61 protein-coding genes (2 of these 61 cut by a window edge) are annotated in these 54,576 nt (G+C 64.6%); 26 read left to right on the plus strand and 35 right to left on the minus strand.

Features of this window, described 5'->3' with window-relative positions:
• Both AC0L21_RS05260 and AC0L21_RS05265 read left to right on the plus strand, forming a co-directional pair.
• Positions 1-376: the 3' portion of a glutathione binding-like protein gene (locus AC0L21_RS05260; RefSeq protein ID WP_473258919.1), read on the plus strand. Its footprint begins 263 nt before the window's first position; the window shows 376 of its 639 coding nt (coding positions 264-639); its start codon lies beyond the left edge, outside the window; the stop codon is at positions 374-376.
• A 111-nt stretch (positions 377-487) separates the two neighbouring features.
• Entirely contained in the window at positions 488-1,840 is a 1,353-nt protein-coding gene (locus AC0L21_RS05265) for a caspase family protein (RefSeq protein WP_473258921.1), read from the plus strand.
• Positions 1,841-1,858: 18 nt separating this feature from the next.
• On the opposite strand, the gene AC0L21_RS05270 is transcribed toward AC0L21_RS05265, so the two are convergent.
• The 7 genes from AC0L21_RS05270 to AC0L21_RS05300 all read right to left on the minus strand — a co-directional run bounded on the left by AC0L21_RS05270 (position 1,859) and on the right by AC0L21_RS05300 (position 8,740).
• The gene (locus AC0L21_RS05270) at positions 1,859-3,295 is read right to left on the minus strand and encodes an NAD-dependent succinate-semialdehyde dehydrogenase (protein WP_473258923.1); all 1,437 of its coding nucleotides are present in this window, start codon (positions 3,293-3,295) and stop codon (positions 1,859-1,861) included.
• A gap of 27 nt (positions 3,296-3,322) precedes the next feature.
• Entirely contained in the window at positions 3,323-3,982 is a 660-nt protein-coding gene (locus AC0L21_RS05275) for an ATP-binding cassette domain-containing protein (RefSeq protein ID WP_473258926.1), read from the minus strand.
• Entirely contained in the window at positions 3,983-4,684 is a 702-nt protein-coding gene (locus AC0L21_RS05280; RefSeq protein ID WP_473258928.1) for an ABC transporter ATP-binding protein, read from the minus strand.
• Entirely contained in the window at positions 4,681-5,424 is a 744-nt protein-coding gene (locus tag AC0L21_RS05285) for an ABC transporter ATP-binding protein (RefSeq protein ID WP_473258930.1), read from the minus strand. Before AC0L21_RS05285 ends, AC0L21_RS05280 begins: the two co-directional genes overlap by 4 nt.
• Positions 5,421-6,464, minus strand: a complete 1,044-nt coding sequence (locus AC0L21_RS05290; RefSeq protein WP_473258932.1) for a branched-chain amino acid ABC transporter permease — start codon at positions 6,462-6,464, stop codon at positions 5,421-5,423. The genes AC0L21_RS05285 and AC0L21_RS05290 overlap by 4 nt, the downstream gene beginning before the upstream one ends.
• A 5-nt stretch (positions 6,465-6,469) precedes the next feature.
• Positions 6,470-7,390: a branched-chain amino acid ABC transporter permease gene (locus tag AC0L21_RS05295; RefSeq protein ID WP_473258934.1), complete on the minus strand. Its 921-nt coding sequence runs from the start codon at positions 7,388-7,390 to the stop codon at positions 6,470-6,472.
• Positions 7,391-7,495: 105 nt separating this feature from the next.
• Positions 7,496-8,740 carry an ABC transporter substrate-binding protein gene (locus tag AC0L21_RS05300; protein WP_473258936.1) on the minus strand — a complete coding sequence of 415 codons (1,245 nt, stop codon included), beginning with the start codon at positions 8,738-8,740 and terminating at the stop codon, positions 7,496-7,498.
• Between the two features lie 184 nt (positions 8,741-8,924).
• Between AC0L21_RS05300 and AC0L21_RS05305 the strand changes: the two genes are divergently transcribed.
• Entirely contained in the window at positions 8,925-9,758 is an 834-nt protein-coding gene (locus tag AC0L21_RS05305) for a MurR/RpiR family transcriptional regulator (protein ID WP_473258938.1), read from the plus strand.
• A 22-nt stretch (positions 9,759-9,780) separates the two neighbouring features.
• Entirely contained in the window at positions 9,781-10,605 is an 825-nt protein-coding gene (locus tag AC0L21_RS05310) for an SDR family NAD(P)-dependent oxidoreductase (protein WP_473258941.1), read from the plus strand.
• Positions 10,606-10,678: 73 nt separating this feature from the next.
• On the opposite strand, the gene AC0L21_RS05315 is transcribed toward AC0L21_RS05310, so the two are convergent.
• Positions 10,679-11,752 carry a DUF2778 domain-containing protein gene (locus AC0L21_RS05315; protein ID WP_473258944.1) on the minus strand — a complete coding sequence of 358 codons (1,074 nt, stop codon included), beginning with the start codon at positions 11,750-11,752 and terminating at the stop codon, positions 10,679-10,681.
• A 633-nt stretch (positions 11,753-12,385) separates the two neighbouring features.
• On the opposite strand from AC0L21_RS05315, the gene AC0L21_RS05320 reads away from it, so the two are divergent.
• Together AC0L21_RS05320 and AC0L21_RS05325 are read left to right on the plus strand one after the other, a co-directional pair.
• Complete coding sequence (locus AC0L21_RS05320; RefSeq protein ID WP_473258946.1) at positions 12,386-12,907, plus strand: FecR domain-containing protein; 522 nt, start codon at positions 12,386-12,388, stop codon at positions 12,905-12,907.
• Between the two features lie 79 nt (positions 12,908-12,986).
• Entirely contained in the window at positions 12,987-14,873 is a 1,887-nt protein-coding gene (locus AC0L21_RS05325) for a CHASE2 domain-containing protein (RefSeq protein ID WP_473258948.1), read from the plus strand.
• Between the two features lie 26 nt (positions 14,874-14,899).
• Here AC0L21_RS05325 and AC0L21_RS05330 read toward each other — a convergent pair whose 3' ends face one another.
• From AC0L21_RS05330 to AC0L21_RS05345, 4 genes are all read right to left on the minus strand, one after another.
• Positions 14,900-16,402, minus strand: a complete 1,503-nt coding sequence (locus tag AC0L21_RS05330) for a glycosyltransferase family 39 protein (RefSeq protein ID WP_473258950.1) — start codon at positions 16,400-16,402, stop codon at positions 14,900-14,902.
• 6 nt (positions 16,403-16,408) lie between these two features.
• On the minus strand, positions 16,409-17,542 hold the full coding sequence (locus AC0L21_RS05335; protein ID WP_473258953.1) for a glycosyltransferase family 2 protein: 1,134 nt from the start codon (positions 17,540-17,542) through the stop codon (positions 16,409-16,411).
• A 258-nt stretch (positions 17,543-17,800) separates the two neighbouring features.
• Entirely contained in the window at positions 17,801-18,004 is a 204-nt protein-coding gene (locus tag AC0L21_RS05340; RefSeq protein WP_473258955.1) for a hypothetical protein, read from the minus strand.
• Positions 18,005-18,093: 89 nt separating this feature from the next.
• Positions 18,094-18,474 (minus strand): hypothetical protein, encoded by a 381-nt coding sequence (locus AC0L21_RS05345; protein WP_354058371.1) that lies wholly within the window; start codon positions 18,472-18,474, stop codon positions 18,094-18,096.
• A gap of 116 nt (positions 18,475-18,590) precedes the next feature.
• On the opposite strand from AC0L21_RS05345, the gene AC0L21_RS05350 reads away from it, so the two are divergent.
• Entirely contained in the window at positions 18,591-19,412 is an 822-nt protein-coding gene (locus AC0L21_RS05350; protein ID WP_473258957.1) for a DUF72 domain-containing protein, read from the plus strand.
• Between the two features lie 24 nt (positions 19,413-19,436).
• Complete coding sequence (locus AC0L21_RS05355) at positions 19,437-19,898, plus strand: DUF488 domain-containing protein (protein ID WP_473258959.1); 462 nt, start codon at positions 19,437-19,439, stop codon at positions 19,896-19,898.
• A gap of 50 nt (positions 19,899-19,948) precedes the next feature.
• Here AC0L21_RS05355 and AC0L21_RS05360 read toward each other — a convergent pair whose 3' ends face one another.
• From AC0L21_RS05360 to AC0L21_RS05385, 6 genes are all read right to left on the minus strand, one after another.
• The gene (locus AC0L21_RS05360; RefSeq protein ID WP_473258962.1) at positions 19,949-20,863 is read right to left on the minus strand and encodes a PhzF family phenazine biosynthesis protein; all 915 of its coding nucleotides are present in this window, start codon (positions 20,861-20,863) and stop codon (positions 19,949-19,951) included.
• 199 nt (positions 20,864-21,062) lie between these two features.
• Entirely contained in the window at positions 21,063-22,370 is a 1,308-nt protein-coding gene (locus AC0L21_RS05365; protein WP_473258964.1) for an adenylate/guanylate cyclase domain-containing protein, read from the minus strand.
• A gap of 31 nt (positions 22,371-22,401) precedes the next feature.
• Entirely contained in the window at positions 22,402-23,565 is a 1,164-nt protein-coding gene (locus AC0L21_RS05370; protein WP_007611973.1) for an ABC transporter permease, read from the minus strand.
• Entirely contained in the window at positions 23,562-24,494 is a 933-nt protein-coding gene (locus AC0L21_RS05375; protein WP_473258966.1) for an ABC transporter ATP-binding protein, read from the minus strand. The genes AC0L21_RS05370 and AC0L21_RS05375 overlap by 4 nt, the downstream gene beginning before the upstream one ends.
• Entirely contained in the window at positions 24,491-25,279 is a 789-nt protein-coding gene (locus AC0L21_RS05380; RefSeq protein ID WP_473258968.1) for an HlyD family secretion protein, read from the minus strand. The genes AC0L21_RS05375 and AC0L21_RS05380 overlap by 4 nt, the downstream gene beginning before the upstream one ends.
• A complete protein-coding gene (locus AC0L21_RS05385) occupies positions 25,276-25,971 on the minus strand; it encodes a TetR/AcrR family transcriptional regulator (RefSeq protein ID WP_473258970.1) in 696 nt (231 codons plus the stop codon). The genes AC0L21_RS05380 and AC0L21_RS05385 overlap by 4 nt, the downstream gene beginning before the upstream one ends.
• 109 nt (positions 25,972-26,080) lie before the next feature.
• Between AC0L21_RS05385 and AC0L21_RS05390 the strand changes: the two genes are divergently transcribed.
• The 3 genes from AC0L21_RS05390 to AC0L21_RS05400 are packed head-to-tail and all read left to right on the plus strand — an operon-like array spanning position 26,081 to position 27,303.
• Positions 26,081-26,416, plus strand: a complete 336-nt coding sequence (locus AC0L21_RS05390) for an ArsR/SmtB family transcription factor (protein ID WP_007611986.1) — start codon at positions 26,081-26,083, stop codon at positions 26,414-26,416.
• Complete coding sequence (locus AC0L21_RS05395; RefSeq protein WP_007611987.1) at positions 26,413-26,877, plus strand: SRPBCC family protein; 465 nt, start codon at positions 26,413-26,415, stop codon at positions 26,875-26,877. Before AC0L21_RS05390 ends, AC0L21_RS05395 begins: the two co-directional genes overlap by 4 nt.
• Before the next feature lie 12 nt (positions 26,878-26,889).
• Positions 26,890-27,303 (plus strand): GFA family protein, encoded by a 414-nt coding sequence (locus AC0L21_RS05400; protein ID WP_473258974.1) that lies wholly within the window; start codon positions 26,890-26,892, stop codon positions 27,301-27,303.
• 159 nt (positions 27,304-27,462) lie between these two features.
• Here the strand turns inward: AC0L21_RS05400 and AC0L21_RS05405 are convergent, their stop codons facing one another.
• The 10 genes from AC0L21_RS05405 to AC0L21_RS05450 form a co-directional block, all read right to left on the minus strand.
• Positions 27,463-27,873, minus strand: a complete 411-nt coding sequence (locus AC0L21_RS05405) for a DUF2000 family protein (RefSeq protein WP_473258976.1) — start codon at positions 27,871-27,873, stop codon at positions 27,463-27,465.
• 63 nt (positions 27,874-27,936) lie between these two features.
• The gene (locus AC0L21_RS05410) at positions 27,937-28,326 is read right to left on the minus strand and encodes a DUF4189 domain-containing protein (RefSeq protein WP_007611990.1); all 390 of its coding nucleotides are present in this window, start codon (positions 28,324-28,326) and stop codon (positions 27,937-27,939) included.
• Positions 28,327-28,488: 162 nt separating this feature from the next.
• The gene (locus tag AC0L21_RS05415) at positions 28,489-30,093 is read right to left on the minus strand and encodes an NTP transferase domain-containing protein (protein ID WP_473258978.1); all 1,605 of its coding nucleotides are present in this window, start codon (positions 30,091-30,093) and stop codon (positions 28,489-28,491) included.
• Entirely contained in the window at positions 30,090-30,791 is a 702-nt protein-coding gene (locus AC0L21_RS05420) for an XdhC family protein (protein ID WP_473258980.1), read from the minus strand. Before AC0L21_RS05420 ends, AC0L21_RS05415 begins: the two co-directional genes overlap by 4 nt.
• 2 nt (positions 30,792-30,793) lie before the next feature.
• On the minus strand, positions 30,794-31,117 hold the full coding sequence (locus AC0L21_RS05425) for an XdhC family protein (protein ID WP_007602422.1): 324 nt from the start codon (positions 31,115-31,117) through the stop codon (positions 30,794-30,796).
• 9 nt (positions 31,118-31,126) lie between these two features.
• Positions 31,127-32,329: a vWA domain-containing protein gene (locus tag AC0L21_RS05430; RefSeq protein ID WP_473258983.1), complete on the minus strand. Its 1,203-nt coding sequence runs from the start codon at positions 32,327-32,329 to the stop codon at positions 31,127-31,129.
• 121 nt (positions 32,330-32,450) lie between these two features.
• Positions 32,451-33,386, minus strand: a complete 936-nt coding sequence (locus AC0L21_RS05435; protein ID WP_247287225.1) for an AAA family ATPase — start codon at positions 33,384-33,386, stop codon at positions 32,451-32,453.
• 62 nt (positions 33,387-33,448) lie between these two features.
• Positions 33,449-34,255 (minus strand): FAD binding domain-containing protein, encoded by an 807-nt coding sequence (locus tag AC0L21_RS05440; RefSeq protein WP_473258985.1) that lies wholly within the window; start codon positions 34,253-34,255, stop codon positions 33,449-33,451.
• 33 nt (positions 34,256-34,288) lie between these two features.
• Positions 34,289-34,774 carry a (2Fe-2S)-binding protein gene (locus AC0L21_RS05445; RefSeq protein WP_007602418.1) on the minus strand — a complete coding sequence of 162 codons (486 nt, stop codon included), beginning with the start codon at positions 34,772-34,774 and terminating at the stop codon, positions 34,289-34,291.
• 135 nt (positions 34,775-34,909) lie between these two features.
• The gene (locus AC0L21_RS05450; protein ID WP_007602417.1) at positions 34,910-35,356 is read right to left on the minus strand and encodes an SRPBCC family protein; all 447 of its coding nucleotides are present in this window, start codon (positions 35,354-35,356) and stop codon (positions 34,910-34,912) included.
• 184 nt (positions 35,357-35,540) lie between these two features.
• Between AC0L21_RS05450 and AC0L21_RS05455 the strand changes: the two genes are divergently transcribed.
• From AC0L21_RS05455 to AC0L21_RS05465, 3 genes are all read left to right on the plus strand, one after another.
• Positions 35,541-36,896 (plus strand): 3-carboxy-cis,cis-muconate cycloisomerase, encoded by a 1,356-nt coding sequence (locus AC0L21_RS05455; protein WP_473258988.1) that lies wholly within the window; start codon positions 35,541-35,543, stop codon positions 36,894-36,896.
• 33 nt (positions 36,897-36,929) lie between these two features.
• A complete protein-coding gene (gene pcaD, locus AC0L21_RS05460; protein WP_027567708.1) occupies positions 36,930-37,712 on the plus strand; it encodes a 3-oxoadipate enol-lactonase in 783 nt (260 codons plus the stop codon).
• An 85-nt stretch (positions 37,713-37,797) separates the two neighbouring features.
• Positions 37,798-38,190, plus strand: a complete 393-nt coding sequence (locus AC0L21_RS05465) for a carboxymuconolactone decarboxylase family protein (RefSeq protein ID WP_039152041.1) — start codon at positions 37,798-37,800, stop codon at positions 38,188-38,190.
• Here AC0L21_RS05465 and AC0L21_RS05470 read toward each other — a convergent pair.
• Complete coding sequence (locus AC0L21_RS05470; protein WP_473258994.1) at positions 38,152-38,688, minus strand: hypothetical protein; 537 nt, start codon at positions 38,686-38,688, stop codon at positions 38,152-38,154. The genes AC0L21_RS05465 and AC0L21_RS05470 overlap by 39 nt on opposite strands.
• A gap of 343 nt (positions 38,689-39,031) precedes the next feature.
• Here AC0L21_RS05470 and AC0L21_RS05475 point away from each other — a divergent pair, with 343 nt between their 5' ends.
• From AC0L21_RS05475 to AC0L21_RS05495, 5 genes are all read left to right on the plus strand, one after another.
• Positions 39,032-39,949: an ABC transporter permease subunit gene (locus AC0L21_RS05475; RefSeq protein ID WP_007602412.1), complete on the plus strand. Its 918-nt coding sequence runs from the start codon at positions 39,032-39,034 to the stop codon at positions 39,947-39,949.
• A gap of 11 nt (positions 39,950-39,960) precedes the next feature.
• Positions 39,961-41,280: a high-affinity branched-chain amino acid ABC transporter permease LivM gene (livM, locus tag AC0L21_RS05480; RefSeq protein ID WP_473258996.1), complete on the plus strand. Its 1,320-nt coding sequence runs from the start codon at positions 39,961-39,963 to the stop codon at positions 41,278-41,280.
• Positions 41,277-42,110, plus strand: coding sequence for an ABC transporter ATP-binding protein (locus AC0L21_RS05485; protein ID WP_473258998.1), 834 nt, complete (start codon positions 41,277-41,279; stop codon positions 42,108-42,110). The genes livM and AC0L21_RS05485 overlap by 4 nt, the downstream gene beginning before the upstream one ends.
• Positions 42,107-42,847 (plus strand): ABC transporter ATP-binding protein, encoded by a 741-nt coding sequence (locus AC0L21_RS05490; RefSeq protein WP_473259002.1) that lies wholly within the window; start codon positions 42,107-42,109, stop codon positions 42,845-42,847. Before AC0L21_RS05485 ends, AC0L21_RS05490 begins: the two co-directional genes overlap by 4 nt.
• 159 nt (positions 42,848-43,006) lie before the next feature.
• Positions 43,007-44,125 carry a branched-chain amino acid ABC transporter substrate-binding protein gene (locus AC0L21_RS05495; RefSeq protein ID WP_007602405.1) on the plus strand — a complete coding sequence of 373 codons (1,119 nt, stop codon included), beginning with the start codon at positions 43,007-43,009 and terminating at the stop codon, positions 44,123-44,125.
• A gap of 84 nt (positions 44,126-44,209) precedes the next feature.
• Here the strand turns inward: AC0L21_RS05495 and AC0L21_RS05500 are convergent, their stop codons facing one another.
• Entirely contained in the window at positions 44,210-44,596 is a 387-nt protein-coding gene (locus AC0L21_RS05500; protein WP_473259004.1) for a response regulator, read from the minus strand.
• 240 nt (positions 44,597-44,836) lie between these two features.
• Here AC0L21_RS05500 and AC0L21_RS05505 point away from each other — a divergent pair, with 240 nt between their 5' ends.
• From AC0L21_RS05505 to AC0L21_RS05515, 3 genes are read left to right on the plus strand one after another with little or no spacing between them, the layout of a single operon-like run.
• Positions 44,837-47,647 (plus strand): PAS domain S-box protein, encoded by a 2,811-nt coding sequence (locus AC0L21_RS05505; protein ID WP_473259006.1) that lies wholly within the window; start codon positions 44,837-44,839, stop codon positions 47,645-47,647.
• Positions 47,648-47,705: 58 nt separating this feature from the next.
• Positions 47,706-48,701, plus strand: coding sequence for a P1 family peptidase (locus AC0L21_RS05510; RefSeq protein WP_473259008.1), 996 nt, complete (start codon positions 47,706-47,708; stop codon positions 48,699-48,701).
• A 50-nt stretch (positions 48,702-48,751) separates the two neighbouring features.
• The gene (locus AC0L21_RS05515; RefSeq protein WP_473259010.1) at positions 48,752-48,964 is read left to right on the plus strand and encodes a KTSC domain-containing protein; all 213 of its coding nucleotides are present in this window, start codon (positions 48,752-48,754) and stop codon (positions 48,962-48,964) included.
• Between the two features lie 12 nt (positions 48,965-48,976).
• Here the strand turns inward: AC0L21_RS05515 and AC0L21_RS05520 are convergent, their stop codons facing one another.
• A complete protein-coding gene (locus tag AC0L21_RS05520; protein WP_473259012.1) occupies positions 48,977-49,771 on the minus strand; it encodes an EF-hand domain-containing protein in 795 nt (264 codons plus the stop codon).
• 251 nt (positions 49,772-50,022) lie between these two features.
• On the opposite strand from AC0L21_RS05520, the gene rpe reads away from it, so the two are divergent.
• From rpe to AC0L21_RS05540, 4 genes are all read left to right on the plus strand, one after another.
• Entirely contained in the window at positions 50,023-50,724 is a 702-nt protein-coding gene (gene rpe / locus AC0L21_RS05525) for a ribulose-phosphate 3-epimerase (protein ID WP_473259014.1), read from the plus strand.
• 149 nt (positions 50,725-50,873) lie between these two features.
• Positions 50,874-51,014, plus strand: coding sequence for a hypothetical protein (locus tag AC0L21_RS05530; RefSeq protein ID WP_007612044.1), 141 nt, complete (start codon positions 50,874-50,876; stop codon positions 51,012-51,014).
• A gap of 4 nt (positions 51,015-51,018) precedes the next feature.
• The gene (locus AC0L21_RS05535) at positions 51,019-51,195 is read left to right on the plus strand and encodes a hypothetical protein (RefSeq protein ID WP_162847283.1); all 177 of its coding nucleotides are present in this window, start codon (positions 51,019-51,021) and stop codon (positions 51,193-51,195) included.
• Positions 51,196-51,216: 21 nt separating this feature from the next.
• A complete protein-coding gene (locus tag AC0L21_RS05540) occupies positions 51,217-51,408 on the plus strand; it encodes a hypothetical protein (protein WP_007602380.1) in 192 nt (63 codons plus the stop codon).
• 24 nt (positions 51,409-51,432) lie between these two features.
• Here AC0L21_RS05540 and AC0L21_RS05545 read toward each other — a convergent pair whose 3' ends face one another.
• The 4 genes from AC0L21_RS05545 to AC0L21_RS05560 all read right to left on the minus strand — a co-directional run.
• Positions 51,433-52,857 carry a protein kinase domain-containing protein gene (locus AC0L21_RS05545; protein ID WP_473259016.1) on the minus strand — a complete coding sequence of 475 codons (1,425 nt, stop codon included), beginning with the start codon at positions 52,855-52,857 and terminating at the stop codon, positions 51,433-51,435.
• Between the two features lie 5 nt (positions 52,858-52,862).
• On the minus strand, positions 52,863-53,603 hold the full coding sequence (locus AC0L21_RS05550) for a metallophosphoesterase family protein (RefSeq protein ID WP_473259018.1): 741 nt from the start codon (positions 53,601-53,603) through the stop codon (positions 52,863-52,865).
• Positions 53,604-53,720: 117 nt separating this feature from the next.
• Entirely contained in the window at positions 53,721-54,326 is a 606-nt protein-coding gene (locus AC0L21_RS05555; RefSeq protein ID WP_473259020.1) for a hypothetical protein, read from the minus strand.
• On the minus strand, positions 54,319-54,576 hold the final stretch of the coding sequence (locus AC0L21_RS05560) for a hypothetical protein (RefSeq protein WP_007612052.1). 429 nt of this gene lie beyond the right edge of the window; only the last 258 of its 687 coding nucleotides appear in the window; its start codon lies beyond the right edge, outside the window — the gene reads right to left on this strand; its stop codon occupies positions 54,319-54,321. The genes AC0L21_RS05555 and AC0L21_RS05560 overlap by 8 nt, the downstream gene beginning before the upstream one ends.

Genomic DNA, 54,576 nt, shown 5'->3' on the forward strand with positions numbered 1-54,576 from the left:
CGGAGATCCCGACCGCTATCGGCTCCAGGAATGGCTGAGCTTCATCGGGGCCGAGATCCACAAGGCGTTCCTGTTTCCAACCTTCTGGTACAAGGACGACGCCTCGCTCGCCAAGCCGCGTGCAAGGATCGCGCAGACATTGTCGCTGCCTGCCACGCATCTGGCGGACCGCGAATTCCTCGTCGGCAACGGCTTCACCGTGGCGGATGCCCACCTCACCTGGGCTTTGCTGCTGCTCCGTCCCGCGGGCGTCGACATCGGCCAATGGCCGTCGTTGTCGGCCTATCTCGCGCGCATGCAGGCGCGACCGGCCGTGCGGGACGCGATTGCGACCGAAATGGCCGTGCGCAAGACGATGGCGGCGAGCCCAGCGTGACAGGATGTCACGGCCGCGAAACCCGAGTGTTTTCTCTGGCAGGGCATTGATGTCGGCGCGGCATGCGCTAATCTGGAGGGATATTTTTCGACATTTCCTTGGAAGGCATTCATGCGTGCTCTTTCCAGATTTTGCCCGGCCGGACTTTGCCTCGCCCTCCTGGCCTGCTGGCTTTCCCTTGCGCCTGCATCGGCGGAAACGCGCGTCGCGCTGGTGATCGGCAACGGCGCCTATGCCAGTACGGCGCAGCTTCCCAATCCGTCTCACGACGCCGAAGACGTCGCCACCTCGCTCAAGCGCAGCGGCTTCGAGGTGCTCCAGGGCATCGACCTGCGCCAGGCCGACATGCAAGACCTGACCATCCGCTTCGCGCGCGCCGCGAGCAAAGCCGACGTCGCCATGTTTTACTACAGCGGCCATGCGATGCAGTACAACGGCGTGAACTATCTGATGCCCGTCGACGCCGTGCTGAGCGACGAAGCCGACCTGAAGCGCTTCGTGCGTGTCGACGACATCGTGAACGATCTGCAGCAGGCCAAGAACCTGCGCATCCTCATTCTCGATTCCTGCCGCGACAATCCGCTGGCCGAAACCTTGAAACGCTCCGCCGGCATGACGCGCGCCGCCTCGATCGGGCGGGGCCTGTCCAAAGTCGAAGCACCGCGCGGCACGATCGTGTCGTTCTCAACCCAGTCCGGGCAGACGGCGGCTGATGGCAACGGCCGCAACAGCCCCTATACGACGGCGTTCCTGAAGCACATCGAGGAGCCGCAGGAGATCGGCGAGGTCTTTCGCGACATCAGCAGCGACGTCTACGACAGTAGCGGCAAGACCCAGTTGCCGGAGCTGTCGCTGTCGATCATCGGCAAGTTCTATCTGAACGGACCGGTGTCGGTCACGGTGACACCAGCGGCGCCGCAAGCCGCCCCCCGGGCCGACCCTTGCGCGGCGGCAGAAGCGCACTGGAAGGCCGCGGACGGCATCGGCACGCTTGGTGCCTACGAGGACCATCTCACGAGATTTCCGAATTGCATCTTCGCCACGCTTGCCAAGGCCCGAATTGAAGGCCTGAAGCAGAAGGTGGCGCTCGCGCCGGCAACCGGCAATCCCCGTAGCACCAAGGACTTCGACGGCAATTGGGACGTGACGTTGAACTGCCCGCCGACCGGCAAGGCGCAGGGCTTCACCCGGGCCCTGTCGGCCACGGTTGCGAACGGCGTGTTCCACGCTGACGCCCAGAGCCAGGGCGCCGTCAACCGCCTGGAGATCGATGGCCAGATCCCCGCGGACGGCAAGACGACTTTGAGCGCGCGCGGAACGACGGGGGCGAGCACCTACACTCTCAACAACCTCGCGCCCGGCTCGCCCTACGCCTTTACGGTGGATGCGCAGTTCGATCGCACCCGCGGCACCGGCAAGCGCAACGAGGCACGCGCCTGCGGGCTGGTCTTCGTCAAACGCTGATCGTGAATCGTCCAGCGTTCACACGCCGGTCTGGCTGATGAACTTGGTGTTGAAATAGCCCTCCATCGCCTCGGTGCCGCCTTCCGAGCCGTAGCCGGAATCCTTGATGCCGCCGAACGGCACTTCGGGCAGCGCGAGACCAAAACTGTTGATCGACATCATGCCGGCTTCGATCGCCGAACCGATCGCGGCCGCCGTCTTGGCCGAGCTGGTGAAGGCGTAGGACGCCAGCCCAAAAGGCAGCCGATTGGCCTCCTCGACCACCTCGTCGAAGGATGAGAAGCGCGAGATCAGCGCGAGGGGGCCGAACGGCTCCTCGTTCATGGCGCGTGCATCCTTCGGCACGTCGCTCACCACCGTCGGCTCGAAGAAATGGCCCTTGTTGCCGACGCGCTTGCCGCCGGTCTCGAGCTTTGCGCCTTTGCCGACGGCATCCTGCACCATGCCCTCGATGGCGGTGACGCGGCGCGGGTTGGCGAGCGAGCCCATTTTGGAGTCAGGATCGAGGCCGTTGCCGACCTTGAACGCCTTGGCGCTGTCGACAAAGGTGTCGACGAATTCACGGAACACGTCATCCTGCACCAGCATCCGCGTCGGCGAGATGCAAACCTGACCGGCATTGCGATATTTTGCTGCCGCCAGAATCTTGGCCGCCGATGCGACGTCGGCGTCCTTGAAAACGATCGCCGGCGCATGACCGCCGAGCTCCATGGTGGCACGCTTCATGTGCAGGCCCGCGAGCGCATTGAGCTGCTTGCCGACATGGGTCGAGCCGGTGAACGAAATCTTGCGGATCACCGGATGCGGAATGAGATATTCGGAGATCTCGGCAGGTACACCGTAGACCAGGTTGATGACGCCATCGGGCACGCCGGCATCCGCAAACGCGCGGATCAGTTGTGCGGGCGAGGCCGGCGTCTCCTCCGGGGCCTTGACGATGATCGAACAGCCGGCGCCGAGTGCGGCGGAAAGCTTGCGCACGACCTGATTGATCGGAAAATTCCAGGGCGTGAACGCCGCGACCGGGCCGACCGGCTCCTTGATCGCGAGCTGGTAGATGCCCGGACCGCGCGCGGGGATCAACCGGCCATAGGCGCGTTTGGCTTCTTCCGCAAACCACTCGATCACGTCGGCGGCGGCCATCGCCTCCATCTTGGCCTCGCCAAGAGTCTTGCCCTGCTCCATCGTGAGCAGCGGCGCGATCTCGTCATTGCGCTCGCGCATGATCGCGGCGGCCTTGCGCATGATCCGGCAGCGCTCGAAGGGAGCGACGTTTCGCCAGATCTTGAAGCCCGCGCCGGCTGCGGCGAGTGCCTCGTCGAGGTCGGACCGTCCGGCATGGGCGACGGTGCCGATCACTTCTTCGGTCGCGGGATTGCGCACCTCGATCACCTTGCCCGAATGGGCCGGTCGCCATTTGCCGCCAATGAAAAGCTGGGTGTTCGAATAGGCCAACGGATTCTCCTGTAGTCGTTTTCTGCCTTAGGTCGGGATGGGAATGGCTCGGTGACAAATCGCGTCCGCCGCCTTCGTCATTTCCGGTCCGAGATAAGCGCGACAGCGCGGATCTGCGACGAGCGCGCCGAAATCGGCCATGCGCGTCACGCCGCCGCCGGCCACAAAGAGGAATCGCCCGGCGATCTCGGCAAGGATGTCGAGGTGCCAGGCCGCTGTCGGATGCATGCAGAGAACGACCAGCCGCCCCTCGTCGCGCAGCTTGCGGAAGAAATCGAGCATGAAGCCGATATAGCCGTCCTGCAGATTGAACTGCGGTTCATCGAACAGGTGAACCAGCGGCGTCCGGGTCGGCGAAGGCGCCAGGAAGGCGGAGGGAATGCGCTTGCGGAACCGCCTGACCTGATAGGACTGGTGATAGTGGATCGCGAGCCGGTCGCGCTCGCGATATTTGACGCCATGGATATCGGTGCCCGCGACCAGCACGCGCCCCGAGGTCGGCGCATTCGAGCCCGTCATCATCTCAAACAAGGTCGTCTTGCCTGCGCCATTCGGGCCGACGACACCGACGATGTCAGGTTCGTCCAGCGACAGGTTTGCCTGAAGCGTGAATGTCGGTCGGCGGATCACGCGGCCCCTTGTGTAGACCTTCCGAACGTCGTCGAGAACAAGCAGCGGTGCGGGCACTTATTGTACTCCCAGCAAGCGCTGACGAAGCCCGCGATCATCCCGCAAGGTCGCGGCCTCCCCGGTCCAGACGATCCGGCCGCGATCGATCACCGCGGCATGGTCTGCGACCGACAGCGCGATCTCGGCGTTTTGTTCCACGACCAGCGAGGCAATACCCTCATCCTTCATGCGCAGAATCGTCGCAAGCACGTCGCCGACGATTTTCGGCGCCAGTCCCTGGCTCGGCTCGTCGAACAACACCAGTCCCGGCGAGCCGACCAGTGCGCGGGCGATCGCCACCATCTGCATTTCGCCGCCCGACAGGTTTTCGCAGTCGCGCTCCATGAGATATTCGAGCGGTGAGAAGATCGCAGCCGCCTCCTTGACGCTCCAGTGGCGAAAGCGCGTGCGCTTTTGCGCGATCGACAGGTTGCGCGCGACCGTCAATGTTGGGCACAGCCGGCGGTCGTCGGGCACCCAGCCGATGCCGGCGCGCGCAATCTCGTGGGTGGGATTGCTCGTGACGTCGTGACCGTCGAAACAAACGGAGCCGCGGCGCGGACGCGTCAGCCCGAGAATCGAGCGGAGCATGGTCGTCTTGCCGGCGCCGTTGGGACCGAGCAGCGCAAGCACCTTGGCGTGCTCGATGGCGAGCGAAGCGCCGAACAGCGCCTGGGTCTCGCCGTAGAAGGTATCGACCGCGTCCACTTCGAGGATCATGCGAACTTTCCGAGATTGGAGCGCCGCACCCATTCGTTCTGCTGCAGTTCGTGTGGCGTTCCGCGCGCCACCACCTGGCCCCAATGGATGACCGAGATGCGGTCAGCCAACGAGAACAGGAACTCCATATCGTGCTCGATGGCGACGATGGTCAGCCGCCCCTTCAGGCGCGCAATCAGGGTTGCGAGCCGCTGCACCCCGTCGGAGCCGAGGCCGGAGGTCGGTTCGTCCAGGCACAGCACGCGCGGTGCCTGCGCCAGGGCGACCGCGATCTCCAGCGCGCGCCGGTCGCCATAAGACAGGTCCTTGGCGCGGATGTCGCCTTTGTCGACAAGCCCGACTGCCGCCAGCGCTTCGGAGGACTTCGCGGCAAGCCGACTGTCGCCCGCCGCTGCGTGCGCGATATCGTGGCCACGGGCGCGAAACTCGGGCAAGCCCATCATGACGTTGTCACGCGCGGAGAATTCGTCGAACAGTGTCATGATCTGAAACGAGCGGGCGATGCCCTTGGCGGCGATGCGGTGCGGGCTGAGGCCCGTAACATCCTCGCCGGCGAGAAGGACTCGACCACGATTCGGTTTCACGCGGCCGGTGAGGACATTGAAGAATGTGGTCTTGCCGGCACCGTTCGGGCCCATCACACCGTGAAACTGGCCCTCCGCGACCGCGAGGTCGACGCTCTCCAGCACGACGCGATCGCCGAAGCGGACATGAACGGCCGCGGCCTCGATCATGTTCATCGCCCGCTCCCGAACAGCAGCCGCATCGCCGACGTCCCCCTCTGCCGTAAGGCGCCAAGTGAGTGCTGCTGCACGGCAGCGGAGATCGCCCCGGCAATGCCTTCGGGGCGGAACAGGACGATCGCGATGAACAGCAGACCAAAATAGAGCATCCAGGCATTGGTCAGCGCACCGATCACGTCGCGAGCGGTGAGGAAGAGAAACACGCCGATCACCGGGCCCCAGAAGCTGACGAGGCCACCGCCGACGAGCGTCATCATCACGACGTAGCCGGATTGATGCAGGCTCATGACGTCGGGGAATGCGGCGAGCTGCGCCATGGCGAACAGTCCGCCGGCAAGACCCGAGACGGCGGCCGACAGGGCAAAGACCGCGACCTTGTAAAGCCATACGTTATAGCCGAGATGGCTCGCGCGAACCTCGCTCTGCCTGATCGCAGCGACCACGCGGCCATAGGGCGAATTCACCAGCCGCCACAATGCGGCGGTGCCGACCGCAAAAACCGCGAGCACGAAATAGTAGAACGCGACATTGTCGGTGAGATCGAAAGACACAAGCCCGAAATCGGCCGGCAACCGTTTGATCTTGAGTAGGCCGTCTTCGCCGCCGGTGATCCGGTGCGATTTGATCGCCAGTGTCCAGAAGATCTGGCCGAAGGCAATCGTCATGAAGGCATAATAGATGCCGCGCCTGTGCGAGATGAACAGCGCCACCAGCACGCCGGCGAGGCCCGCCACCGCGGCCGCGGCAATCAGACATATCCAGAGATTTGCAACGATTTCGAGCTGACAGAGACCGAACGCGTAGGCGCCGATGCCGAAATACGCACCATGACCGAACGACGGAAGCCCGGCAGTGCCGAGCACCAGGTTGAACGCGAGCGCATAGAGCGACCAGATCAGGATCTCGATCCCCAGATAGGGATAGAGCCCGATCCGCGTGATCCAGAGCGGCACCGTTGCAAGCACGAGCCAGAGCACCAGCATCGTCGGCGTCACGAGGCGCGCGGCGTCGGGTGAAGATTTTGATTCCACAATCATTCCCTTTAGGCCTCGAGCACGCTCTTCTTGCCCCACAAGCCGCGCGCGCGGAACGTCACGACGGCAACGAGCAAGATGTACATCGACAACAGCGACCATTCGGACGCGTAGGCGCCGGCGAGGCCGACACACAGTCCGACCAAGAGACCCGCCACGACCGCACCCCAAAAGCTGCCGACGCCACCGAGCACGATCACCAGGAACGCAGGAATGACCGCATCGACCCCCATATGCGGGCGAATGCCCCAGATCGGCGCGACGATGATGCCCGCGATCGCGGCCAGCATCGTGCCGAACACGAACACCAGCATCCGCAACCGCGACAGGTTGATGCCGAGCGCGCGGACGATCTCGCTGTCATGCGCGCCGGCCTTGACCGTCGCACCGAACGAGGTCTTCTCGATCAACAGCCAGACCAGGCCGATGACCCCGGCGGCGATACCCGCTGCGTAGAAGCGATAGGTCGACCAGATCAGGTCGCCGAACAGGAAACCGCCATTGATGGCAGACGGCACCTGCAGCACGTAATCGCGCGTGCCCCAGACCAGGCGGATCATTTCCTCGATCACCATCGCGGCGCCGAAGGTCAGGAGCAGCCCGTACAGTGGATCCTTTCCGTAAGTCCGCCGCATGCAGAGCTCGATCAGCATGCCGACCAGACTCACGATCACGGGCGCGATGATCAATGTGGCCGCATAGCGCCAACCGAGCGGCAGCGCCAGCCACGCTTTCGCAAGTTCCATTGGCAATGGAGGGCGCGGCCCCGCGAGCTGCATGGCGACATAAGCCCCGAGCGCAAACAGGGATCCGTGCGCGAGATTGATCTGCTCCATCAGCCCGACGATGAGCATGAAGCCGAGCGCGATCAGCGCGAACAACAGGCCGAGCGTCAAGCCGTTGAGGAGGTGCGGAAGAAGGTCGAACAAAGTTTGGGCTCTCGCAACTGGCATGTCTCACCCGGGACGCCGATGGTCCCGGTGCGCGGCGCACGAGATCGCGCGCCGCTCGTTCTGCGACGTGACGCGCCGTCTCTAGGAGTCGACGGTCGGCACCTGCTCGTAGGGCGTGAGCTTGCACTTGCCGGGTGCCGCATCGTCAGCGGCGGATTTCGGCTCCGTCCAGCTGATGATCTCGAACAGATCGGTATTGTCGGCCGGCTTGGCGTTGCGTCGCGCCAGGTAGATCGTCTGCTGCATCTGGTGCGTCATCGGATCCATGTAGGCGTCGAAATGCTGCATGCGGTCGGTCGCCGAGACCTTCAGGTTCTCGAGTTCCTTGATGATCTTGACATTGTTGGTCGACCCTGCCCGCTCGATCGCGCGGAGCAGCTCGCGCGTGGACATGTAGCCGTTGTAGGAGACATTGCCCGGCACCGGGATCGGGCCGTCCTTGTTGGCGGCCTGCCACTTCTTGACGAATTCGGCGACGCCGGGCAGCGGCAGCTTGTGATACCAGGTGGTGCCGAACACGCCGAACAGGCTGTCGGGCGCGCCCCACACGTCCGGCCAGTCCTGCTGGTTGTTGATCCAGGCCGGCTTGCCGTCGAGCTTGAGCTGCGCCACCTGCTCGCGCAATGCTTTGATATCGTCGCCGCCAACCGCGGTCGCCACAACATCGGGCTTGGCTTGCTGGATCTTGAGCAGATAGGCGGTGAAGTCGCGGGTGTTCTGCGGCACCAGCAGATTGTCGATGATCTTGCCGCCGGCAGCCTCGACTTGCGTCCTTGTCGCGGCGGACGTCGTGTGACCCCAGACATAGTCGTTGGTGAGCAGCATCCAGTTCTTGCCGATGGAGTCCACCGCGTTCTTGACCGACGCCTTGGAAAAATTGGTGCCGTTGCCGTCCCAGACGAATTTCACGCGTGAGCAGTTCTCCCCGGCTTCGCTCGGCGCGGAGGAATTGGTGTTCATGTAGATCACGCCGTTTTTGCTGGCGACCTGCGTGATGGCGTTGGCGACGCCCGAATGCAGCGCGCCGATCAGGATGGTGCAGTCCTCGCGGGTGATGAAGCGTTCGGCGACGCGGCTGCCGGTGGCTGGCGTCGTCTCGGTGTCCGCCGTGATGAACGTGACCTGGCGCCCGAGCACGCCACCTTTGGCGTTGATCTCGTCGATCGCCATCTTGATGCCGCGGAAATCATCCTGGCCGCTGTTGCCGTATTGACCGCTGGCATCGCAGGTCAAGCCAAGCTTGATCGGTTTCGCGCCCTGCGCCCAGGCATGATTCTGCCGCCACGGCCCAAAGAAGCTGCCGGTGCCGCCGATGACACTCGCCATCAAGCTGCCCTTCAGAACGCTTCGCCGTGAGATCTGACGCCCTCTCATCGTGTCCTCCCGTTTTCGAAGTCTTTTGCTTCTTTATGAGATTAGAATATTCATTCCATATGGTATGTAAAGTAGAATATTTGATCCAAACGGTGAAATGCCGTTAAACAGGTGACCGATCCGGAGATCCGACTCGATGAACAAGGCGGCTGGCGCCATGAGTTATGACGAGCTGCGCGGCGCGATTGCGCAGCGGCACCGGGCGCTGTCCGGCCGGTTGCAGCAGATCGCGGAGTTCGTGCTCGATCACCCGACCGATGTCGCACTCGGCACCGTCGCGGAGGTGGCGCAGCGCTCAGGGGTGCCGCCGTCGGCAATCGTTCGCTTCGCGCATGCGCTTGGGTTCGGCGGCTTCACCGAGATGCAGCAGGTGTTCCGCTCCCGTCTCGTTGCCGGCGTCGCGCCAAGCTACAAGGCGCGCCTCGCCCGCATGAAGAGCCAGGAGAAGTCAGTGCTCGGCCGCCAACCGGCCGCGGTATTGTCGCGTTTCGTGTCCGAAGCGCAATCGTCGCTGGTCACGCTCAGCCAATCCGTCCATGCGCGCGAACTCGACACCGCAACCGCGATCCTCGCCAAGGCACGTGACATCTATCTGCTCGGCCTGGGCGGCTCGTTTCCGGTTGCGATCCACCTCGCCTACGTGCTGCGCAAGCTCGGGCGGCGCGTCGTCCTGCTCGACGGTCTTGGCGGCAGCATTCACGAGCAGTCGCACGCGGCGACATCAGACGACGCGCTGGTCGCGATCAGCTTCCGGAATTACTATCCGGATACGGCGCGGCTGTTTCCCGAACTCGTCGCGCGGGGCGTACCCACGATTTCCATCACCGACAGTCTTTTGAGCCCGATCGTCGAGGGCGCGAGCGTCGTGTTCGAGATCCAGGACATGCCTGAGCCCGCGCTGCGCACGCTTGTCGCACCAATGTGCCTCGTGCAGGCGTTGGCGATCGGCCTCGACCTCGCAGCAGACTGACGTTCACAACAGGAACAAGATCATGACATCGCATGACACCAACAAGCTTCTGGCGGGCAAAGTTGCGCTGGTGACCGGCGCGGGGCGCGGGCTCGGCCGCGCTTTTGCAGAGAAGCTTGCCGCGCTTGGCGCTGACGTCGCCATCCACGGCATGCGCGAGAACGGGCCGGCCGAATATGGCGAGGGCACCACCCTCACCGCGGTCGCCGCCGAGATCGGACGGGAATTCGGCGTTCGCAGCCAGCGCGTGCTCGGCGATCTCACCAAGGGCGAGGACATCGCGCGCGTCATCGCGGAGAGCGAAGCGGCACTCGGCCCGATCGACATTCTCGTGCACAATGCCGGGGGCGACATCGCGGCCGGCGGCGGCAAGCCCGATCCGAACGATGCGGTGAACATCAAAGAGGCGGATGTTCGTGCGGTGCTGGAGCGCAACCTGCTCTCCACTATCCTCACATGCCAGGCAGTCGCGCGCGGCATGATGGAGCGCCGACGCGGCCGCATCGTCACGCTTGGCTCCGTCGCCGCGTTCAAGGGGCGTACCCAGGGCTCGATCTATGCGGTGTCGAAGGCCGGCGTGACCCACTACACGCGATGCCTGGCCGACCAGCTCCGTCCCTACGACATCGCCGTCAATTGCATCGCGCCCGGAGATACCCGCACCGGCCGCTTTCTCGGAACGCGCGCAGTCGATCCCGACAGAATGGTCGAGATCGGCACGCTCGACCGCATCGCGACCGTTGACGAGGTCGCGCGCGTCGTCGAGTTCTTCGCCGGTCCCATGGGCGCGTTCGTTTCCGGCCAGGTGCTGCGGATCGACGGCGGCGGGCAGTGCTGGCCGGCCTAAAACGCACCCGCGAAGCGAAACAGAAAAGGGCCGCTGCAAGCGGCCCTTTTGCGTGATCTCGAATTGACTGAGCCTAGTCCACGCGCGCCAGCACCGCGAGTTTGCGGATGCCCTTGTTGCGGTAGGCGTCGAGGAACGCGTAATAATCCTTGAACGACACGCAGCCGTTGGAATCGCCATTCGGCCCGAGCATGAAGGTGTGCGCGAGCAGGCCGTCGCGGCCGTAGATCGCGCTCTCACCGCCAATCGGGGTCAGGCGCAGCGCAGGCACCCCGTGAAACAGCGCCTCGCGCGGCTTCAGCGTGTAGATGTGCGGCGGCGTCACGCCGCGCATGCGGACGCGCGAGGAGCGCGGGTCGTCGAGGTTGGAGCCGAGGCCGGAATGCGCCTCGAGCTTGGTGCCGTCGGGCAAGTAAACCGCCTTGGCGGAGATGTCGTAGACCGCGGTGTCGCGCTCATAGGGCGCTGAACCGCCGAGCATGGGGTTCTGCTCCCTCGGCGCGATGGACGCGGTCACGCTGGCGTCGGCCGACGCATAGGCGAGCAGTCCGCCGGACGGCTCGCGCTTGCCCCAGAGCTTTTCCACCATCGACTGACGCGGTCCAGTGATCGACATCACCGCAGCCTTGGCGCGATCGGCAATCGATTTTGGCTTCGCCTCAGGCGCCGGCACGATCTCGGCCGGATCTGCCGAGGCCAGCTGCACCGGCGCGTCAGCGCCGCGCTTGGACTTCGCAGCGTCAGCGATCCTGGCGGCACCTGGCTTCAGGACTTCCGCGACCCTCGCGATCACGTTCGGTTTCGGCGCGTCCTTGGCTTCGGCGACCTTGGTTGCGGTCGCGGCGCTGGCCGCATTCGATGTCACGCCTTGGGTCGCAGCCGCGGCAAAGCGATCGTTGAACATTTCGCGTGAGATCGGAGCAGCCACCTGCAACCGGTCCGGCAAGAGCGCAAAGGCTTCCTTGACGGCCTCACCGGCCTCGCGCAGCGCGACCCTGGGCGCGCGCTTGATCACGGGCTCGTCGTAGCCGCTGCTGCCGACGGTCGGATAGACGCTGGCGGCAAAGATGTTGCTATAGATGGTCCAGCCGGCGCCAAGCACGAGGCAGCCAATCACGGCGGCGCCAAGCACGTTTTGGCTGGTCATTTTCCGGGAAGGCTTCCGATAAGAAGTGCTCGAGAATCCTTTGGACTTTCGTGCCGCGATGCCTTGCGCAGCGATACTCGTACTCATTCGCCTTGCGTCCAGAACAGTGTCACTCAGTCCCCCTTCGAAGCGCCGCTGGTCACGATCCGGGAACAGCATCTCGCAGAGGGTCGGAGCGTCATTAAGGCCACTTTTAGTTAAATGCGGATTAAGTTCTGGCGGATGTGAGGCAACCCGTTCAGGTCGTCCCATTTTGGGAAAAAGCCCGCAGGATTACGGACTTAGGCGCGCCTGTTAACTATAATTCTCGGCTGGATCGCTGAGGTCGGCGAACGTCTTTGGCCGCCTCTCTAAACGCACCAACCAAGTCGTTTTCGTGGTCTTCAATACCCGGACGTTAACGGGGAATCATTGCGCCAGGCTGGTGTGCAATAGCCCGCGTCCATCTCTCGTGGCTCGCCGCTTACGCGCATCGCACGGGGCGCCCTGACCGAAACTTGATCGCACCGGTCTGGAAAAGCCCGTGCTGAGAAAATAGCTCCGATCTCGGCACTTTTCGGCAGCCTCTGCGTGTGATACGGTACCGTATCAACATCGCCTTGAACTGTGCCTGGCACGCAAACGGAGGCTGGCATGAGAGGGATCGCACACGCGGGGTTTTTTGTCCTGCTGTGGTCGTCTTTGGGGATGGGGTACGCGGCCGCGCAGCCTGCCAATGCGGGGTGCACGGCATCGCTATCCGCTGCCGGCACGCAGACCTGGCGCTGCGACAACGGCATCACCATCGTTGCGGAAAACGGCGCCAGATTTGAACTTAAGGACGCCAACCGCGACGGACATATAGACTCCGTGGAGTTGAGCAGCAAAGCGCTGCTGGTCGAGGTGCCCAAGAAGCCCGGCGGCAATCCCTTCAAGGTGCTGACGCCGCAAGCGATCGCCGCGGTGCGCGGCACGAAATGGGCAGTCGATGTCGCAGAGGCCAAGACCTCCGTCTTCGTCGCCGACGGCCGTGTCGGCGTGAACCGCAGGAGCGGCGGGCGCGGCGTGGTATTAGGCCGCGGCGAAGGCGTCGACGTGGAAGCGACAGGCCCGTTGACGGTCAAGACATGGGGCCAGCCGCGCGTCGACGCGTTGATGGCGAGACTTGGTCGATAAGACTTGGCCAGTAAGGGGCTGGGTCAATAGGGCTCGGACAAAAGCATTTGGATGATAGAAAAGATTGCAAAACGAGCACATGAGTAGCCGACGCATTCAGATCCTGGTGGCGCTTGCCCTCACCGCGCTGTGGGGCGCGGGCATCTATGCCGGGCACGCAAACGGCCATCTGCGCTTTCTCGATCGCCTCGAGGCGACGCTGACGGATTGGCGGACGCAGGTCCGCGGCGTACGGGTTCCGCCCGATCTCGTCACCATCGTCGCGATCGACGATACCGTCGTGAAGCGCGGCGGCAGCTATCCGCTGCCGCGCGCCGATCTCGCCCGAATCGTCGACACCATCGTGCAGTTCAAACCGAAGGTCGTCGCGATCGACCTGCTGCTGGTCGACCGCAGCGCTGCGATCGGCGACGCCACGCTGGCAAATACGCTGGCTACCGGTCCCATGGTTCTTGCCGCCGCAGCGATCTTCCCCGCCAGCGAGACCGTGGAGACCAGCGGCCAAGGTCCCCTCGCCGCCCTGCCGCAGGCCGAGCGCTTTCTGCTGCCCTTGCCGGCGTTCGCCGATCATGCCGAAGTCGGCGTCGTCAACGTTGCGACCGGACAATCGGGCTCGCCGCTCTCGGTGCCGATGCTGTTCCGGACCAGCGACAAGGTCGAGCTGTCCTTCCCGTTGCGGGTCGCGGCGCGCGCGCTCGACAGGTCGCTGACAATCGCGCCGGACCATCTGATGCTCGGCGACCGCGCGGTGCCGACCGATACCGACTTCGCGCTGCCGATCACCTATTACGGCCCGCGCCGGACCATCCGCACCGTCAGCGCACAGAGCATCTTCGACGGCACGCTCAATCGCGCGGCGATCGAGAACCGGATCGTCGTGATCGGCGCCTCGGTCGCCGGCGGCGGTGATTTCTACCCGACGCCGTTCGATTCCCTGATGCCGGGCGTCGAAGTGGTCTCCACCGCGATCACCCATCTCGTCGCCGGCGACAGCATCGTGCGCGACCGCAAGGTCCACATCGCCGACGCACTCATCGCCATCCTGTTGCCGATGCTGCTGGTGGGCCTGCTCGCCTGGCGGCGCAGCACGCTCGGCATCGTCGCCGCGGCCGCGGTGATGATCGCCTGGGCCGGCTTCAATCTGTTCGCGTTCACGCACGGCATCTGGCTGAACGCCGCGACCACGCTCGCCGCAGCAGTGCCGCCGGTTGCGGTCTTTGCCGGCGTGCAATTGTGGGCGGGAGGCCGCCGCACGCAATATTTCGCGGCAAAGAGCCGGTCGCTCGCGCAATTCCAGGCGCCGGCCGTGCAGGAGTGGCTAGCGCGCGATCCGAATTTCCTGTCGACGCCCGTACGGCAGGACGCAGCGGTGGTCTTCATCGATCTCTCGGGCTTCACGGCCCTGAGCGAGCGGATCGATCCAAGCGAGCTCCAGGACATTCTAAAGGCGTTTCACGCACTGATCGAGAAGACCGCGGTCGATTGCGGCGGCATGATCAGCGGCTTTCTCGGAGACGGCGCCATGATCCTGTTCGGCCTGCCCGGCGCAATGCCCGACGACGCCGCACGCGCGCTAAAATGCGCGATCGACCTGCACCGCGGCGTCGAACGCTGGATCGCGTCGTTGCCGCCTGCGATCAGGGATCAGCTCGGCTTCAAGATCGGCGCGCATTTCGGCCCGATCGTGGCCTCCCGCCTGGGCGAAAGCCATCAGCACATCACGGCGACGGGCGACACCGTCAACGTCGCGAGCCGGTTGATGGAGGTCGCCGTCCAGAACGGCGCGCGAGTCGCGCTCAGCGACACGCTGCTGGACGCCGCCGACTTCCAGGGCGCTCCCGACGGCATTCTGTCGGGCCCCCTGCTCACGCAGGTCCGCGGCCGCTCCGGCGTCGTGACCGTCTGGTTCTGGCGCGACCAGGACAGGCCGAACCAGGCCGCGACCAAGGCCGAGATGATCAACTGAAGCTTCGCCGTCGTCCCGACGAAGAGCTACCGCGCTTCCGGCGGTGGCGAGTGATCCAGCACGTCGCCCTTGGCACCTTCGAGCAGATCGATGCCGTAGGTCTCGATTACGAGCGGGCCGCGCTTGCGCTGCAATTGCGCGACCTGCGTGACCTTGGCAAAGAGATCGTGGACGGCAGGATGGCCGTCGGAGCGCAGCTCGTCGACATAGATCAGCTTGCCTGCAAGCAGCTTTGGATCGGGCTCGGGCATGTTGGCCCAGCGGATGCGCTGGTTCTGCTGCGCCACGCAGCTGCCGCGCGGCAGATAGAAGGCGAGCCAGCCCGTCGTGCCGTAGTCCGGCGCAAGCACGCAGGTCGCACCATTGCGGGTGCGCACCGCTTCGATTTCGGCAGCGAGCTCGCGCCAGCCGACGCCGACGCTGCGCACGGTCGCATCGCGACGATAGCCGGAGAGCCAGCCAGTATTGGCCTGCACGATCAGCGCGGCAAACATCACGATGCCGGTGGGTGCGGCCCAGCGCAGGCAGAAATCCACCAACCGACGCTGGCGCGGTTTCCACTGCAGGAGATTGGCGGCAGCGGCCGCCGCGACGATGAAAGGCGGATAGACCGGCGCGAACCAGTTGGCCTCGACGCGGGCATGCAGCGAATGCCAGACGAAATAGGCGACGATGGTCCAGAACATCGTCTCGATCAGCACGCGCGAGGCGAGCGCGCCGGCCCGGCGCCAGGTCAGCGCGTGCAGCCCCATCGCGCCGAGGATGAACACCAGCGGGGTTGCGAACGCGATCTGGGTCGGGATCAGCTCGGCGATGAAGACCGGACGAAAATCCTCGATCCTGGCGCGCCCAAGCTGCTTTGCGAACGAGACCCATTGATGATCGGCATTCCAGAGGATCACCGGCGAGAACAGCGCGAGCGCAACGAAACCGCCCAGATACGGCCAAGGCGAGAGAAACCAGTGCCGCAGTTTCGGCACGGCCGCGATCCAGATCAGGATCGCTAGCCCGAAGAACATCGCGGTGTATTTCGACAGGAGTGCCGCTCCGACGGCTGCGCCGACCGCGAGCCACCAGACGCCGCGGCCGCTCTCCAGCACCTTGGCAAGAAAGAACAGCACGAAGCTCGAGGCAACCAGAAGCGGCGCATCGGGCGTGACGATCAGCGTGCCGACCGAGGCCAGCAGCGTCACGTTGAGCAGGATGGCGCTGGTCGCCGCCACCCGCGCGCCGCCGATCAGGATCGCGGCGGAGCGATAGATCGCGTAGCTCATCGGCAGCGCGAGCAGGATCGAGACCAGGCGGACGCCGAGTTCGGTGTCGCCGGCGATCAGGGTGCCGGCGCGGATGACGTAGGCAACCATCGGCGGGTGGTCGTAATATCCCCCGGCGAGGTTCTGCGACCACATCCAGTAATAGGCTTCATCGAAAGTGATCGGCGTGAAGGCAGCTGCGACGAGCCGCAAGCCGACCAGCGCAAGGATTGCCAGCGCCGTATTGCGGACGATCCGCGCGTCAGCCCCGCCCATCGAGAGTTACTTCTTGCGCCAGACGAACAGTCCGGACATCGCGTAGTTCCACACCACACCCATCAGCGCCCCGGCCGCACCCGCAAGCCACCAGATCGGCTCCTGGTCGTAGACCGAGAAGGCGACGCCGACATTGGCGAGCAGGCCGACGCTGCACACGATGTAGAACGCGATCAGGCCGCGTAGCAGCGCAAAGCCCTTCAGCCGCTGGTCGCGATAGGTGAGGAAGTTGTTGAGGACGAAATTGCTGGTCATCGCGACGATGGCGCCGGAGGCCTGCGCTTCCGCGAACGGTTCCTTGAACAGCTCGAGTGATATGAACAGCGTCGTGAGATGCACCACGAGGCCGATCCCGCCGACCATCGCGAACAGCAAGAAGCGTAACGAGACCGCATCGTTGGTGAACTTCGCCAGCACCAAGCCGAGAAAATCCAGCGCGACCATGGAATCGAGCTTGCTTTCGCCGTGCTGGCGCTCACCGAACGTGTAGGGAATTTCGATGGCACGCAAGGTGCCGTTCGCGCTCGCGACGAGGTCGAGCAGGATCTTGAAGCCGTGCACGGAAAGTTTCGGCGCCAGCTGCTCGAAGCGGTCGCGGCGAACCATGAAGAAGCCGCTCATGGGGTCGGCGATCTCGACCCGCAGCATCTTCCTCGCGACCTCGGTCGCCAGTGCACTGGCGCCGGCGCGCTGCTTGTTGAAACCTTCGCTCTTGTAGCCCTCGATGTAGCGGCTGCCGACCACGAGCTCGGCCTGCCCGCTCGCGAGCAGCGACAGCATCTTCGGCAGTTGCGTCTCGTCGTGCTGGAGGTCGGCGTCGATCACGGCCGCATAGGGCGCACTGGAGGCCAGGATGCCCTCGATGCAGGCCCCCGACAGGCCGCGGCGGCCGATACGGCGGACACAGCGCACCCGGCTGTCGCGCTGGGCCAACGCGCGCACGACGTCCCAGGTGCCATCAGGCGAATTATCGTCGACGAACACGACTTCCCAGGCGATGCCGGCCAGCGCTGCCTCCAGCCGCCGGTACAGCACCGTGACATTGTCGCGCTCGTTGAAGGTCGGTACGACGACCGACAATTCCGGCGCCGGCGAAGCCGCCTGTTGGATCTCGGAGCCCGGTCTGATCGCTTCATTCATGACGGCAGCGTATATCCGCCGCGTCCCGTGCTGCCAAGAACTTGCGCTGGCGAGCCGGGGGTTTCTCTGGGGAGCGGCCCAAAAGGGGCGCTAAAATGCCAACGACCCCGGAACGGCGGACCGCGCGTACATCCGGCGCAGCCTGTGCTATTCCAAGGTCGTTCCAGCGCCGGAGTTTCCGCTCAACGTCGCCGTTAGAACCTAAATGGGAACGGCAACGCGGCTTTACAAGGGGCGAAAGAGGCCTTTCTCACGCCCTTACTGGTTCGGGACTTCCTTGATCACCGGCCCTCGCGGCACGGGTGCGGCAGGGGCCACCGGCGCCGCAGCCCCGGCCGGCTCGGCCTTCGCGGGCTTGGGCGGCTTGCCGTACTGGCCGATCGGCCCGAAGACGACGGCGACCGCAAGCACGATCGCCGCGACGATCGCGCCCAAAATGCCCCCCACCGACTCAGACGACATGGACACCCATCCCTGTTCCAGATGCGCCCAGTGATACCATGGATGAGCGCGCTGCCGGAAGGGCTTGCCGGACGCACCGGTTCAATGGGCTATTTCTGCGGCGGCTTGTGCTTGACGAAGGCCGTCACGATGTCCTTTTGCGCGGCCTCCACCGCCCTGTTCGCGGTCGCGAGATGGGCGCCGGCATCGATAGCCGGATATTGCGTGGTGAGATAATCGAGCAGTGCCACCCGGTAGTATTGTCGCTCTGACGGACAGGCTCCGGCGACGGAGCGGCCAAAGTCCTGTTCCGACAGGCCCTGATTGCCGTCGCGCGAATATTCCCGCGCCAGGCAATGCCAATAATCGTCGCGACCCTGCATGGCGAGCTTCTGCGCACCCTTGGCATCGTCATCGTCGGCCATGACTGAAGATATCATGGCAGCAGATGTCATCATGACGAGCGCCGCTCCCACCATCAGCATCCGCATCTTGTTCTCCATTTTTCGCAGATCCCGTCGCGAGCTTAGACGGGACGTCGCAACTGGCCAATCACAACTGGTTTGATTAGGATGGAGGCCCTCCTCCCGTCATCCGAGATCCTCCCGTGGCCAAAGCAAAAACCGCGTCCAAAAAATCCGGCAACATCTTCATCGGCATCGGCGGCTGGACCTTCGAGCCCTGGCGCGGGGTGTTCTATCCGGAGAAGCTCACGCAAGCCAAGGAGCTGTCCTACGCCGCCTCGAAGCTGACCTCGATCGAGATCAACGGCACCTATTACGGCTCGCAGAAACCGGAGAGCTTTCGCAAATGGGCGAGCGAGGTGCCTGATGGCTTCGTGTTCTCGGTCAAGGGGCCGCGCTTCGCCACCAACCGGCGCGTGCTGGCCGAGGCCGGGGATTCCATCAAGCGTTTCTATGATTCCGGCGTGCTGGAACTCGGCGATCGTCTTGGGCCGGTGCTGTGGCAGTTCGCGCCGACCAAAAAATTCGACGGCGCCGATTTCGGCAAATTCCTCGAGCTGTTGCCGCGCAGGCTCGACGGACGCGCGTTGCGCCATGTCGTCGAGGTCCGTCACGACAGTTTCTGCACGCCGGATTTCGTCACGCTGATCCGCGAATTCGAGACGCCGGTCGTGTTCGCCGAGCACGGCAAATATCCAGCGATCGCCGACGTCGCCGGCGATTTCGTCTATGCCAGGCTGCAGAAGGGCAATGACGAGATCAAGACATGCTATCCGCCGAAGCAGCTCGATGCCTGGGCCAAGCGCTTTCAGAACTGGGCCGAGGGAAATGAACCCGACGACCTCCCGAAGGTTGACAAGGCCAAGCCGAAGAAGGAGCCGCGCGACGTGTTCGCCTATGTCATCCATGAGGGCAAGGTGCGCGCACCAGCCGGCGCAATGGAACTGATCGCGCGGGTGAGCTGAGGTGTTTCGCTAAAGGTGTGTCTCATGGCAAAGGCCAAAAAGCTCTTCACCATCGGCTACGAGCAGACGCCGCCCAAGGCAGTGCTCGACGAGTTGGAGAAATCCGGCGTCAAGCTCGTCGTCGACGTGCGCGCGGTGACGTCCTCGCGGCGGCCCGGCTTTTCCAAGAAGCAGTTGTCCGCGGGCCTCGATGAACGCGGCATCGCCTATGTCCACCTCGCTGCGCTTGGAACGCCCAAGGAAGGCCGCCTCGCCGCCCGCAGCGGGCAATACGATGTGCTGGAGAAGATTTTCTCAAAGCACCTGAAGACGCCGGAGGCCCGGGAGCAGATGGACGAGCTCTCGGCGCTGGTGAAGAAAGCCGGTCCCGTCTGCCTGCTCTGCTACGAGCGCGACCACACCCACTGCCACCGCCAGATGATCGCGGAGATCATCGAGGAGCGCGATGGCGTAACGGTGAAGAATTTGGCGGGGCGGCAGGTGTAACTGCTCGTCACTCCGGGGCTCGCGCTACGCGCGCCACGGAAGGACGAAAATCATCCCTCCCCCGCCAGCTTAAACGTCCCTTCCATCATCTGCACGCATTGCCCGCCGACATGGGCGGAGACGATCTTGCCGTCCTGCTTGCGCACGCGCGTCTGGAGGATACTGGGCCGGCCCATGTCAAAACCCTGGCCGACCGTGAGCTTCAACTCGCCCTCGCGGACAGGATCGAGCTCGGCGAACAGCGCGGCGGCCGCGACCGTCGCGCTGCCGGTGGCGGGATCCTCGGTGAGGCCGCTGGCACCGCGCATGAACATGCGCGCCTGCCGCTCGCAAGGCGCCTCCGCCGCGGGCACGTCACGGGTATAGAACCACGCCGCGAACGCGCCGTCGCACGGAAATACCTTGGAGAAGGCCGCCGCGTCAGACCTCGCCCGCTTCAGCGCATCGCGCGAGTGCACCTCAATCACCAGAAACGGCGTTCCGACGCTGACGACCTGCGGCGCATGACGGTCGACCTTGATGTCGTCGGCACCGAGCGAGATGCAGCTCGCGGCATCCGCGGCAGACAATTGCGACAGGCGCGCCAGAGGCTGCGGCGCGGTGAGCTCGGTGCTGATCACGTGGCCCTGCTCTCGCACAATATCGACCGGCACCAGGCCCGCCTTCTCCTCGAACCGCAGGCGCGCCTTCGGCTCCTTCGCAATCGAGGCAAGCACGAAAGCGGTGCCGACATTGGGATGGCCAGCGAAAGGGAGCTCCCTGACAGGCGTGAAGATGCGCACCTCGGCATCATTCGCCTTGTCGCGCGGCGGCAGCACGAAGGTCGTCTCGGAATAGTTGAACTCGGTCGCGATCGACTGCATTTGCGTGGTCGACAACCCGCCGGCATCGAGCACCACGGCGAGCTGGTTGCCGCCGAAGGCGCGGTCGGTGAACACGTCGACGGTGATGTAGCGGCGCTGCATCTTTCACTTCCTCATGCAAGGCGCGGCCGCAACCGGCCGCATCGCGCGCCAGTCTACAAGCCGATGACATCGCGCGTCATGCCCCAATATTCGGTGCAATCGGAGCAATCGCGCTGACGGGTTCGAAGCCCAGAAGCGGCTTCCACAATGCAAGACCTGAAAGCTAGCAGAGATAGTTCTTCACGCGCTTCACCGCGCGTTATCCCAATTGAAACACCGCAACCTTCTGCTCATAGCCGCGCACCTCGACCTCGCCGAGCGCGACGGCATCGCTGCCGTCCTCGCCCAGCGCCTCGCGGACGGCCGCCGAGATCAGGAGCTGCGAGCCGAACTCCTTGTTCAGCGCCTCCAGCCGGGAGGCGAAGTTCACGGTGTCTCCGATCACGGTGTACTCCTTGCGCCGGGGCGAGCCGATATTGCCAGCGACGACCTCGCCGAAATGGATGCCGATGCCGATCTTGAGCGGCCAGCTCGTCTGCGCATTGATGCGCTCCATCGCGGTCAGCATCTCGCGGCCCGCGGCAACCGCGCGGTGCGCGGCGTCGGAGGTCTCGAGCGGCGCACCGAACAGGGCGAGAAAGCCGTCGCCCAAAAACTTGTTCACGATGCCGCCCTCGCGGTCGAGAATGTCGACCAGCACGGCGAAGGCGCCGTCGAGCCGGTCGACCACCTCCCGCGGGGAGCGCGACTGCGCGCCGGCGGTGAAGCCGCGGAAATCGACGAACATCACGGCGACGCGGCGGAGATCGCCGGCGGCGCTCGTCCCCGCCGCCATCAGCCGCTCGACGACCTGCGGCGAAACATGCTGGCCGAAAAGGTTGGTCACCCGGTCGCGCGCGGTCGCTGCCGCAATGCTCGCGGCGAACTGGCGGCGGAGCTGCGCACCGACCGCGCCTGCAAGCACGCCGCAGATCAGGATGATGGTGCTTCGTACCGCGTGAAAATAGATCTGCGGCTCGCCGCTTCCGCTGGCAGGATCGAAGATCAGCGCCACGGCGAACAGCTCGGCCGCGGCGACAAAACCGGTGAAGGTGGAGAGCCAGAAGTCCAGCCGCAGGGTCGAGAGGATGACGAAGATGAAATAGATCAGTGGCACCGCGAAGCCCAGCGCCTGATTCGCGCCCATGGTCCGGATCTGGAGGATCAGGATCACCGTGGGTACCGAGGTTTCGATCAGCGCGCCGATATAGCGCCTGACAACCGGCAGATCGCGATCTAGCTTGAGGTTCTTCCTGATCTGGGTGTGGACCCAGACCTCGAACAGGATGAAGCCGACGAGCAGGCCGTAGACCTCGGCTAGCCCTTCGGTGCCGCGCCAGACCCGGCCGACGACGGCGGGATCGACCAGGTTGATCGCAGTGAGGAACAGCATCATGACGCAGCCCGTCATGATCAGCGCCCTCACCCGCAACAGCTCGGTCCGCAGCACCTCCCGTGTCAGCTCGCGCTCGAAGTCCTCGGACATCACGGCGTGTTGCCGGGCCTTCCTGCTCGCAAAACTGACCATTCCGCCCCCTTGATTCCAGGGGCATCTTGCCTCAATCCAGCGTGCGGCGGAAGCGCGTCACGGCGATGGTCATGGCGAGCAGCATCAGGACAGCCAGGGCCAACGCATCGAAACGCAAATTTTGCATGCTCGCGCCCTTCAGCATGATGGCGCGGACGATGCGCAGATAATGCGTCAGCGGCAAGCACTCGCCGACATATTGCGCCCAGGCCGGCATCCCGGCAAACGGGAACATGAAGCCGGACAGCAAGATGCTCGGCAGGAAGAACATCATCGACATCTGCATCGCCTGGAGCTGGTTCTGCACCAGCGTCGAGATCGTATACCCGATCGCCAGGTTGGTCGTGATGAACAGCGTCGAGAGCAGGGCCAACAGGAACAGATTGCCGAGCACCGGCACGCCGAACAGGCCGACCCCGATGCCGATGATGAGGAACGCCTGAACGAAACCGACCAGCACGTAGGGAATGATCTTGCCGAACATCACCTCGACCGGCTTGATCGGCATCGACAGCAGGGCCTCCATCGTGCCGCGCTCGACCTCGCGCGTGACCGAGAGCGCGGTGAAGATCAGCATGGTCATGGTGAGGATGGTACCGACCAGGCCCGGCACGATGTTGAGACTCGACGCGGCGGCGGGGTTGTAGCGGGCGTGCGCGCGGATCTCGAACGGCATCTCAGGAGGATCTCCGATGTAGAGATCGTGCTTGAGCGCGGTCTGCACGACCATGCCGAGCGAGCCGATCGCCGCGCTCGCCGCCACTGGATCGGTGGCGTCGGCCGCGACCAGCAGCGCCGGCTTATCGCCGCGCCGCACTGCCCGCTCGAAGCCACGCGGGATCTCGACGCCGAACAGCACCTTGCCGGATTTCAGGAGATTGTCGAAATCCTCGACGTCGTGGACTTCGTAGAGAAAGCGGAAATAGGCGGTGTTCTCCAGCGCCTTCAGGATCGAGCGTGCGAGATCGGAGTCCTCCTGGAGCAGCACCGCGCTCGGCAGATTGTGCGGCGTGGTGTTGATGGCGTAGCCGAACAAGAGCAGCTGCATCACCGGCAGCATCACGATCATCGCAAACGACACCCGGTCCCGCCTGAGCTGGATGAACTCCTTGATCAGCATCGCATAGGAGCGCCTCCAGAAGCCGAATCGCTCCCGGATCGCGTGCCGTGGTTCGGGACGATCGACGGCGGTCATTGGAAATTGTCCTTGGAACGGCCCATCAACTCGATGAACACATCTTCCAGTGACGGCGACGATTTGTGCCAGTGCAGCCCGCTTTTCTCGCACCATGGTGCGATGCTGGCTTCGAGCGCGGCGACCTCGCGGCCGGAGACGTGCAGCGACGTGCCGAACGGCGCCACCATGTCGATTCCCGGCTTGCCGGTGAGCGCAGCCGCGAGCTCGTTCAGGTCCTCGCCCGTCACGGTGTAGGTCGTCAGCGCGGATTTCGCGATCACCTCCTCCACGGTGCCGTGCACGAGCAGATGGCCATAGGCGATATAAGCGATCTCGTGACAGCGCTCGGCCTCGTCCATGTAGTGGGTCGAGACCAGCACGGTAAGACCGTCCGCCGCCAGTGCATGAATCTCGTTCCAGAAATCGCGCCGCGCTTTGGGATCGACGCCGGCGGTCGGCTCGTCGAGCAGCAGCAGTTTTGGACTGGGCAATGTGCAGGCACCTAGCGCCAACCGCTGCTTCCAGCCGCCGGAGAGTTCGCCCGCGAGCTGTTCCTCCCGCCCCGAGAGCCCGATCCGCTTGATCATGTCGCGCGCGGCGCCGCGCGCATCGGCAAGACCATAGAGCCGCGCGACGAATTCGAGATTCTCGCGCACCGACAGGTCCTGATAGAGGCTGAAGCGCTGGGTCATGTAACCGACCTGGCGCTTGATCTTTTCGGCGTCCTTCAGGATGTCGTAGCCGAGACAGGTGCCCTCGCCACTATCGGGCGTGAGCAGGCCGCAGAGGATGCGGATGGTGGTGGTCTTGCCGGAGCCGTTCGGGCCCAGGAAGCCGTAGATCGAGCCTCGCTTCACCTGCATCGACAAATCGTGCACGACCTCGCGGCCGCCGAACGACTTGGTCAGGCCCTTGACGTCGATCGCGATGCCATTGCCGCCGCTCATCGTTTATCCGCCACCGGAGTTTTTGGATTGAGATGGACGTCGATGGGTTGTCCGACGCGTAGCGCATCGGGGCGCGACGGCCGCGCCTGGATCAGATAGACGAGCTTGTTGCGCTCCTCGAGGCTGTAGATGACAGGCGGGGTGTATTCGGCCGAAGTCGCGATGAAGTAGATCTTTGCCGTGAGATCGGCGGCGCAATTGTCGCACGCGATCCGCACCGTATCGCCGATCGCAAGCTTCGGCAGCTCGGTCTCCGGCACGAAGAAGCGCAGCTTCATGTTGCCGGGCGGCATGATCGAGAGCACGGGCCGCTGCGCCGCCACCATCTCGCCCTCGCGAAAATAGATCTGTTGGATGGTACCGGCCACGGGCGCAAAGCCCTTGCGCCGTGCCATCCGCGTCTCCGAGGTCGCCACACGCGCCTCCGCGACGCGCAAGGCGGAGACGGCCGAGTCGAGATTGGCCTGCGTGCCCGAGCCCGTCTTGCTCAGCGCGGCCGCGCGATCATAGGTCTGCTGGGCGTTGGCAAGTGTCGCCTTGTTCTGATTGAGATCGGCAAGCTGGAGATCGTCATCGACGGAATAGAGGGAATCGCCGACCTTGACCTCGTCGCCCTCGCGGACACTGAGCTTGGTCACCCGACCGGCCTCATCGGGGCTGACGAAGATCATGTCGGCCTCGACCCAGCCCTGGAAGCCGGGCTCACGCTTGTCCTTGCAGCCGGCAAGGCCGCTCGCGAGGACCGCGATCAATGCGAATACAGAAATTGCTTGCGACGACCTCATGTCGTGCTCCGTTCACCAAAAATCAAATCGAGATGAACGCGCAGCATGTCCTGCGCGTCGAGCGGCGCGTGCCGCGCAAACAGGCTCTGCCAGATCACCGCGATCATCGCGGGCGCGACCAGGATCTGCGGATAGTGCGCCAGGTTCTTCTGGCGGATCTCGCCGCGGGCAATACCGAGCTCGATCAGGGCGCGCATGGCGGCGATGCCGCGCGAGACGACCTCGCGGTAGTAAAAATCGGCCACGGAGGGAAAGCGCGGCCCTTCGGCCACGATCAGACGCACGAGATCGCCGCGCCGCGTGCCGATGACCTCCTTCAGGAAGTTGCTGGCAAACGTCTCGACGAGATCGCGCACCGAGCCCGCCGGCGGCGGCAATGCCGTCAACCGCGTCACGACAGGCACGATCACCGTCCGCACCAGCTCCTCGAACATCGATTCCTTGTCCTTGAAGTGCAGGTAGATGGTGCCCTTGGCCACACCCGCGCGCTTGGCGATGTCGTCGAGCCGCGTGGCGGCAAAACCGCGCGCGATGAACTCCTCCATCGCAGCATCCACGATGGCCGCACGTCGTTCCGCCGCGCGCGAGGCGCGGCTCGGTGTGGGCGCCGCGTCGTTGCCAGCGCCTGCAGAGGCCTTTGCGTTGGCGCGAGCTGCGGGCGGCGTGGCGGCTTTGATGGGCTTTCTGATCATTCGCAATATTTGACTGACTAGTCAGTCATGGTCAAGACAGCACGGCGGACCCAATCTGACAAACAAATTAGCCTTGACTAATTCATTAGCACATACTAATATGAATCCTATGATCGAAGCCGCTCCAAATCCCGTGACCACCGTGATGCGCGCCCTCGCCGATCCGACACGGCGCGCCGTGTTCGAGCGCGTCTTCGAGAGCAAGGAGATCAGCGTCGCCGAGCTCACGCGCGGAAGTGGCGTGACGCAAGGTGCGATCTCGCAACATTTGAAGTCCCTCAAGCAGGCCGGCCTCGTCGCCGAGCGTGCCGAGGGCCGCAACGTCTATTACCGTGCCGCGCCGCAAGGCCTCGAACCGCTGGTCTCCTGGATGGACCATTACGGCGTGTTCTGGCGCGAGCGCTTCCAGAACCTGCGTGACCTCTTGAAGGAGATCGATCCGTGAGTGCTGTCGAATTGAAAGCCGAGACAAAAGACATCGTCCTCGACGAGGTGCTCCCTCACGCACCGGAGACGATCTGGAAGGCGCTGACCAGCGCCCAGCTGATCGCGCGCTGGCTGATGCCGCCGACCGGTTTCGAGGCCGTCGAAGGCAACACTTTCACCTACCAGACCACGCCGGGCGGCGCATGGGATGGCGTCATCCATTGCCGCGTCTTGGAGGTCATGCCGAACCGCCGCCTCGTCTACGCTTGGAAGGGCGGGGATGAGCGCAACACCGGGTACGGCGCGCCGCTCGACACTGTCGTGACGTGGTCCCTCACCCCGGTCGAGGCCGGCACGCGGATCCGTCTGGTTCATGCGGGCTTCGTCATACCCAGGAACGAGTCGGCCTACACGGGGATGAGCGGCGGCTGGAAGAAGGTCGTCCGCCAGCTCGATGAGATCAGCGGCGAAGACAAGTAAGGAGTTATCGCAATGACCAAGCCGTTTACCGGCGGCTGCGCCTGCGGCGCGATCCGCTATTCGATCGCCAGTGAGCCGCTGTTCAGCAATCACTGCCAGTGCCGGGACTGCCAGCGCGAAAGCGGCAGCGGCCACGGCTCGTACATGACCTTCGCACGCGGCGGCGTCACCGTGACGGGCGAGGCGAAGCACTGGGACATGGTCGGCGACAGCGGCAACGTGAAAACACGCGGTTTCTGCGCCCACTGCGGCTTGCCTGTTTATCTGACCTTCGCGGCCATGCCCGACATCTTCACCATCCGCGCCGCAAGCCTCGACGAACCCGCCCGGTACGAGCCGCAAGTAGTGACTTACGCCGCACGCGGACATGCCTGGGATCGCCTCGACCCGGACCTTCCGAAGTTCGCGGGCATGCCGCCGGGGTGATAGCTGCCGCGCAAACGGTGCGCTCCCTCCCCCGCTTGCGGAGGGTTGGGGAGAGGGTGTCGTCGCAGCGGGACAATCCCCAAGCGGAGAGAGCCCTCACCCGCGCCTTCGGCGCGACCTCTCCCGCAAGCGGGAGAGGTGAAACAAAAAGCACCTGCCTCAACTATGAAACTTCAACCCGTCAACGATCTTATCGATCACCTTGCGCTCGGCGCGCACAGCGAGACCGACGAGGTTGAGATCGGCCCGCGCCACCGCCCTCACCGCTTCGCGATTGGCGGCATCATGTGTGGTCTTGAACATGTCCTCGGTATAGACCGCCGGCTTGACGTTGCGCGTCAGAGCCCGATCGAGCGCGCGCGTCAATGCGGAACCGTCGGCACCATAGATCAGGATGGGCTGGCCGATGAGCGCGTGATAGTTCGTGCCCGACGCGTCTTCATAGGGTTCGCCAATGCAATCGGGAAACGCAGCCGCGATGCCGCTGGTGAGGAAGGCCGCGACGTTGAGCTTCTGCCAGGTTTGAAGATCGGTGCGGATCACGATGGCGATCTTGGTATCGAACTGCATGCAACTCCTCGACTGTCATTCCGGATTCGATGCTACGCACCATCCGGATGACTGCAACAGGAATCAACCCTTCGCGTCGCAGGCCCAGGCGCGGATCACGCATTCCTTGCCGCCGTATTTGTAGCATTCGCGCGTGGCGGCATTGAGCGTGGCCGAGATCTTCGGCTTGACGGCATAGCCGTAGGCGCCGCAGGGATTGGAAAGATCGACCGACATCGCGGCGCAGGCGCGCTTCATCGTCACGGTCGTGCAGTCGCCCTTGCATTGCTTCTGCGCCGCCGCGCGCGCTTCGTGCTCGGCGCCATAATCGAAGGCCTGACCATAGGCACCGCACTTGCCGACCGCAAATGCACCGGCGGCATGTGCGTCCGTGATGTGGCGAGCGCCCGCGACGCAGACGGACAGCGCAAAGAAAAACATCGCGCAACGGCGCGCGACGACGTTCGAAGCCATGGAAAAGCCCCTTCCCCCAAGGCAGGTGAAGTGGACTGTAAGCGCCGGTCGTTTCCAGATGGTGAACGGGGCGTTGAAATTGAGGCGTGCCACCAATTTCGGATCGCAGTCTGGGCAATGGTGGGCATGGCGCTACGCGCCTTAGTCCACCCTAGGTCAGCGTCATCCCCGCCGTGCCGCTTCTAGCGCCTGCGGTGTGTCGATGTCGAGGAAGGCGCTCTCGCCGTCGACCGGCACTTCGGCGACCGCCTCGGTGTGCTTCGCGATCAAGTGACGCGCGCCGACATCGCCGTCGAGCGTCATCAACTCCTTGAAGAAGCGGCGCGACCACAGCACGGGATTGCCGCGGCGGCCCTCGCTGACCGGCACGACGATGAGATTGCCGCGGTCCGGTGCGAACGCGTCGATGAGACGGTCGATCAGACCGGCATCGATCAGCGGCATGTCGCCGAGGCACACCACAGCGCCGTCGGACGTCTCGGGCACGGCCGCAATGCCGGCCTTGACCGAGCTTGCGATGCCGCCGGCGAAATCCGGATTCCGAGCGAAACGCACCTTCAGGCCTTGCAAGGCTTGCTCGATCAGCTCGGTCTGGTGGCCGGTGACGACGATCACCTCGGACGCCTTGGAGGCCAGCGCCTGCTCGGTCGCAATCCGCACCAGCTTCTTGCCGTCGAGCTCGGCGAGAAGCTTGTTCGGTCCGCCCATCCGGGTCGAGCGGCCTGCTGCGAGCACGATGACCACGACCTGTCTGTTGTCCTCGATCTCCGGTTTTGCGCGCGGCTGCGGGCGCGTGACGATCTCCATCAGGAGGCCGCCGACCCCCATGCCCATCAGCTCGGACCGCGTCACCTTGATGCCGGCCAGGAGCCGCATCAGCACCCAGTCAAAGCCGTTCTCGACCGGCGAGCGCGCGCAGCCGGGCGCGCCCAGCACCGGCACGGTGCCGGCCCGGGCGATCAGCAGCAGATTGCCCGGATCGACCGGCATGCCGAAATGCTCGATCTCGCCGCCGATGCCGGTCACGGCCGCCGGGATCACGTCGCGGCGGTCGGCGATCGCGGATGCCCCGAACACGATCACGAGCTCGGCGCCAAGTCCCAGCAATTCCTTGATCGCAGCCGACAGCGCCTGCTCCTCATGCGGGACCCGCCGCTCGGCGATGATGGCGGCGCCGGCTGGCGCAAGCCGCTCGGCGGTGACGCGCAGGGTCTTGTCGATCACTTTGGAGGACAGGCCGGGCAGCAGGGTCGAGACCACGCCGACACGCTTGATGACGTAAGGCGCGATCTTCAGAACGTCGCGGCCCGCGGCCTTCACCGCGGCATCACGCAAATTTCCTTCGACGCCGAACGGGATGATTTTGACGGTGCCGACCATCTCGCCCTCGACCACCGGCTTGAAGGCGGAGAGCGTGGCAAAGGTTATGGCCTCGTCGATATTGTTGATGCGGTCAACCGCGGCGCGATCGATCACCAGCACGCCGGGGCGCGCGGCGAACAAATTGGCGCGACCGGTGAAGGCGCGCTCGACATGGATGCCATCGCCGCCGACGGCAAGCGCGATGCTGGCGGCAGCGATGTCCTCGGAGACATCGCCCTCCTCCATCCGCACCACCACGACGTCCTTGATGCCGGCGCGCTCCAGCGCCTCGACCTCGGTGGGCCCGATCGTCGTGCCCTTCTTCAGCACCAGCGGACCCTGGCGCAGGGTGTGGACGGTCACCCCGCCGATCGCATCCCTGGGGCTCGCCGGGCCGAACTTCATGCGGCTTCTTCTTTTTCTTTGGGCGGCAGGCGAAGCACCGCCGTGATCTCGGCCATGATCGACACCGCGATCTCGGACGGCGAGACCGCGCCGATCGCAAGCCCGATCGGCGCGTGGATGCGCGCGATGTCAGCCTCCTTGGCGCCCTGGGCCCGCAGCCGGTCGCCGCGCTTGGCGTGCGTCTTCCGCGATCCGAGCGCGCCGACATAGAAGCAGTTACGTTCGAAGGCGTGCAGCAGCGCGGGGTCGTCGATCTTCGGATCGTGCGTCACCGCGACGAAGGCCGTGTAGGCATCGACGTTGAGCGGAGGCAGCGCCGTGTCGGGCCATTCCGCGACCAGCGGGACGTCGGGGAAGCGCTCGGGGCTCGCAAAGGCCGTGCGCGGATCGACCACGGTGACGTCGTAGCCGAGCGAGCGCGCCAGCGGTGCCAGGGCCTGGCTGATATGGACGGCGCCGACGATGACGAGCTTGGCGGTCGGCGCATAGACGTTGAGGAAGAGCTTCTTGCCGCCGGCTTCGACACTGGCGCTCTTGCCCATGCGAAGCTGCTTGTCGAGTTCGGCGCGCAGGGGATCCTTACCGAAGTCCTCGGCCTTCACCAGGCGCTGCTCGCCGCTTTCGGTGTCGGTCACCAGGATCACCGGGCGGCGGGCGGCGCGTTCGGCATTGAGTTCGTGCAGGATTGCGAGCTTCACGGCTAGCCGACCTTCTCGACGAAGACGCGGATGGTGCCGCCGCAGGACAGCCCAACATTCCAGGCAGTCTCGTCGGCAACGCCAAACTCCAGCATCCTGGGCTTGCCGCTCTGGATCACATCCATGGCCTCGGTGACCACGGCGCCCTCGACGCAGCCGCCGGAGACGGACCCCAGGAACGTGCCCTCGTCGTTGATGACGAGGCTCGAGCCTGCCGGGCGCGGTGCCGAGCCCCAAGTCTCCACCACTGTGGCGAGCGCGACGCCACGGCCGGCCTTCTGCCAGTCCTCCGCCGCCTTCAGAATATCCTCGTCGCGATCGAGCATGGCTACCTCTCAGGCTGCGGAGCGGATCAAGCTGCGGTGATGCGGCGGCAGCGGCCCGGAGAGCGTGATGATCAGCTCCTGGATCGAGCTCAAATTATGTACCGGGCGGAATTCGTCAACGTGCGGGAGCATCATTTTGATGCCCTGCGCCTTGGCCTCGAAGCCGCCGAACCGCAGCAGCGGGTTGAGCCAGATCAGCCGCCGGCAGGAACGGTGCAGCCGGTCCATCTCGAAGGCGAGCTTGGAATCGGCTTCCCGCTCCAGCCCGTCGGAGATCAGCAGCACGATGGCGCCCTGGCTCAGCACGCGCCGCGCCCACAATTTGTTGAAATTGTGCAGGGAGGCCGAGATCCGGGTGCCGCCGGCCCAGTCCTCGACCGAGGCCGAGCAGCTCGCCAGCGCCTCATCAGGGTCGCGCTGGCGGAGCGCCCGGGTCACGTTGGTGAGCCGGGTGCCGAACAGGAACACCGAGACACGCTTTCGCGCGTCCCCTATGGCATGCAGGAAATGCAGGAACAGGCGGGTGTACTCACTCATCGAACCCGAGATGTCGAGCAGCGCGACGATCGGCGCCGGTTTCTCGATCCGCCCGAGGCGATGGATGTCGATGATGTCGCCGCCGGTGCGCAACGAGGCACGCAGCGTGCGGCGGAGATCGAGGCGCAGGCCGCGGGAATCGGGCCGGTGCCGGCGCGTCAGAAGCTCGGCCTGCGGCAACCGCATTCGCTCCACGGCGCGGAGCGCTTCGGTGATCTCGGCCGCGCTCATCTGCGCAAAATCCTTCTTCTGAAGGATTTCCTTGTCCGAGACCGACAGGCGCAAATCCTGCTCCTGGTGCTGCGGCGTCTCCGTCATGCGCGGCTGCGACATCGCCTCCTGGACGCGGCGGGAGCCTGCCTGCGGCTTCTTCTTGGCCTGCTCCGGCAACGGCACCGAATCCAGCATGTGCTTCCACTCTTCCGAGGCGCGGAAGAACAGATTGAAGGCTTGCTTGAAGATCAGCGCATGCTCGTGGCGCTTGACGAAGATCGCCTCCAGTGTGGTGAAGACGTCGGCGCGTTTGCCGATGTCGATCACCTCAAGCGCGTTCATAGCATCGATGACCGCACCCGGCCCGACCGGCATGCCCGCCGCGCGCAGCGCGCGGGCGAAGCCGACGATGTTGTCGGCGAATTGCTCGGTTTGCTCAGGCGCAAGGTGGTTGATGGCCATGGTCTGCTGTCTCTGCCGTCATTCCGGAGCACGCGAAGCGTGAACCCGGAATCCATTTATCCACAATCCCCGCCGCACAATGGATTCGGGCTCGCGACTTCGGCGTACCCGGAATGACAAGCTAGTCGCTCGTCGCGTCCTTCAGTACCTTCTGCAAAGTGTCGCCCTGCATCCGCGTGATGTCGTCCTGGTATTTGAGCAGCGCGCCCAGCGTGTCGCCAACCACTTGCGGGGTCAGCGAGCGGGCGTCGAGCTCCGACAGCGCGGTGGCCCAATCGATGGTCTCGGCGACGCCCGGCGACTTGTAGAAATCCTGATTGCGCAGTGCCTGGACGAAGCGCACGACCTGCTGCGACAATTTTGCGGAGATGCCCGGCACGCGCGACTTGACGATCGCGAGCTCGCGATCGGCGTCGGGATAATCGACCCAGTGATAGAGACAGCGACGCTTCAGCGCGTCATGGATCTCGCGGGTGCGGTTGGAGGTGATGATGACGATCGGCGGGCTCGGCGCCTTCACGGTGCCGAATTCGGGGATCGTCACCTGGAAGTCGCTGAGGATTTCGAGCAGATACGCTTCGAACGCCTCGTCGGCGCGGTCGAGCTCGTCGATCAGCAGCACCGGCGGCCCGGCGACGTCGGGCTCCAGCGCCTGGAGCAGCGGTCGCTTGATCATGTAGCGATCGGCGAAGATGTCGGACGACAATTGATCGCGATCGGTATCTCCGGCGGCTTCGGCCATGCGGATCGCGATCATCTGCGCGGCGCTATTCCACTCGTAGACCGCCGAGGAGACGTCGAGGCCTTCGTAACATTGCAGGCGAATCAGCTTCCGCCCCAGGGCCGCCGACAGCACCTTCGCGATCTCGGTCTTGCCGACGCCGGCCTCGCCTTCCAGAAACAGCGGCCGGCCCATGCGCAGCGACAGGTAGGTCACCGTGGCCAGCGATCGCTCGGCGAGATAGCCGCGCGAGGTCAGGAGTTCGAGCATTGAATCGACCGATGCCGGCAATACAACTGAAGTATTGGCACCGGACGTATTGGCCGCTGAGGTCATGAAAAAGCCAGTCTCGCTACGCCCTCACCGGGGACAAGTTTGGGCCGATGCGTGAGGATCACTCACTCCTTGGCGTTGGCGGCGTCGAGGGCACGCCGCGTCAGCACGCCGATGAGGTGCGCGCGGTATTCGGCGCTGCCATGGATATCGCTGTTGAGGCCGTCCGCCGGCACCTCGATGCCGTCAAGCGCCTTCGCGGCGAAGCGCTTCTTCAGAGCTTCCTCGAATGCGGTGACACGGAACACGCCTTCGGAGCCGGCGCCGGTGACCGCGACCCGCACGTCGGAGGGACGCCGCGCCACGAACACGCCGACCAGCGCGTAACGCGAGGCCTGATTGCGGAACTTGATATAGGCCGCCTTCTTCGGCAGCGGGAACATCACCTTGGTGATGATCTCGTCGGCTTCGAGCGCCGTCGTGAACAGGCCCTGGAAAAACTCTTCCGCCTTGAGGCGGCGCTTGTTGGTCACGATGGTGGCGCCCAGCGCCAGCACGGCAGCCGGATAGTCCGCGGTCGGGTCGTTGTTGGCGAGCGAGCCGCCGATCGTGCCCTTGTGACGCACGGCGGGATCGCCGATCTGGCCGGCAAGGTTCGCGAGCGCCGGGATCGCCTCGCCGACGATGGCCGAGGTTGCGACCTCGGCATGCCTGGCGGTGGCACCGATCACGAGCGCGCGGCCCTTCATCTCGATCGTGTTGAGCCCATCGATATGGGAGAGGTCGACCAGATGCGGCGGGCTGGCGAGCCGCTGTTTCATGACGGGAATCAGCGTATGGCCGCCGGCGATCACCTTGGCGTCTTCGTTCTTGACCAGGATGTTGGCGGCCTGCCGAACGGTCCCGGGGCGATGGTATTTGAAGTCGTACATCTGAATGTCCTGATCGCAGAGTGCGCGCGAGGTTTACGCGAGATCGGATTTCGCCATCGCCTTGGCGCCGGCGGAGATCGAGGTGACGATGTTCTGGTAGCCGGTGCAGCGGCAGAGATTGCCTTCCAGCTCCTCGCGGATGGTGTGGTCGTCGAGCTCATTGCCCTTGCGATGGACGATGTCGATCGCGGTCATGATCATGCCGGGCGTGCAGAAGCCGCACTGCAGGCCGTGGTGTTCGCGGAAGGCCTCCTGCATCGGATGCAGCGGCGCGCCGTCGGCGGCCAGGCCCTCGATCGTCTTGACCTCGTGGCCATCGGCCATCACGGCGAGCGTGGTGCAGGACTTCACGGCCTTGCCGTCCAGATGCACGACGCAGGCGCCGCACTGCGAGGTGTCGCAGCCGACATGGGTGCCGGTAAGCCGCAGATTCTCGCGCAGGAACTGCACCAGCAGGGTGCGGGGATCGACATTGGCCGTAACAGGATTGCCGTTCACGATGAGGGAGATTTTTGCCATAAGCACTCTCTATCAGCGCCCCGACGGGTCCCGTCGAAGCGGTTCTTATAATTATTCCAACCCATCATATGGGCCATTATGCCCCGGGGCAACATCACCGGGAATGCAAGGCGCCATGCCGAAAGGCGATAGCGTTCAGCCCTGTACCGCCTTGGCGAAGTTCGCGAAAAATTCGTCGGCCAGTTTCTTGGCAGCGCCGTTGATCAGACGCTGGCCGAGCTGCGCCAACTTGCCGCCGATCTGCGCCTCGACCTCGTAGGACAAAAGCGTGCCGCCGTCCTTCTCCGCAAGCTTGACCACGGCGCCACCCTTGGCGAAGCCGGCCACCCCGCCCTCGCCTTCGCCGGAGATCTTGTAGCCGTTCGGCGGATCGAGATCGGACAGCGTGACCTTGCCCTTGAAGCGCGCCGACACCGGACCGACCTTCATTTTCGCCGTCGCACGAAAGCCGCCATCCTCGGTCTTCTCCAGCTCCTCGCAGCCGGGGATGCAGGCCTTCAGCACCTCGGCATCGTTGAGCTTGGCCCACACGGCCTCGCGCGGCGCCGCAAGCTGGACTTCGCCGTTCATCGTCATGGCCATTGGGTGCCTCCCGGGATATCGAACTTGGATCGCGCAACTATAGGGCTGCTCAAGTACCGCAGGGAGGCGGCAAAAGAAAGGGTGCCCCTCGGTCACGTGCATTGCATATTCGCAACTGCAAAAAGCTTGCGTCGGTGGTTTGGGATTGGCACAGGCGGGCCATGGTGGTTAGGTCCCGCACAATATGAGCACATCCCTCTCCCCCCTGCTTGCGCCGATGCTGTCGAGCGTGGCCATGCGCGCGGTCTGCGACGACCGGTCGACCCTCCAGAACATGCTCGATTTCGAGGCAGCCCTGGCCCGAGCCGAGGCGGCCACCGGTGTGATTCCCGCGTCCGCGGTGGGCCCGATCCAAGCCGCGTGCAAGGCCGATACCTTTGACATGGCTGCGCTGGCCGAGGCCGCGACGCGATCCGGCAATCTCGCGATCCCCCTGGTCAAGGCGCTGACCGCCAATGTCGGCAGGGCCGACGCAGAGGCCGCCCGCTACGTGCATTGGGGCGCGACCAGCCAGGACGTCATCGACACCGCGACCATGCTCACGCTTCGCGCCGGCATCGATGCGTTGGACGCCGATCTCAGCCGCGCCATCAAGGGCTTTGCCGCACTGGCGCGCAATCATCGCAACACGGCGATGGCGGCACGGACCTGGCTCCAGCACGCGCTGCCGATGCCGTTCGGCCTGAAGGCCGCCGAATACGCCGCAAGTCTCGCCCGCGCCCGCTGCCGCTTGAGGCGGCTCTCCCGCGAGGGCCTCGCACTGCAATTCGGCGGCGCGGCCGGCACGCTTGCAGCACTCGGCGACAAGGGACTCGTGGTCTCCGAACAGCTGGCGCGGGAGCTGAACCTGCCGCTGCCCGAAGCGCCCTGGCACACCCATCGCGACCGCATCGCGGAAGCCGCATCGAGCTTTGCGATTCTCGCCGGCAGCTGCGGCAAGATCGCGCGCGACGTCTCGCTGCTGATGCAGACCGATGTCGGCGAAGCGTTCGAGCCTGCCGGTGAAGGCCGCGGCGGCTCCTCGACCATGCCGCACAAGCGCAACCCGGTCGCGGCCGCAAGTGCGCTGGGCTGTGCGACCATGGCGCCTCAGCTCGCAGCGACGATTTTTGCCGCACAGGTGCAGGACCACGAACGCAGCGCCGGTCCCTGGCACGCGGAATGGCCGACGCTGCCGCAATTAATGCTGGTCACCTCCGGCGCGCTTGCCGCCATCGTCGACATCGCTGAGGGTCTCGATGTCGATGCCGCGCGCATGCGCAGCAATCTCGATGCGACGCACGGGCTGATCATGGCGGAAGCGGTCACCTTTGCGCTGGCCGACAAGATCGGCAAGAGCGATGCGCATCATCTGATCGAGGCCGCGAGCAAGCGCGCAGTCGCCGAGAAGAAGCATCTGCGCGAGGTGCTCGCAGCCGATTCGCAGGTCACTGCGCATCTTTCGTCGGAAAAAATTGCGGCGTTGTTCGAGCCGATGGCCTATCAAGGCGCTTCCCAAGCCCTGATCGACCGCCTGCTCGACAGCCTCGAACGCGAATAGAGCCGCCTTGAGACATAAAACGGAGACGCCAGCATGCCCATGATCGATGCCGACGGTTGCCTGATCAACGTCTCCGTCGAGGGCCGCGACGGCGGGCCGACGCTGATGCTGTCGAACTCGCTCGGCTGCACGCTGCAGATGTGGGAGCCGCAGATGAAGGCGCTGACGCAGATATTCCGCGTCATCCGCTACGACCGCCGCGGCCACGGCAAGTCCAACGTTCCGCCCGGCCCCTATACGATGGAGCGCTTCGGCCGCGACGTGCTCGCGATCCTCGACGACCTCAATATCGAGAAAGTGCACTGGTGCGGCCTGTCGATGGGCGGCATGGTCGGGCAATGGCTGGGCGCGAACGCGCCGGAGCGCTTCGGCAAGCTCATCCTCGCCAACACCTCCTGCTACTATGCCGAGCCGACCAAATGGCTCGAGCGCATCGATGCCGTGAAGAAGGGCGGCATCGCCGCCGTCGCCGATGCCGTTATTGCCGGCTGGCTCACCCAGGATTTCCGCGAGCGCGCACCCGACATCAGCGCCAGGATGAAGACGATGCTACTGGCCTCGCCGGTCGAAGGCTATCTCGCCTGCTGCGAAGCGCTGTCGACGCTCGACCAGCGCGCGCTGCTGCCGAAGATCAAAAGCCCGACGCTGGTGATCGCCGGCCGCCACGACATGGCGACGCCGATTTCGGCGGGTGAATTGATCCGCTCAAACATTCCCGGCGCGAGCATGACCATCATCGACGCCGCCCACATTTCCAATGTCGAGCAGCCGCACGCGTTCACCGACGCGGTCGTGGGCTTCTTGACGCAGCGTTAGTCGCAACCGTCATTGCGAGCGCAGCGAAGCAATCCAGAAATGCCTCCGCGGTGACAGACTGGCAATGGCGAAGGAGGAGAACAGCATGGACGACCAGAAACGCCGCGATGCCGGCATGAACGTGCGTCGAAAAGTGCTGGGCAATGCCTGGGTCGACAAGTCGATCGCAGGTCGCAATGCATTCAACACCGATTTCCAGGACATGATCACCCGCTACGCCTGGGGCGAGATCTGGACGCGGCCGCATTTCGACGAGCGCACGCGGCGGGTGCTGGTGATCGGCACCATGGTTGCGCTTGGCCAATGGGACGAATTCCGCCTGCATGTGCGCGCAGCCCTCGCCGAGGGCGGCTTCACGCCCGACGATATCAAGGAAATCCTGCTGCAGCAGGCGATTTATTGCGGCGTGCCGGCGGCGAACCACGCCGTCAAGGAAGCCTCAGCGATTGTGCAGGAGCTCGGCCTGCTCAAGTCCTAGCGGCGGAGTGACCTCGACGGTCCTCTGAACGATCTTGGGCGCCGCCTCGGGCCGTTCGATCACCACCACGATGGCGGCACCGAGCAGCAGCAGGAGCTCGGTGGCGTGCAGCCGCAGTGCGGCCATCTCGCCGACCTTCGAAGCCATGATCATGCTCGCAAACGAGATCAGGCTGCCGATCGCAAGCGCAATGCCGAGCGCTTCGTCGCTGCCGCCGTTCTTGCGGACGCGGGGAATGCAGAGCAGCGCAAGGTAGATCGCAAAGAACGCCACCACCGTCAGTCGCCCCAGTGCCAGCAGCCAGGCGGCGCGGACCGTGTCCATCCCCGCCATCTGGAGATGGTCGCTGAGGAAAAGCGCCACTGCGACGCTCGGCCGCTCATAGAGGCCGTGCACCGGCGCCACCATGATGTTGAAGGCAACGAGGGTCCAGGCCGGGATGAAATAGGCCGCCAGAAGTGCGCCATTGACCGAACCGATCCGCCAGTTTCCGAACATGCCGCTTCCCGCTTCGTTTGGCCCGCGCCTTCGATGGAAGGCCTTGCCGGGAGCTAACTCGCATCAGACTGTGGCGGCAATTTAAACCCTTTGTTTACCTTAACTGCCTCTCGACAGGCATCCAATTGGGCGCTGGTGGAACTGGTTCCGCCCCTTGCATGGGAACCGGAGGCCCAAATGATCTCTGTAAAAGCCTTGATGCGGAGGCGGGGCCGGTTGCAGCCGCCAGTTCCCTCCTGTTACAAAACGAGAATGCTTAAGGGCTGCCGGGGCCCGAGAAGAAACCAGCACTCTCTCTCGAAGAGCTCCCTTTGAGCCGCGTCAGATTTGGGTACGGCAGCCTATGGATTATTTCGCCCAGCAGCTCATCAACGGCCTCGTGCTCGGCTCGATCTACGGGCTGATCGCGATCGGCTACACGATGGTCTATGGCATCGTCGGCATGATCAACTTCGCCCATGGCGATGTCTTCATGATCGGCGGCTTCATCGCGCTGATCACCTTCCTTCTCCTGGTCTCGACCGGCCTGACTGCGGTCCCGGTGATCCTTTTGATCGTGATCCTGGTCTCGATGGCGGTCACCGCCCTGTATGGCTGGACCATCGAGCGCATCGCCTACCGTCCGCTGCGCCACTCCTTCCGCCTGGCGCCGATGCTGTCGGCGATCGGCATGTCGTTCGTGCTGACCAACTATTCGCAGGTGGCGCAAGGCGCACGGGTGAAGCCAGTGCCGCCAGTGATCACCGGCGGATATACGCTGCACGAGAGCGCCGATGGCTTCGTCATCCAGCTCTCCAACATCCAGATCGTGGTGGTCATCACCACCATCGTGCTGCTGGCGATCTTCACCTGGCTCGTGTCGCGCACACGGCTCGGGCGCGACATGCGCGCCTGCGAGCAGGACCAGACCATGGCGGCGCTGCTCGGCGTCAACGTCGACCGCACCATCTCCATGACCTTCGTGATCGGCGCTGCGCTCGCCGCAGTGGCCGGCCTGATGTACCTGCTCTATTACGGCCTGGTCGATTTCTTCATGGGCTTCGTCGCCGGCATCAAGGCGTTCACCGCGGCCGTACTCGGCGGCATCGGCTCGCTGCCCGGCGCCATGCTCGGGGGGCTCGCGATCGGGCTGATCGAGACGTTCTGGTCGGCCTATTTCTCGGTCGAATACAAGGACGTCGCCGCGTTCTCGATCCTGATCGTCGTGCTGATCTTCATGCCGACCGGCCTGCTCGGCCGCCCCGAAGTCGAAAAAGTCTGACGGTCGCGCGCGTGAAAACTCCCTCGATCAATACGGCCAAAGCTGCATCGGGCATCCCCGCTCTCCTGAAGACCGCCTTCGTCAACGCGCTGATCGCGCTGGTGCTGTTCTCGCTGATGGTGGGCGTCCGCACCGAAGCCGGTTCCGACGGTCAGCTCACCTATTGGACGCGCTTCGGCGAGGTCGCCTCCCTCGTCGCCGCGGTATTCGGCGGCTCGATCGTGCTCGAGCTGCTCAAGCAATGGATTGGTCCGACCGGCGCTGAGAAGCTGGTGCCCCCGGCGCTGCAGAGCGGAATGTCGTTCCTCGGCCGCTATCTCGCACCGGCGCTCCTGATCTTCACGCTGCTGGTGCCCGTGATCTTCTATGACCAGCGCTACATCCTCGACCTCGCAATTCTCGTGCTCACCTATGTGATGCTGGGCTGGGGATTGAACGTCGTGGTTGGCCTCGCCGGCCTGCTCGATCTCGGCTACGTCGCCTTCTATGCGGTCGGCGCCTATTCCTACGCGCTGCTTGCGACCAATTTCGGCTGGTCATTCTGGATCTGCCTGCCACTGGCGGGTGTCCTCGCCGCCTTCTGGGGCGTCCTGCTCGGCTTCCCCGTGCTGCGCCTGCGCGGCGACTACCTCGCGATCGTGACGCTCGCCTTCGGCGAGATCATCCGCCTCGTCATCATCAACTGGCAGGATCTGACCGGCGGTCCCAACGGCGTCTCCAGCATTCCCCGCCCCTCCTTCTTCGGCATCCCGCTCGACAATAGCGACAACGGGCTCGCCGCCAGGCTCGGCATCGAATATTCGCCGACCCACCGCATCGTCTTCCTGTTCTACCTGATCCTGGCGCTCGCGCTGCTCACCAACTGGGTGACGATCCGGCTGCGCCGCCTGCCCATCGGCCGCGCCTGGGAAGCCCTGCGTGAGGACGAGGTCGCCTGCCGCGCGCTCGGCATCAACACCACGACCACCAAGCTCACGGCATTCGCCACCGGTGCGATGTTCGGCGGCTTTGCCGGCGCGTTCTTCGCGACCCGCCAGGGCTTCATCAGTCCGGAATCCTTCACTTTCCAGGAATCGGCGCTGGTGCTCGCCATCGTCGTGCTTGGCGGCATGGGCTCGCAGCTTGGCGTCGCGCTCGCAGCGCTCGCCATGATCGGTGGTTTCGAACTGTTCCGGAGCCTCGAGAGCTATCGCATGCTGGTGTTCGGCATGGCCATGGTGCTGATCATGATCTGGCGGCCGCGCGGCCTGATCGGCCATCGCGCGCCGACCGTGTACCTGACCAAGGCCCACGCGATCTCATCCGACCTCGTCAAGGAGGGGCACGGATGAGCCGCGACCAGATTCTCGAGGTCGACCGGCTCACCATGCGCTTCGGCGGCATCGTCGCGGTGCAGGAGCTGTCGTTTGCTGCCGAGCGGAACAAGATCACCGCGCTGATCGGACCCAACGGCGCCGGTAAGACGACGGTGTTCAACTGCATCACCGGGTTCTACAAGCCGAGCGACGGCGCCATCCGCCTCAGCCATGACGACGGCAAGGTGATCGCGCTGGAGCGGCTGAACGATTTCCGCATCGCCAAGCAGGCCAAGGTCGCCCGCACCTTCCAGAACATCCGCCTTTTTCCCGGCATGACCGCGCTGGAAAACCTGATGGTGGCGCAGCACAACGCGCTGATGCGCGCCTCCGGCTTCACCTTGCTCGGGCTCATTGGTGCGCCTGTCTACCGCGACGCCGAGAAGCGCGCGATCGATCTCGCCACCGACTGGCTCAAGCGGGTCAATTTGCTCGATCGCGCCGACGATGCCGCCGGTAATTTTGCCTATGGCGACCAGCGACGACTCGAGATCGCACGCGCGATGTGCACCGAGCCCGCGCTCTTGTGCCTGGACGAACCCGCCGCCGGCCTCAATGCGCGCGAGAGTGCCGCCCTGAGCGAGCTGCTGCTGTCGATCCGCAACGAACTTGGCACCTCGATCCTGCTGATCGAGCACGACATGTCTGTGGTGATGGAGATCTCCGACCACATCGTTGTGATGGACCACGGTGTGAAGATCTCTGAAGGCTCCCCGCGCGAGGTTCGCGACGACCCAAAGGTGATCGCCGCCTATCTCGGCACCGATGAGGAAGAGGCGGCGGCCGTGATGGAGGGCGGGTCGTGACGTCGCCCACTGCCTTGCTCGCGATCCGCGGCCTTCGCGCCGCCTACGGCAAGATCGAGGCGCTGAAGGGCGTCGATCTCGCGATCAATGCCGGCGAGATCGTGGCGCTGATCGGCGCCAACGGTGCCGGCAAGTCGACGCTGATGATGACGATCTTCGGCAAGCCGCGCGCCCGCGCCGGCCAGATCCTGTACGAAGGCCGTGACATCACCGAAGTGCCCACCCACGAGATCGCGCATTTGCGCATCGCGCAATCGCCGGAAGGCCGCCGCATCTTCCCGCGCATGAGCGTGGCGGAAAATCTCCAGATGGGGGCGGACGCCACCGAATGCACCGACGCCGAACGCGAGGCGACGCTACAACGCGTGTTCACGCTGTTTCCGCGGCTGAAGGAACGCTACGCCCAGCGTGGCGGAACCCTGTCCGGCGGCGAGCAGCAGATGCTGGCCATCGGTCGCGCCTTGATGAGCCGTCCTCGCCTGCTCCTGCTCGATGAACCCTCGCTCGGTCTGGCGCCGCTGATCGCGCGCCAGATTTTCGATGCGATCCGCACTCTGAACCGGCAGGACGGCCTGACCGTGCTGATCGTCGAGCAGAACGCCAACCATGCGCTCAAGCTCGCCCATCGGGGCTATGTCATGGTCAATGGCCTGATCACGCTGGCCGGGACCGGTGCCGAGTTGTTGCAGCGCCCCGAGATTCGCGCCGCCTACCTGGAAGGCGGCCGGCACGGTTGAGGCCGCCCAAGGCGAACCCATGCTGCCGAATGTGGCGAGATATCTCTGCCCATGCCCGTATTTTGCCGGTGACTTCTCCTCGAATTCATTCAAGAATGGCGCCGGTTTGAACCGGGCCTGCCCGGTAACTCCCACAGGCGACCACCCTCGAGGTATCTCATGAAATCACTGAAGCTCATCGGTCTGGCATTCGGCGCGTCGATCGCGCTGTCGAGCGCGGCATTCGCGCAGGATGTCACCGTCGCAGTCGCAGGTCCGATGACCGGCGGCGAGTCCGCTTTCGGCCGCCAGATGAAGAACGGCGCCGAGATGGCCGTAGCCGACATCAACGCCGCCGGCGGCCTCAACGGCAAGAAGCTCGCGCTGTCCGTCGAGGACGACGCTTGCGATCCCAAGCAGGCGCGCTCGATCGCCGAGAAAATCGCCGGCGCGAAGATTCCCTTCGTGGCCGGGCATTATTGCTCGTCGTCGTCGATCCCGGCTTCGGAAGCCTATGCCGACGGCAACGTGCTGCAGATTACTCCCGCCTCCACCAATCCGAAGTTCACCGACAGCGGACTGTGGAACGTGGCGCGCGTCTGCGGCCGTGACGACCAGCAGGGCCTGGTCGCCGCCCAGTACATCGCCAAGAACTACAAGGGCAAGAACATCGCCATCCTCAACGACAAGACCACCTACGGCAAGGGTCTTGCGGACGAGACCAAGAAGGCGCTCAACAAGGCTGGCGTCACCGAGAAGATGTACGAGTCCTACAACAAGGGCGACAAGGACTTCAACGCGATCGTCTCGCGGCTGAAGCGCGACAACATCGATCTCGTCTATGTCGGGGGCTACCATCAGGAGAGCGGCCTGATCCTGCGCCAGATGCGCGACCAGGGCCTCAAGACCGTGCTGATGGCCGGCGACGCGCTCGCCGACAAGGAATACGCCTCGATCACCGGCCCGGCCGGCGAAGGCACGCTGTTCACCTTCGGCCCCGATCCGCGCAACAAGCCGACCGCGAAGAAAATCGTCGAGGCCTTCAAGGCCAAGAACATCGACCCCGAGGGCTACACGCTCTACACCTACGCGGCGATGCAGGTCTGGTCGCAGGCGGCCAAGAAGGCCGGCACCACCGATGCAAAGAAGGTCATGGCGGCCATCAAGGCCGGCAAGTGGGACACCGTGATCGGGCCGATCGAGTATGACGCCAAGGGCGACATCAAGCAGCTCGACTACGTCGTCTACAAATGGGACGCCAAGGGCGGCTACGCCGCGATCAGCGGCAACGGAACCTGAGCACGGTTGCCGGGGGGGCCTGAAGGCCTCATCCCATCATCAACGCGCCCCGGTTTGCCCGGGGCGTTTCTTCCTGCGTCAGGGTCAGACGGCTGCAGGCAGCGCGCCGTCCGCCGCGGCTTGGGCCTTCCGTAGGGCTTGAAGAAGATCGTTCGGCCGAAACGGCTTTTGCAGGCAGACCACGTTGGCGAGGTGGGGCGATTGTTCCATGAAGTCCAGCGCCGTCATCCCCGACACGGCAACGACCGGGAGGCTCGGTGCAAGCTCGCGCAGGGTCGTGATGACCTCGACGCCGCTGGTATCGCCGAGGAAAATGTCCACGATTGCCGCGTCGAAGCAGGCCTCGGTGAAGGCTTTCACCCCGGCTGCGCCGCTATCGGCCTCAACGACGTCGTAACGGTTGACGCGCAGCACAATCGCGACCATCGCCCGGACGTCCTTCTGGTCGTCGATGATGAGAACGCGGGGCATAGGGAACAACTCCCGGATCCTGAATTCAAAATGCCTGATTCAAACCTGGAACCCGTAGCAGCGGGAGAGCATTATGGCACCGTCCAGTAAAGCGCATCTTACCCGATCCCCCGTGCGCGTTCCCTATAAAATTAAGTAAGCTGTAACCTTCGGTTGAGTCGCGACCGGTTTTGTCATGATGCGTGCCCAGAACCCGCTACCATGGACGGAAATTGATTGGGCCAAATGAGATTGGCAAAGATGCTCAAGACGGATCTGCGAGAGCTTCACGTGTCCGCGCCGACCGATCGGAGCACATTCCTTTCGACGCTGCCGGCCACCTCGAAAGACCGCACCGCAGCATTGGCGATCGTCGGCGTCTCGTCGATCCTGTTCGCAGTGGCCGTGCCCTTCGCAGGTCTCCCGCTGCTCCCCGTGCCGGCCTTTGTCGCGAGCTATCAATCCGCCCTTGTGGTCGCGGACATCGTCACCGCGGTCCTGCTGTTGTCGCAGTTTGCGGTGCTCAGGACCAGCGCGCTGCTCGTGCTCGCGACGGGCTATCTGTTCACCGCCGCCGCGGCCGTAGTCCATGCCCTCACCTTCCCCGGACTTTTTTCGCCGACCGGGCTGCTGGGGGCCAACCAGCAGACCACGGTCTGGCTCTACATGATCTGGCACGGCGGCTTTCCGCTCTGCGTGCTGGCCTACGCCTGGCTGAAGGAGGCCGACGGCGGCGCCCGGATCGCCGGCTCGGCAAGCAAGGCGATCTACGCCAGCGTGGTCGGCGTCGTCGCGGTCATGATCGTCTTGACCTGGATCGTCACTGCCCAGCACGACCTGCTTCCGGTCCTGCTGCGCGATGGGCGTTACACGCAGATCATGATCGGGGTGGTGTCCTTTGTCTGGTCCTTGAGCTTCGCGGCGCTGGTCTCGCTGTGGTTCCGCCGTCCACATTCGGTCATCGATGTCTGGCTCATGGTTGTGATGTGCGCGTGGCTGTTCGACATCGCGCTGTCGGCGATCGTCAACGTCGCGCGCTTCGATCTCGGCTTCTACGGCGGTCGTGTCTACGGCCTCTGCGCGGCGACCTTCGTGCTTGCGGTGCTCCTGATCGAAAATGTCCGCCTCCAAGCGCATACGCTGGGCCTCGTCGGCAGGCTGCGCCAGCAGTCGGCATTGGATCGCGACTATTATGGCAAGCGCCTTGCCCTGTACGGCGCCGTTGTCGAATCCGCCAATGACGCCATCATCACGAAGACGCTCGACGGTGTCATCACGGGCTGGAACAAGGCCGCCGAACAGCTGTTCGGCTATGCCGCCGCGGAGGCCGTCGGCCAGCCGATCGACATCATCGTGCCTGAGGATCGCAAGGCCGAGGTCAGGGGTATCCTGAACCGGGTCGGCGGCAACGAAACGATCGCCCAGCACGAGACGGTCCGGATCCGAAAGGACGGCCGGCGGGTCGACGTCGTCCTCAATGTTTCTCCGCTGAAATCAGCCAACGGACAGATCATCGGCGCTTCCAAGATCGCCCACGACATCACGGAAGAGAAGCAGGCACGAGAAAAACTGCGCCGCGAGGTCGAGGAGCGGCAACGGATCTTCGAGACTTCGCAGGACCTGATCCTGGTCACCGACGGTTTCGGCAATTTCATCCAGGTCAGCCCCAGCGTGAAGACCATTCTGGGCCTGAGTCCGGACGACATGATCGGGCACAGCGCCACCGAGTTCATTCATCCCGATGACCTCCAGAAGACGCGCGACGAGATGCGCGCGGCGCGGCGTGGCGCGGTCAAGCGCAGCTTCGAGGCGCGCTACTACCACTACGACGGTCACGAGGTCACGCTGAACTGGATGGGCACCTGGTCCGAGCCGGTCAAGCGCCATTTCTTCATCGGCCGCGACCTCACCGAGAAGCAGGCCGCCGAGGCGCAGTTCAGGCACGTCCAGAAGATGGATTCCATCGGTCAATTGACCGGCGGTGTCGCGCACGACTTCAACAATGTGCTGACTGTCATCACCGGCACGATCGGAATTCTGGCGGACGCGGTCGCTGACCGTCCTGAACTCGCCGCCATTACCAAGCTGATCGACGACGCCGCCGAGCGCGGCGCGCAACTAACCAAGCATCTGCTCGCCTTCGCCCGCAAGCAGCCGCTCCAGCCGCGCGAAATCGACGTCAACGCATTGACGCTCGAGGCCGCAAAGCTCCTGCATCCTACGCTCGGCGAGCAGATCACCATCATGCCGCAGCTCACCGAGGATGCGTGGCCGGCGCTGATCGACCCGGGCCAGCTTTCCACCGCGATCCTCAATCTCGCGCTGAACGCGCGCGATGCCATGCCCGACGGCGGCACGCTGGTGCTGGAGACGCGCAACATCTTCCTCGACGACGGTTATGCCAGCATGAATCCCGACGTGGTGGCTGGCAATTACGTCATGATCGCCGTCAGCGACACCGGCTCCGGAATCCCGCCGGAGTTGATCGACCGGGTTTTCGATCCCTTCTTCACCACCAAGGAGGTCGGCAAGGGCACCGGCCTCGGGCTCAGCATGGTGTTCGGCTTCGTCAAGCAGTCCGGCGGACACATCAAGATCTACAGCGAGGAAGGCCACGGCACGAGCGTGAAGATCTACCTGCCGCGTTCGAGCGGCGTGCAGGAGACCGAATTCGAGGCGCTCCAGAACGCACCCGTCACCGGCGGCCACGAAAAAATCCTGATCGTCGAGGACGACGCGCTGGTGCGCCAATATGTCGTGACCCAGATCAAGAGCCTCGGCTATGCAGCCCTCGAAGCCGGCAACGCGGCCGAGGCCCTCGTTATCATCGACGCCGACAAGGACATCGACCTGCTGTTCACGGACGTCATCATGCCGGGCAGCATGAATGGCCGCCAGCTCGCCGACGAGGCGGCTCGCCGCCGCCCCGACCTGAAGACGCTGTTCACCTCGGGCTACACCGAGAACGCCATCGTCCATCACGGGCGGCTCGATTCCGGCGTGCTGCTGCTGGCGAAGCCCTACCGCAAGTCCGAGCTCGCCAAGATGCTGAGGACCGCGCTGGCGAGTTGAGCCTGCGGCATCCCTGCGATATCGCTGAAGCGAACGCCTTTCAGCCTGCGGAGCCGCCTTGAAAAACCTTCTCACCGATATCGCCGGCGTCCGCGTCGGCCATGCCGAGGATGCGAAAGTCGCCACTGGTACGACCGCGATCATCTTCGACACCCCCGCGGTCGCGGCCATCGATGTTCGCGGCGGCGGGCCCGGCACGCGCGAAGACGCGCTGCTCGACCTCGCCAGCACCGTCGATCGCGTTGACGCGATTGCGCTGTCCGGCGGCTCCGCCTTTGGAATCGACGCCGGCGGCGGCATCCAGGCCTGGCTCGCCGAACAAGGCCGCGGCTTCCGGATTCGCGAGGCGGTGATTCCGATCGTCCCCGGCGCGATCGTTTTCGACCTCCTCAACGGTGGCGACAAGGCCTGGGGACGCTTCGCGCCCTATCGCGATCTCGGCTACGCCGCAGCGTTGGCCGCCAGCGACGATTTCGCACTGGGCAGTGTCGGCGCCGGCCTCGGTGCTACCACCGCGACCTTCAAGGGGGGACTGGGGTCGGCCTCCGCGGTCCTGGCCAATGGTATCAAGGTCGCCGCGATCATGGTCGTCAACGCGGTCGGCAGCACAACCGTTGGCGAAGGGCCTTGGTTCTGGGCTGCGCCGTTCGAGGAGAACGGCGAGTTCGGCGGGCGCGGCCTGCCGTCCGCGTTCACGCCGGACATGCTGGCGATGCGCATCAAGGGCGGCCCCGCCGCGAGCGCGCGTGAGAACACCACGATCGGCCTCGTCGTCACCGACGCGATGCTGACCAAGGCCCAGGCCAAGCGGCTTGCGATGATCGCGCATACCGGGTTTGCCCGTGCGATCTATCCGGTGCATGCGCCGACCGACGGCGACGTGCTGTTCGCTGCCGCAACGGGCGAGAAGCCGATCGAGCCGCTGGTCGGCCTTACCGAGCTTGGAACAGTCGCCGCCAACGTGGTCGCACGCGCGATCGCTCGCGGCGTCTACAATGCAACGGCCCTGCCGTTTGCCGGCGCAATTCCGGCGTGGAAGGATCGGTTCGGCTAGAAACGAAACGGCGGACAGCGCGTTACCCTGGCGGAGCAAGGTGCACCGCCATGCCGTCTTCCGTGATCCGGTTTTTCCGCTATGCGCCCGAGACGCGCGAACTGAAGGTGACTTTCGTCAGCGGACGGCTCTATGTCTACGAGGACGTCCCGCCCGAGGTCGCCGCCGCATTCAAGGCCGCGCGCTCAAAGGGCACGTTCTTCAACCACGAGATCCGCGATCGGTATGTCTACCGTGACATCACTCACGAATATGCAAGCTAGCCGTGAGCAAGGTTACACGCTCATCGACGTCGATGAACCGACGGTCGCTGAGGCGCCTTGTCCCTGCCCGCCTTGCCGCTGCATCAACTGCGCGAACAGATCGTACGCCGAATTACGGGAGCTGGAGGCGCCCGGGACCGTCGTCGACATCTTGAAGCCGTCGGCATAGGTGACGGTGGTGGTGGTCGAACCGTCGGCACCGGTCGTCGAAGTCGAGGTCGAGCCGCCCTTGGCCTGGGAGGAGGAATCCGAACCGCCGCCGGAGGCATCGCCCGCACCTTGCGCGTGATGGTGGCCGACATGGCCGCTCTTCAGCGCCTTCGACATCTCATCGAGGCTGACGCTGCCGTCGGAATTCGAATCCAGCTTCGAGAAGACGTTGTCCGCCTGCGCGAGGTTGGTGCCGCCGGCGCCGAGCGCATTCTCGAATTCCGACTTGGTGATCTTGCCGTCGCCGTCGCCATCGATCTGCGAGAACAGATCCTTCAGAGCGGCGTCGCGGCGCGTCGAGGACGAGGATGTCGAACTCGACGAGGTCGAGCTTGCGGCGCTGCTGGTGCTGCCCGAGGATTGGCTCTGCGCGGCGAACAGCGCGTTCATCGTCTCCGGCGAGATCTGCGGGGTTTTGCCCACATTGACCGACGAGGTCGCGCCGGTCGTGCTGTTGCTGCCGTTGTCGATCGCGAACGGATTCGTCGCCGGCTTTTGCGAGGACCCCGTCTTCTGCGTCGACGAGGATGATTTCGAATTCGTCAGCGACTGGATCGCGTCGAGCGCGCTCGATACGGCCCCAAGAGCGAACAACATTGCACAACTCCAACCGATGCGGCATGCCGCGGCCAATGTTCTGTTCAGGTGACGTCAGCAAGCGCCGTGCCAGCGCAAAAAGCTCAATGAAATCCGCTTTCACCGCACTTTGCACGGCCCGGGAACACCGGCAATTCATGCCGGTCGCGGCAGAAATTTCCGCCCACAGGAAGCACGCCGCCCCTGCATTGCCCGGCTGAGAGGCCCATGTTAGGCGAGTCCATCTTTCACGGCCGCCACGGGAAACCGCCATGACCCAAGCCCTCGCTCCCCGCCCCCTGGCAATCGCGCCCTCGATCCTGGCCTCGGATTTCTCCAGGCTCGGCGAGGAGGTGCGCGCCGTGGACGCCGCGGGAGCCGACTGGATCCATCTCGACGTCATGGACGGGCACTTCGTTCCCAACATCTCGTATGGCCCCGACGTCATCAAGGCGATGCGCCCGCACACCAAGAAGATCTTCGACGCGCATCTGATGATCTCGCCCTGTGACCCCTATCTGGAGGCCTTCGCGAAAGCCGGCTGCGACCACATCACCGTGCATGCCGAGGCCGGTCCCCATCTGCACCGCTCGCTTCAGGCGATCCGCGCACTCGGCAAGAAGGCCGGCGTTTCGCTCAATCCGGGCACGCCGATCAGCGCGCTCGAATACGTCCTGGACCTGGTCGACCTCGTGCTGGTGATGTCGGTCAATCCCGGCTTCGGCGGCCAGGCCTTCATCCCCTCCGCGATCGGCAAGATCCGCGACATCCGCGCCATGACAGCGGGCCGTCCGATCGACATCGAGGTCGATGGCGGCGTCGGGGCCGACGTCGCAGGTCCCCTGGCTGCAGCCGGGGCCAACGCCTTCGTCGCCGGCACGTCCGTGTTCAGGGGCGGCACGCAGGACGCCTACAAGACCAACATCGCCGCAATCCGCAACGCCGCCGCGGGTGCACGTGGCGAGGCGATCTGAGGGCTCGCACAGCTCCGCAGACGTGCGGCTTCTACGGGTGTTGCGGCGCGCAATGCCTAAATTTGCAACCTTGATCCGTACTCCTCCGGGCTTCCCTGATTCGCGCAAATCACCGCTAGTGATTCTTGCCTGTTTCGCGGGAGCACATCATGACGACGACCCTGGTTTGGACTGGCGTGGCGTTGTGGCTTGGTTTTTGTGCGTTTGTTGTGTTTGGTCCATCGGCCGGACCGGTGAAGGTCTCGCTACGCTCGGCCCGCATCGCCCGTCGCGACTGGTATCGGGCCTAACCCCATGCAGATCGCGCTTGTGAAACGTCAGCCGAAGCGCCGGTGCCGCATCCCGCGGCGCCCGCACCCTGACCTCGATTTTTTCTTCGGTCGGCTCGAACGCACCGAAGGCGAGATGCGCGACGACACCGGGCCCGAGATGGACCTGGATCACCCGCTCCGGTCACCGCGCCGGCATTGAATTCTTTTCTGGACCAAGCTCATGAAGCCGCATTGCCCGAACTGCCTGAAGGAAATGACCAAGGCGTCCGCGTCGCGTAACCTGTTCAACTGTGAGCCCTGCCGCGAGATCATCCAGTTCTTCGGCGGCAGCGCGGATCACGGCGAGCCCGGCCCGCAATTCTCCTGGCCGATCCGCCGCAAGCGCTCCGTCCACACCGCTCACGCGGCCTGAACCTCCAGGATCCAGAGCGCGGCCCTATCCGGCCTCCTCGCCCGCATCCGCAGCCATTCGCGGCGGCCGTACCACGGTGACGGTGCAGGCCGCTTCCGAGGCCACCTTGGCCGAGACGCTGCCGAGCAGCGTGCGCCTGAACGAGCCCTGCCGCGCGCCGATGATGACGTGGTCGACGTGGTTGACCTCGCAAAATTCCAGAATGGCCGCCGCGGGATCGACGGCTTCCAGCACGTGAGCCGACAGCCGGCTTTCATCGAGCTTGAGCGGCGTGGCCCAGTGTCTGAGCGCCACCAACCGATCGATATGCTTGTTAGAGCCCTGCTCATCCAGCGTCCTGTCAATCGCGATGCGGTTGAGCTTCAGCACGTTGAGACAGGCGAGCCGCGCCGAGGGCAGCGTGGCGAGAATGCGTTCCGTCGTCATGCGCAAGGCCTCGTTCAACTCCGGCTCGCCTTCCGCCGTATCGAGCGCGACCGCGAGGATCGGGCTTGATGCGATCTGGGCTGCGACATCCGATTTCGCGCGCGGCTGCATGACGCCCGGGTTGAAGCGGCGCCGCCAAGCGACGCTGAGCGGATCGCGCTTCAGCCGCTCAGAGCGTGTGGTGAGCCTGACCTGGTCCGGGTGGGTGAGATCGAAGGCGAGCTGGGACGCGGTCGGATAGCGCCGCACCGGCTCGATCTCGAGGCATCGCAGCACCACCTCCTGGAGCCAGGGCGGATAGTCGGCGCGAAGCGAGCGCGGCGGGTGCGGATCGCGCCATAGCCGGCGCCGCATCGCACGCAGCGTCTCGCCCTCGCCGAACGGCCGCTCGCCGGTCGTGAAGAAATAGAGCAGCACGCCCAGCGAGAACAGATCGCTGCGCGGATCATCGCGCACCCCTGACAACCGTTCCGGCGCCATATAGGGCGCGGTGCCGTAAGGCAGGCGGAATTCCTCCTGCAACAGGTCCGGCAGATGGTTGTGATGCGACAGGCCATAGTCGATCAGCACCGCCTCGCCGCTCTCGCGGAACATGATGCTGCTCGGCTTGATGTCGTGATGGATCACGTTCTGCCGGTGCAAATCCGCGAGCCCCGTCGCGATCCTGGCGACGAGCTGCCGCGCCTCGTCATACGGCAACGGCAGGTCGGGCAACCGCTTGTAGAGCGTGGTCCCGGAGATGCGCTCGATGACGACATAGGCCTGGTGGGCGAAATCGCCGGTGCCGAAACATGAGGGCACGTGCGGCCCGGTTAGCCGCGGCAGGATCATCATCTCCATCTCGAAGGAGACGATCGCCGCGGGGTCCTCGCCCTCCGACACTCGCGGAATCTTCATCAGCAGCGGCAGGTCGATGCCGGGGTGGGTGACCGTCCACAGCGTCGCCATGCCGCCGGCATGGACGCATTCGCCGATGGTGTAGCCGTCGATCTCTGCGCCCGATTTGACGAGGGGTTTCCGCATCGCCGCTAGCGCCCCTGCGACAGTCGGTCGGCGAGCCAATGCGGCAGGCCGTTCTCGCGGATCCGGTTCGCGGCCGTCTCGACATCGTAGGGCGCGCGGCAATAGGTGATCAGGCATGAGACGGTGTCGAACAGCACGAAAGCCGCGGATGGATCGTTATCGCGGGGCTGGCCGACCGAGCCGAGCACCGCAAGCCATTGCCGCCCGCGCAACAGCGGTACGGAGACATCGGTCTTGGGCACGAGTCCCGACATCTTCGCCGTCACCGACATTGAATAGATCGCCGGGCGGTGGATGTGGCCGCAGAAGGTGACATGAGCCGGCGTCGCGATCAGGCTTTTGGCAGCGTCCGCCGTCGATCGGACATAGTGCCAGCTCCGGGGGCTGGAGGCTTCCGAATGCACGAACAGGCGATCGCCGTCCTCCACCAGCATCGGCAATTCCGCCAGGAACCGCCGCTGCGCGGTGTCGAGCCGGCCGCGGGTCCATTCGATCGCGATTTGCGCCTCGGCATTCATGGTCTCGGCGGAGGAATTCACCGCCTGGTCATGATTGCCGCGCACGGCGACGGCGCCTTGGGCAACGAGCTCCATCGCGGTATCCACCACCCATTCCGGATCGGCGCCATAGCCGACGAAGTCGCCAAGCAGGATGAAGCGCTCGGCGCCACGTGCCCGCGCGACTTTCAGGCACGCCTCGAACGCCTGCCGGTTGCCGTGGATATCCGAGAAGACAGCGAGAAGCACGCACCCTCCACCCCTCGAACCTTATTGGGAGCCGATAAGGCCAAATTGAGGGAGGTCAAGAACATGCGCCAGCGGCGCGCGGTTTGCCAGCGCTGCCCTGTCGCGATGGTGAAGAGCCTATTGCTCGTCCTTCGGCGGCATCCGGGGCGGCGGAATCGGAGTGAACACGGCGCCCTGCGCGCCGGCCGGTGGGGCCAGGAATTCGCCGGTCGAGGAATCGCCTCCGCTCGTCTCCAGGATCGTCCTGGGCGTCACATATTCCCTGACCATGTCGATGAGGCTGCCATCGCCGCCGCCGAAATCGGCGGCCCGGCCGCCTTGCGGATGTCCCAGCGCGATCTCGTTCTCCGCCGCATGGGTCTTGTCGGCCAGCCTGTCATTGTAGGGCACACGAAAGGCGCGCGGGATGCCGCTCGGCCGATTGTCCTCGTCGAGCTGCTCGACCCAGAGATAGATCGAGCCGGGATCGCCCTCCAGCGAATGCGGCTCGACGATGCGGGCCTTCAGCAGTTTGAAGGAGGCCGGCAGCCGGTCGGCGCTGGCCCAGCCGAGCAGTCCGCGCATTTCCGTGAAGCTGACGACATAGAAGGCGCTGGTCACGACCACCGCGACGGCCTTGATCGACCAGTGCAGCCGCGCATAGACGAGCACGACCAGCAGCAGCGCGCCGATCACGGCGTAGGCTATCGATAGGGTGAGGATGACCGTCTGCAGGCTAGTCACGGCGCACCCTCACAGCATTCCTGCTCACGCCGGTGTTCGGGTCGAGATCGGCGCCGTTGCGCCAGCCACTGCGGAACGTCTCCAGCAGCGATTTCGGCCGCTGGTCCACATTGACGACCTTGCCTTCGGCGTCGAGCCGGAACCGCACCGCGGTCTTCTCGTCGCCGGTGTGATCGACCGTGAACTTGTTGTCGAAGATCACCTGCGCCGTCGGATTGAGTTTTTGCACCTTCACATTGGCCGTCACAGG

This window comes from Bradyrhizobium sp. WSM4873, assembly GCF_055811355.1.

What these genes read in the sequence shown, in the direction of transcription:
- AC0L21_RS05360 (WP_473258962.1), bottom strand. Translation starts at nt 20,863, where the DNA reads ATGCAGCGCCGCTACATCACCGTCGACGTGTTCACCGACCGCGCCTTC.
- AC0L21_RS05470 (WP_473258994.1), bottom strand. Translation starts at nt 38,688, where the DNA reads ATGTTCGGAAACTGGCGGATCGGTTCGGTCAATGGCGCACTTCTGGCG.
- AC0L21_RS05405 (WP_473258976.1), bottom strand. Translation starts at nt 27,873, where the DNA reads ATGCAGTTCGATACCAAGATCGCCATCGTGATCCGCACCGATCTTCAA.
- AC0L21_RS05515 (WP_473259010.1), top strand. Translation starts at nt 48,752, where the DNA reads ATGCCGTCTTCCGTGATCCGGTTTTTCCGCTATGCGCCCGAGACGCGC.
- AC0L21_RS05545 (WP_473259016.1), bottom strand. Translation starts at nt 52,857, where the DNA reads ATGCGGAAACCCCTCGTCAAATCGGGCGCAGAGATCGACGGCTACACC.
- AC0L21_RS05345 (WP_354058371.1), bottom strand. Translation starts at nt 18,474, where the DNA reads ATGCGGATGCTGATGGTGGGAGCGGCGCTCGTCATGATGACATCTGCT.
- AC0L21_RS05300 (WP_473258936.1), bottom strand. Translation starts at nt 8,740, where the DNA reads ATGGCGAGTGTCATCGGCGGCACCGGCAGCTTCTTTGGGCCGTGGCGG.
- AC0L21_RS05330 (WP_473258950.1), bottom strand. Translation starts at nt 16,402, where the DNA reads ATGGGCGGGGCTGACGCGCGGATCGTCCGCAATACGGCGCTGGCAATC.
- AC0L21_RS05400 (WP_473258974.1), top strand. Translation starts at nt 26,890, where the DNA reads ATGACCAAGCCGTTTACCGGCGGCTGCGCCTGCGGCGCGATCCGCTAT.
- AC0L21_RS05415 (WP_473258978.1), bottom strand. Translation starts at nt 30,093, where the DNA reads ATGAAGTTCGGCCCGGCGAGCCCCAGGGATGCGATCGGCGGGGTGACC.
- AC0L21_RS05485 (WP_473258998.1), top strand. Translation starts at nt 41,277, where the DNA reads ATGAGCCGCGACCAGATTCTCGAGGTCGACCGGCTCACCATGCGCTTC.
- AC0L21_RS05435 (WP_247287225.1), bottom strand. Translation starts at nt 33,386, where the DNA reads ATGACCTCAGCGGCCAATACGTCCGGTGCCAATACTTCAGTTGTATTG.
- AC0L21_RS05540 (WP_007602380.1), top strand. Translation starts at nt 51,217, where the DNA reads ATGAAGCCGCATTGCCCGAACTGCCTGAAGGAAATGACCAAGGCGTCC.
- AC0L21_RS05385 (WP_473258970.1), bottom strand. Translation starts at nt 25,971, where the DNA reads ATGATCAGAAAGCCCATCAAAGCCGCCACGCCGCCCGCAGCTCGCGCC.
- AC0L21_RS05375 (WP_473258966.1), bottom strand. Translation starts at nt 24,494, where the DNA reads ATGAGCGGCGGCAATGGCATCGCGATCGACGTCAAGGGCCTGACCAAG.
- AC0L21_RS05445 (WP_007602418.1), bottom strand. Translation starts at nt 34,774, where the DNA reads ATGGCAAAAATCTCCCTCATCGTGAACGGCAATCCTGTTACGGCCAAT.
- AC0L21_RS05285 (WP_473258930.1), bottom strand. Translation starts at nt 5,424, where the DNA reads ATGAACATGATCGAGGCCGCGGCCGTTCATGTCCGCTTCGGCGATCGC.
- AC0L21_RS05325 (WP_473258948.1), top strand. Translation starts at nt 12,987, where the DNA reads ATGAGTAGCCGACGCATTCAGATCCTGGTGGCGCTTGCCCTCACCGCG.
- AC0L21_RS05505 (WP_473259006.1), top strand. Translation starts at nt 44,837, where the DNA reads ATGCTCAAGACGGATCTGCGAGAGCTTCACGTGTCCGCGCCGACCGAT.
- AC0L21_RS05465 (WP_039152041.1), top strand. Translation starts at nt 37,798, where the DNA reads ATGGACGACCAGAAACGCCGCGATGCCGGCATGAACGTGCGTCGAAAA.
- AC0L21_RS05315 (WP_473258944.1), bottom strand. Translation starts at nt 11,752, where the DNA reads ATGACCAGCCAAAACGTGCTTGGCGCCGCCGTGATTGGCTGCCTCGTG.
- AC0L21_RS05455 (WP_473258988.1), top strand. Translation starts at nt 35,541, where the DNA reads ATGAGCACATCCCTCTCCCCCCTGCTTGCGCCGATGCTGTCGAGCGTG.
- AC0L21_RS05310 (WP_473258941.1), top strand. Translation starts at nt 9,781, where the DNA reads ATGACATCGCATGACACCAACAAGCTTCTGGCGGGCAAAGTTGCGCTG.
- AC0L21_RS05390 (WP_007611986.1), top strand. Translation starts at nt 26,081, where the DNA reads ATGATCGAAGCCGCTCCAAATCCCGTGACCACCGTGATGCGCGCCCTC.
- AC0L21_RS05520 (WP_473259012.1), bottom strand. Translation starts at nt 49,771, where the DNA reads ATGTTGTTCGCTCTTGGGGCCGTATCGAGCGCGCTCGACGCGATCCAG.
- AC0L21_RS05335 (WP_473258953.1), bottom strand. Translation starts at nt 17,542, where the DNA reads ATGAATGAAGCGATCAGACCGGGCTCCGAGATCCAACAGGCGGCTTCG.
- AC0L21_RS05530 (WP_007612044.1), top strand. Translation starts at nt 50,874, where the DNA reads ATGACGACGACCCTGGTTTGGACTGGCGTGGCGTTGTGGCTTGGTTTT.
- AC0L21_RS05370 (WP_007611973.1), bottom strand. Translation starts at nt 23,565, where the DNA reads ATGACCGCCGTCGATCGTCCCGAACCACGGCACGCGATCCGGGAGCGA.
- AC0L21_RS05265 (WP_473258921.1), top strand. Translation starts at nt 488, where the DNA reads ATGCGTGCTCTTTCCAGATTTTGCCCGGCCGGACTTTGCCTCGCCCTC.
- pcaD (WP_027567708.1), top strand. Translation starts at nt 36,930, where the DNA reads ATGCCCATGATCGATGCCGACGGTTGCCTGATCAACGTCTCCGTCGAG.
- AC0L21_RS05440 (WP_473258985.1), bottom strand. Translation starts at nt 34,255, where the DNA reads ATGTACGACTTCAAATACCATCGCCCCGGGACCGTTCGGCAGGCCGCC.
- rpe (WP_473259014.1), top strand. Translation starts at nt 50,023, where the DNA reads ATGACCCAAGCCCTCGCTCCCCGCCCCCTGGCAATCGCGCCCTCGATC.
- AC0L21_RS05500 (WP_473259004.1), bottom strand. Translation starts at nt 44,596, where the DNA reads ATGCCCCGCGTTCTCATCATCGACGACCAGAAGGACGTCCGGGCGATG.
- AC0L21_RS05290 (WP_473258932.1), bottom strand. Translation starts at nt 6,464, where the DNA reads ATGATTGTGGAATCAAAATCTTCACCCGACGCCGCGCGCCTCGTGACG.
- AC0L21_RS05450 (WP_007602417.1), bottom strand. Translation starts at nt 35,356, where the DNA reads ATGGCCATGACGATGAACGGCGAAGTCCAGCTTGCGGCGCCGCGCGAG.
- AC0L21_RS05340 (WP_473258955.1), bottom strand. Translation starts at nt 18,004, where the DNA reads ATGTCGTCTGAGTCGGTGGGGGGCATTTTGGGCGCGATCGTCGCGGCG.
- AC0L21_RS05320 (WP_473258946.1), top strand. Translation starts at nt 12,386, where the DNA reads ATGAGAGGGATCGCACACGCGGGGTTTTTTGTCCTGCTGTGGTCGTCT.
- AC0L21_RS05305 (WP_473258938.1), top strand. Translation starts at nt 8,925, where the DNA reads ATGAACAAGGCGGCTGGCGCCATGAGTTATGACGAGCTGCGCGGCGCG.
- AC0L21_RS05475 (WP_007602412.1), top strand. Translation starts at nt 39,032, where the DNA reads ATGGATTATTTCGCCCAGCAGCTCATCAACGGCCTCGTGCTCGGCTCG.
- AC0L21_RS05425 (WP_007602422.1), bottom strand. Translation starts at nt 31,117, where the DNA reads ATGCTCGATCGCGACGAGGATATTCTGAAGGCGGCGGAGGACTGGCAG.
- AC0L21_RS05280 (WP_473258928.1), bottom strand. Translation starts at nt 4,684, where the DNA reads ATGATCCTCGAAGTGGACGCGGTCGATACCTTCTACGGCGAGACCCAG.
- AC0L21_RS05365 (WP_473258964.1), bottom strand. Translation starts at nt 22,370, where the DNA reads ATGGTCAGTTTTGCGAGCAGGAAGGCCCGGCAACACGCCGTGATGTCC.
- AC0L21_RS05535 (WP_162847283.1), top strand. Translation starts at nt 51,019, where the DNA reads ATGCAGATCGCGCTTGTGAAACGTCAGCCGAAGCGCCGGTGCCGCATC.
- AC0L21_RS05380 (WP_473258968.1), bottom strand. Translation starts at nt 25,279, where the DNA reads ATGAGGTCGTCGCAAGCAATTTCTGTATTCGCATTGATCGCGGTCCTC.
- AC0L21_RS05355 (WP_473258959.1), top strand. Translation starts at nt 19,437, where the DNA reads ATGGCAAAGGCCAAAAAGCTCTTCACCATCGGCTACGAGCAGACGCCG.
- AC0L21_RS05430 (WP_473258983.1), bottom strand. Translation starts at nt 32,329, where the DNA reads ATGGCCATCAACCACCTTGCGCCTGAGCAAACCGAGCAATTCGCCGAC.
- AC0L21_RS05495 (WP_007602405.1), top strand. Translation starts at nt 43,007, where the DNA reads ATGAAATCACTGAAGCTCATCGGTCTGGCATTCGGCGCGTCGATCGCG.
- AC0L21_RS05410 (WP_007611990.1), bottom strand. Translation starts at nt 28,326, where the DNA reads ATGGCTTCGAACGTCGTCGCGCGCCGTTGCGCGATGTTTTTCTTTGCG.